This window comes from Micromonospora sp. NPDC018662 (assembly GCF_044391475.1).
Lineage (GTDB): Bacteria > Actinomycetota > Actinomycetes > Mycobacteriales > Micromonosporaceae > Micromonospora.
Window position 1 is genome coordinate 172,779 of record NZ_JBISAC010000006.1, and the last position, 57,671, is coordinate 230,449.

The 57,671-nt window shown below is 76.7% G+C and carries 3 protein-coding genes and 1 pseudogene (2 of these 4 cut by a window edge); all 4 read right to left on the reverse strand.

The features are described from left to right. Nucleotides 1–8,048: pseudogene (locus ACH495_RS19400) on the reverse strand (type I polyketide synthase) (its annotated part extends 3,217 nt beyond the left edge of the window); the annotation flags it as partial. A 79-nt stretch (nucleotides 8,049–8,127) separates the two neighbouring features. Further along, nucleotides 8,128–22,860 (reverse strand): type I polyketide synthase, encoded by a 14,733-nt coding sequence (locus ACH495_RS19405; protein WP_396859123.1) that lies wholly within the window; start codon nucleotides 22,858–22,860, stop codon nucleotides 8,128–8,130. A 38-nt stretch (nucleotides 22,861–22,898) separates the two neighbouring features. Continuing rightward, nucleotides 22,899–33,155, reverse strand: coding sequence for a type I polyketide synthase (locus tag ACH495_RS19410; RefSeq protein ID WP_396859124.1), 10,257 nt, complete (start codon nucleotides 33,153–33,155; stop codon nucleotides 22,899–22,901). Between the two features lie 298 nt (nucleotides 33,156–33,453). Further along, nucleotides 33,454–57,671: the 3' portion of a type I polyketide synthase gene (locus ACH495_RS19415; RefSeq protein ID WP_396859125.1), read on the reverse strand. It continues 5,365 nt past the right edge of the window; 24,218 of the gene's 29,583 nt are visible here — the last part of the coding sequence; its start codon lies beyond the right edge, outside the window; it ends in the stop codon at nucleotides 33,454–33,456.

A 57,671-nucleotide genomic window follows, 5' to 3' on the forward strand; every position in this document is an offset into this window, starting at 1 on the left:
AGGCCGAACCGGGACGCGTCGGCGGCCTGCGCCTCGGGCAGCGCCACCTCGGCGTACACCTCGTCGCCGTGCCGCCAGACGCGGTGCAGGCAGCGGAACGCGGGGCCGTAGGTGAGGCCGGCCTCGGCGGTGCGGGCGTACCAGGCGTCCAGGTCCGCGTCGACCTCGACGGCGCCGGCCGGCGGCCACTCCCCCGGCCCGGGTACGGGCTCCGGGAGCTGCGGCAGCAGCAGACCCTCGGCGTGCCGGGTCCAGTCGGCGTCGCCGTCGTCGGCGGGCCGGGAGTGCAGCGTGACGGCCCGTTCGCCGGCGTCGCCGGGCGCGCCGACGCGCACCTGCACCTGGACCGCGCCGGTGGCGGGCAGCACGAGCGGGCTGATCAGCGTGAGGTCACCAACCTGGCCGGCGTCGACCTCGTCGCCGGCCCGGATCACCATGTCGGCGAGCGCGGTGCCGGGGACGACCACGGTCCGGCCGACGACGTGGTCGGCGAGCCACGGGTGGGTACGCGTGGACAGCCGCCCGGTGAGCACCACGGTCCGGTCGTCGGCGACCGGCAGCGCGGCGCTGAGCAGCGGGTGCCCGGCGTCCTGGAGGCCGGCGGAGGCGACGTCGTGGGTGGGTCGGGCGGTGGTGGTGAGCCAGTACCGCTTCCGGTCGAACGCGTACGTGGGCAGGTCGACGGTGGTCGCGGGTGCGAGGACCGTGGTGAGGTCGACGGGCAGGCCGATGGTGTGGGCGACCGCGAGGCTGGTCAGCAGTCGGGTCGGGTCGTCGTCGCCCCGCCGCAGCGTCGACAGGGTGTGCCCGGTGGTGTCGGTGTCGTCGAGGATCGCGGTCACCGGCATGGTCAGCACCGGATGCGCCGAGACTTCCACGAACGTGGTGTGCCCGGCCGCGAGCGCGGTGCGTACCGCCTGCTCGAACCGCACCGGCTGCCGCAGGTTCGTGTACCAGTAACCGCCGTCCATGCTCTCCGGATCGGCCCAGTCCCCGGTCACGGTGGACACCATCCGGGTGTGACCCGCCTGCGGGGCCAGCCCGGCCAGGTCGGCCAGCATCCGCTCGCGGATCTGCTCCACGCCCGGGTTGTGCGAGGCGTAGTTGAACGGCACCGGCTTCGCCCGCACCCCCTCGCCCTTCCACCGACGGCGCAACTCCGCCAGGGTGTCCGGCGGCCCGGACACCACCACATGACCGGGCCCGTTGAGCACCGCCACCACCGTGCCCTCGACGCCCTCGATCCGCGCCTCCACCTCGTCGACCGGCAGATCCACCGCCAACATCCCGCCCGAACCGGCGAGGGTGGACAGGGCCCGGGCTCGCAGGATCACCGCCTTCGCCGCATCGTCGAGGGACAACACCCCGGCCACGCACGCGGCGGCCATCTCCCCCTGCGAATGCCCGATCACCAGCGACGGCTCGACCCCGGCAGCCCGCCACACCGCCGCCAGGGACACCCCCACCGCGAACAACACCGGCTGCAGGATCTCGACCTTGTCGAGCCAGGCGTCGTCGGCACCGGTCAGCACCGACACCAGGTCCACGTCCAGGAACGGGGCGAACGCCCGCTGACACTCCGCCAACCGCGCGTCGAACGGCGCACACCGGCCCACCAGACCGGATGCCATCCGCACCGACTGACCACCCTGACCCGGAAACACGAACACCGGACCCGGCCCGTGCTCGACGACCGAGCCCGACACCACGTTTCCCGCCGGGGTCCCCGACGCGAGCGCGTCCAGCGCCGCCAGCAGCTCGTCGCCGGTCGTGCCGACCACTGCGGCGCGGTGCGCGAACGTCGAGCGGGTGGTGGCCAGGGACCAGGCCACCGCCGCCGGGTCGACCTGCTCGCCGGCGCGCAGGTGGGCGGCGAGCCGGGCGGCCTGCGCGGCGACGCCGGCCCGGGTGCGGGCCGACACCGGCCACAGCCGGACGTCGGTGTCCACCAGGCCGGGCACGGCGGGCACCGGCCGCGCGTCGGGCTCGTCGGCCTGTTCGATGACGACGTGCGCGTTGGTGCCGGAGATCCCGAACGACGACACCGCCGCCCGACGCGGCCGGTCCACCGCCGGCCACGCCCGCGCCTCGGTCACCAGCTCCACCGCGCCGGCCGACCAGTCGATGTGCGGCGACGGCTCGTCCACGTGCAGGGTCGGCGGCACCACGCCGTGCCGCATGGCGAGGACCATCTTGATGATCCCGGCGACGCCGGCGGCGGCCTGGGTGTGGCCGAGGTTCGACTTGATGGAGCCGAGCAGCAACGGCTGTTCCCGCTCCTGCCCGTACGTGGCGAGCAGCGCCTGCGCCTCGATCGGGTCACCCAGCGTGGTGCCGGTGCCGTGCGCCTCCACCACGTCCACGTCCGACGTGGACAGCCCCGCGTCCGCCAACGCCGCCCGGATCACCCGCTGCTGCGACGGACCGTTCGGCGCGGTCAGGCCGTTGGACGCACCATCCTGGTTGATCGCGCTGCCGCGCACCACGGCGAGCACCGGGTGGCCGTGGCGGCGCGCCTCGGAGAGCCGTTCCAGCAGCAGCACGCCGACGCCCTCGCCCCAGCCGGTGCCGTCGGCGGCGGCGGCAAACGCCTTGACCCGGCCGTCGGCGGCCAGTCCGCGCTGGCGGGAGAACTCCACGAACAACCCGGGCGTCGCCATCACGGTCACGCCGCCGGTCAGCGCCAGGTCGCACTCGCCGCGCCGCAGCGCCTGCACGGCCAGGTGGAACGCGACGAGCGAGGAGGAGCAGCCGGTGTCCACGGACACGGCCGGTCCTTCCAGGCCCAGCGCGTACGACACCCGGCCGGACACCACGCTTGCCGCGTTGTCGGTGCCGCCGAAGCTCTCGTCCGGGGCGACCAGCAGCAACGCGCGGTAGTCCTGCCCGTTGGTGCCGGCGAACACGCCGGTCCGGGAGCCGCGCAGCGACTCCGGCACCACGCCGGCCCGTTCGATCGCCTCCCAGGAGGCCTCCAGCAGCAGCCGCTGCTGCGGGTCCATGGCGGCGGCCTCGCGGGGCGAGATGCCGAAGAACACCGGGTCGAAGTGGCCGGCGTCGTGCACGAACGCGCCCTGGTCGGTGTAGGTGGTGCCGGCCGACGCCGCATCCGGGTCGACGAGCGTGTCCGGGTCCCAGCCCCGGTCGGTGGGGAAGTCGCCGACCGTGTCCACGCCGTCGGCGACGATCCGCCACAGTGCCTCCGGGTCGCTGACGCCGCCGGGGAAGCGGCAGGCCATCGCCACCACGGCCACCGGCTCCTCACCGGGGGCGACGGTGGCGACCGTGGTCGCGGCGGGCGCCGGGTCGGCGCCGAGCAGCGTGGCCAGCAGCAGCCGGGCCAGCGCCACCGGCGTGGGGTGGTCGAAGACCAGCGTGGTGGGCAGCGGCTGGCCGGTGGCGGCGACCAGCCGGTTGCGCAGCTCCACCGCGGTCAGCGAGTCGAAGCCGAGGTCCCGGAACGCGGTGGTGGCCGGGATCGCGGCGGCGTCGGCGTGGCCGAGCACGTCGGCGGCGAGTTCCCGGACCAGGTCGGCGAGCGTCTCCTCGCGGCGGGCCGGGTCCAGGCCGGCGAGCCGGGCCCGCAGCGTCGCCGCCGGGCCGTCGTCGGCGTCGTCGGCCGGCACGCCGCCGTCGAGCGCGGCCTTCGCCTCCGGTACGCCCTCCAGCAGCGGCCGGCGCCGGGCGGAGGCGTACGCGGGGGCGAACCGGGACCAGTCCACGTCGGCGACGGTGAGCGTCACGTCGTCGTGGTCGAGGGCCTGCCGCAGCGCGCTCATCGCGACGTCCGCGTCCATCGGCGGCACGCCCCGGCGGCGCAGTGCCCGGTCGGAGTCGGCCACGTGCATGCCGCCCTCGCCCCAGGAACCCCAGGCGATGGCGGTGCCGGCCAGCCCGTCGGCACGTCGCCGCTGCGCCAGCGTGTCCAGGTAGGCGTTGCCGGCCGCGTACCCGGCCTGCCCGGCGCTGCCCCAGGTGGCGGCGATGGACGAGTAGACGACGAACGCGTCCAGGTCGTCGTCGGCGAGCAGCTCGTGCAGGTGGGCCGCGCCGGCCACCTTGCCGGCGGTCACCTCGGCCAGTTCGGCGGCGGTGACGTCGCCCAGCGGGGTGGTCTGCGGCAGGCCGGCGGTGTGCAGGACGGCGCGGATCGGCGGGCCGTCCGCGCGGAGCCGGTCGAGCAGCGCGGCGACGGCGGCCCGGTCGGCGAGGTCGCAGGCGGCGACCGTGACGCGGGCACCCCGGTCGCGCAGCTCGGCGGCCAGCTCGGTGGCCCCGGGCGCGTCCGGACCGCGCCGGCTGACCAGCGCCACGTGCTCGGCGCCGGCGTCGGCGAGCCAGCGGGCGGCGCGCGCGCCGAGCCCGCCGGTGCCGCCGGTGACCAGCACGGTTCCGGTGGGCGTGAAGCGACGTACCGGGGGGCGGTCGCCGATCGGCGCGCGGACCAGGCGGCGGCGCAGGACGCCGGGGCCGCGCACGGCGAGCTGGTCCTCGCCGGCCGGCGCGGCGAGCAGCGCGGCGAGCCGGCCGGCGGCGCGCGCGTCGGGCTCGGCGGGCAGGTCGACGAGGCCGCCCCAGCGGTGCGGGGCCTCCACGCCGACCACCCGGCCCAGGCCCCAGACCGCGCCCTGGGCCGGGTCGGTCCCCCGGTCGTACGCGGCGGCGGCGACCCCGTTGCGGGTCACCAGCCACAGCGGCGCGGCCACGCCGGCGTCGCCGAGCGCCTGGGTGAGCGCGAGCGTGGCGGCCAGGCCGGGCAGGAGCGGGTCCGCGTCGGTGCGGGGTGCCCAGGACAGCAGCGAGACCACCCCGGCGGCACCGGAAGCGGACGCGGCCCCGGCGTCGTCGGCGGGCGCGGGCCCGTCGGCGGCGTCGGCGAGCGCGGGCCGGTCGGCGGCGTCGGCGGGCGCGACGGCGTCGGTGAGGGCGGCGGCGAGCGCGGCCCGGTCGGCGTCGGGTGCCACGGCCAGCGGGCGCACGTCGGCGCCGGCGGCGGTGAGCGCGTCGCGGACGCCGGCCACCGCCGGGTCGTCGTCGAGGCCGGCGGGGACCGCCAGCAGCCAGGTGCCTTCGAGCCCGGCGGCGGCCGGCTCCGGGGCGGCCTGCCACTCGATCCGGTAGCGCCAGCCGTCGAGCTGGTCGTGCTGCTGCTGCCGGCGCCGCCACCCGGCGAGCACGGGCAGCAGCGTGCGCAGCGACTCGGCCGCCTCGGCGTCGTCGACGGCGAGGGTGTCGCGCAGGGCGTCCAGGTCGGCGCGGTCGACGGCGTCCCAGAAGCGGTGGTCGAGCAGGCCGGCGCCGGCGGTCGGGACGGCCGGCTCACCGGCGGGCACCCAGTGGTGCTGCCGCTGGAACGGGTAGGTGGGCAGGTCGACCAGGCGGCCCGGCCGGCCGGCGAACGCGGGCCGCCAGTCCACCGCCGTACCGGCGACGTGCAGCGCCGCGACGGACCGGTGGAACCGGTCCAGGCCGCCCTCGTCCCGGCGCAGGCTGCCGCTCACGGTGGCCGCGCCCGGGCCGGCGGCGGCCTCGGCGCTGTCCTGCACCGCCATGGTGAGCACCGGGTGCGCGCTGACCTCGACGAACGTGCGGTAGCCGGCGTCGACGAGGCGGCGGACCGCGTCGTCGAAGTGGACGGTCTGGCGCAGGTTGCGGTACCAGTAGTCGGCGTCGAGGCTCGCGGTGTCGAGCCAGTCGCCGGTCACGGTGGAGCGGAACCGGACCGTGCCGCTGCGGGGCGTCACGTCGGCGAGCCGGGCCAGGAGCTGCTCACGCAGCGGTTCCACGTGCGCGGAGTGGGAGGCGTAGTCCACCGGCACCCGGCGGACCCGGACGTCCCGGGCCTCGTAGTGGGCGACCAGCTCGTCCAGCGCGGCGACGTCGCCGGAGACGACCACCGCGGTCGGGCCGTTGACCGCCGCGAGGGAGATCCGCCCGGCCCAGCGGGTGATCGTCTCGGTCGCCTCGTCGGCGGTGGTCGCCACGGACACCATGCCGCCGTCGCCGGCCAGCTCCGCGATGACCCGGCTGCGCAGCGCCACCACGGCGGCGGCGTCCTCCAGGGTCAGGCCGCCGGCGACGTGGGCGGCGGCGATCTCGCCCTGCGAGTGGCCGACCACCGCAGACGGCTGCACGCCGTAGGACTGCCACAGCGCGGCGAGGGACACCCCGACCGCGAACAGCGCCGGCTGCACCACGTCCACCCGGTCCAGCGACGGCGCGTCCGGCGCGCCGCGCACCACGTCGAGCAGCGACCAGTCGACGTACGGGCGCAGCGCCTCGGCGCAGGCGGTCAGCTTCTCCGCGAACACCGGGGCGGTGTCGAGCAGCCCGGCGGCCATCCCGACCCACTGCGAGCCCTGGCCGGGGAAGACGAACGCGACCTCGCCGGGCTGCCCGGCGGCGCCGGTGACCAGCGGCGGGGCGGTACGGTCGTCGGCGAGCGCGTCCAGCGCGGCGGTCAGCTCGTCGCGGTCGGCGGCGAGCACCACGGCCCGGTGTTCCAGCGGCGACCGGGAGACCACCGACGTCCAGGCCACGTCGGCCGGCGCGAGGTCCGGGTCCGCGGCGAGGTGCCGGGACCAGCGCTCGGCCTGCTGGCGCAGCGCGGTACGGGTACGGCCGGCGACCAGCACCGGCCCGGTCCGGTCGGCCGGCGTGGCCGGGGCCGCCGCCTCCTCGGCGGGCTGTTCCAGGACGATGTGGGTGTTGGTGCCGCTCATGCCGAACGAGGAGACGGCGGCCCGGCGGGGCCGGTCCACGGCCGGCCACGGCGTCGGCTCGGTCACCAGGCGGACCGCACCGGCGGCCCAGTCGACGTGCGGGGTGGGCTCGTCGACGTGCAGCGTGGCCGGAACGGTCCCGTGCCGCATGGCGTAGATCATCTTGATGATCCCGGCGATGCCGGCGGCGGCCTGGGCGTGCCCGAGGTTCGACTTGACGGAGCCGAGCAGCAGCGGCCGGTCGGCGGGCCGGTCCTGCCCGTACGTGGCCAGCAGCGCCTGCGCCTCGATCGGGTCGCCCAGCGTGGTGCCGGTGCCGTGCGCCTCCACCACGTCGACCAGGTCGGGGGTGAGCTTCGCGCCGGCCAGCGCGGCCCGGATGACGCGCTGCTGGGACGGGCCGTTGGGGGCGGTGAGACCGTTCGACGCGCCGTCCTGGTTGACCGCCGAGCTGCGGATGACGGCCAGCACCGGGTGGCCGTTGCGGCGGGCGTCGCTGAGCCGTTCCAGCAGCAGCACGCCGACGCCCTCGGACCAGCCGGTGCCGTCGGCGGCGGCGGCGAACGACTTGCACCGGCCGTCGGCGGCCAGCCCGCGCTGCCGGGAGAACTCGACGAACGGGCCGGGCGTGGCCATCACGGTGGCGCCGCCGGCCACCGCCAGCCCGCACTCGCGTTCCCGCAGCGCCTGGGCGGCGAGGTGGACCGCGACCGACGAGGACGAGCAGGCGGTGTCCACGGTGATCGCCGGGCCCTCCAGCCCGAACGTGTAGGCGAGCCGGCCGGAGACCACGCTGGCGGCGGTGCCGGTGAGCACGTACCCCTCGGCGTTCGGCGCGCGGTGCAGCACCGCGGCGTAGTCCTGGCCGGACGTGCCGACGAAGACGCCGGTGCGGCTGCCGCGCAGCGACAGCGGCGCCAGGCCGGCGCGTTCGAACAGCTCCCAGGTGACCTCCAGCAGCAGCCGCTGCTGCGGGTCCATGGCGACCGCCTCGCGGGGCGAGACGCCGAACAGCGCGGCGTCGAACTGCCCGGCGTCGGCCAGGAACCCACCGGCCGCGGTGTACGAGGTGCCGGCGTTCTCCGGGTCGGGGTGGTGCAGCAGGTCGAGGTCCCAGCCCCGGTCGGCGGGGAAGTCGCCGATCGCGTCGCCGCCGTCCGCGACGAACCGCCACAGCTCCTCCGGCGAACTGATCCCGCCGGGGTAGCGGCAGCTCATCGCCACCACCGCCACCGGCTCGGACTCCTCGGCGGTGACCTCGCGCAGCCGCTGGCGGGTCTGGTGCAGCTCGGTGACGACCCGGGTCAGATACTCCCGGAGCCGCGCCTCGTCCCCCGCCGGTCCGGTGGTGCCCACTGCCGTGTCCGCCATGGTCGATTCCGCTCCCTGGTGTGCCACGCGTGCCTCAGGACAACCCGAGATCGCGGTCGAGAAGGTCGAAGAGCTCCTGGTTGCTGGCCGTCCGCAGCCGGTCGGCCACGTCGGCGCCCGGTTCCGCCGGCTCGTCCGCGCCGAGCCGTTCCAGCAGCCGGTGCAGCCGCATGGTGATCCGCACCCGGCCGAGGTCGTCGCGCTCCCGCAGGGTGAGCGCCTCCTCCAGCCGGTCCAGCTCCTCCACGGTGGGCAGTTCCCGCTCCGAGGACTCGTCGACGAGCTGGGCGCGCAGGTGCTCGGCGAGGGCCTGCGGGGTGGGGTAGTCGAACACCACCGAGCTGGCCGGGGCGAGGCCGGTGAGCCGGGCCAGCCGGCCGCGCAGCTCCACCGCGGTCAGCGAGTCGAACCCGAGGTCCCGGAACGGTCGGTCGGCCTCCAGCGCGTACGGGCTGTCGTGGCCGATCACCTCGGCGGCGGCGGTGCGGATCAGGTCGACCAGCAGCCGGTTCTGCTCGGCGACGGTCAGGTCGGCGAGGCGCTTGCGCAGTTCCGCGAGCGTCTCCGCGCCGTCGGCGTCGGCCGGGTCGGCCCCGGCGGGCGGGGCCGCCACCTCGGGCAGGTCACCGATCAGCGGGCGGGGTCGGGCGGCGGCGAAGACCGGGGCGAAGCGCGCCCAGTCCACGTCGGCCACGGTGAGCACGGTGCCGTCGCCGGAGATCGCGGCGCGCAGCGCGGCCATCGCCGGTTCCCGGTCGAGCAGCGTGACGCCGCGGCGGCTCATCGCGGCGGCGTGGTCGGCGTCGACCATGCCACCGCCGGCCCACGGTCCCCAGTTGACCGACACCACCCGCGCCCGGCCGGCGGGGCGGGACTGCGCCCAGGCGTCCAGGAACGCGTTGGCGGCGGCGTACGCGCCGTGGTCGCCGACGCCCCAGGCGGCGGCGATGGAGGAGAAGTAGACGACCAGCTCCAGCGCCTCCGGGTCGAGCAGCTCGTCGAGGTGGCGGGCGCCGGCGGTCTTGCCGGAGACCACGTCGGCCAGTTCGTCGGTGGTGACCGCGCGCAGCGGGTTGAGCCGGCCGACGCCGGCGGCGTGCACCACCGCCCGGACCGTCTCCCCGTCGGCGCGCAGCCGGTCGACGAGGTCGGCGACGGCGGCGCGGTCGGCCAGGTCGGCGGCGAGCACCCGGGCCTGCGCGCCGAGGTCGGCCAGCTCGGCCACCGTCTCGGCGACGCCGGGCGCGTCCGGGCCACGCCGGCTGACCAGGATCAGCGTGCGGGCGCCGTGCCGGGCGAGCCAGCCGGCGGCGTACCGGCCGATGGCGCCGGTGCCGCCGGTGATGAGCACGGTGTCCGGGCAGGTCCAGGTCGGGGCGTCCGGGCGGGCCGGTTGCGGCGCTCGGGCCAGCCGGCGCAGGTGGATCCCGGCCGGGCGGACCGCGAGCTGGTCCTCGCCGTCGGTGTTGGTCAGCGCCCGCAGCAGGTGGTCCCCGGTCGCGGCGTCGAGGTCGGCCGGCAGGTCGAGCAGGCCACCGGCGTGCGCCGGGTGTTCCAGCGCGGTGACCAGGCCGAGCCCCCAGGTGGTGGCCGCGTCCGGTCGGGTGAGCGGGTCGCCGGGGCCGGTGCTGACGGCCTGCCGGGTGAGCAGCCACAGCGGTCCGGTCGGTGCGACGTCGGTGACGGCCTGGACCAGCGCGAGGTTGCCGGTGAGGCCGGCCGGCACGCCCGGGTACGCCGGGTGCGGGCGCTCGTCCAGCGCCAGCAGCGAGACGATCCGACCGGGCCCGGCCGGCAGGTGCCCGGCCAGCTCGGCGCGGGTCACGGTGGCCGGGTCGACGGTGAGCGTGCGCACCGTCCCGCCGTGCGCGCCGATCAGCTCGGCGATCCGGTCCGCCGGGTCGACCGCGGCGTCGCCGGGCGTCACGAGCAGCCAGTCCCCGGTGGCCGGGCCGGCGGTGAGCTGCCGCCGGGGCCAGGTGATCCGGTAGCGCCAGCCGTCGGCGACCGCGTCGGCCCGTCGGCGCTGGTGCCAGTCGGCGAGCGTGGGCAACTGGTCGCGCAGCGGCCGGTCCGGGTCCACGCCGAACCGGGTCGCGAGGGCGTCGCCGTCGCCGGCGGTGACGACCTGCCAGAACGCGTCGTCGACCGGGTCGGTGGCGGCCGGGGCGGCGACGCCGACCAGTTCGCCGTCGGCGACCGGCCAGTAGCGCTGGTGGCGGAACGGGTAGGTGGGCAGCGCGACCGGGTCGGCGTCGGGCAGCAGCGCCGCCCAGTCCACCGGCGTGCCGTGACAGTGCAGCCGGGCCAGCGCGCCGAGCAGCGTGGCGACCTCGTCCCGGCCGGGGCGTTGCACGCCGGTGACCAGCGGCCCGCCGTCGGGCAGCAGGTCGGCGGCGAGCGCGGTGAGCACCGTGTCCGGGCCGACCTCCAGCAGCGTGCCGACGCCGAGGTCACGCAGGTGGGTGACGGTGTCGCCGAAGCGCACCGCCTCCCGCACGTGCCGGACCCAGTAGTCGGGGGTGCGGATCAGGTCGGCGTCGGCGACGCGACCGGTCAGGTTGGACACCAGCGGCACGACCGGCGCGGCGTAGTCCAGGCCGGCGGCGACGGTGGAGAACTCGGCCAGCATCGGCTCCATCAGCGGGCTGTGGAACGCGTGGCTGACGGTGAGCCGCTTGGTGCGTACGCCGAGGGTGGTGAAGTGGTCGGCGAGCGCGGACAGCGCGTCGTCGGCGCCGGCGACCACGACGGCGGCCGGCCCGTTCACGGCGGCGACGGCGGCCCGGTCGGCGTGCCCGGCGAGCGCGTCGGTCACCTCAGCCTCACCGGCGGCGACGGCGAGCATCCCGCCGCCGGCCGGCAGCGCCTGCATGAGCCGGCCGCGCTGGCCGACCAGCGTGCAGGCGTCCGGCAGGGTGAGCACGCCGGCGACGTGCGCGGCGGTGATCTCGCCGACGGAGTGCCCGGCGACCAGGTCGGGGCGGACGCCCCAGTCGGCGAGCTGCCGGTGCAGCGCGACCTCGACGGCGAACAGCCCGGCCTGGGTGAACACGGTCTGGTCGAGCAGCGCGGCCTCGGCGCTGCCGTCGGGTGCGAAGAGCACGCTCTTCAGCGGGCGGGGCAGGTACGCGTCGAGGTGCTGGCAGACCTCGTCGAGCGTCTCGGCGAACGCGGGTAGCGCCTGGTACAGCTCGCGGCCCATGCCGGCGTGCTGGGCGCCCTGACCGGAGAAGATCATCGCGAGGGTGCCGCCGGGCGCGGCGACGTCCCGCTGCACGGCGGGGTGGCTCTCCCCCGCCGCCAACGCGCGCAGCGCGGCCGACCGGGTGTCCGGGTCGGCGGCCAGCAGCACCGCGCGGTGCCGCAGGTGGGAGCGGGCGGTGGCGAGCGTCCGCGCCACCGCGGCGGCCTCGGTGTCCTCGGCGGTGGCGGCGAGACGGGCGGCCTGCGCGCGCAGGCTCTCGTCGTCGGCGGCGGAGAGCGGCCAGGGCAGCAGCGGCAGTGCCGGCCGGACCGTCGGGTCCGGCTCCGTCGGGGCGTCGTCGGCGGGCGGGGCCGCCTCCAGGACGACGTGGGCGTTGGTGCCGCTGACCCCGAACGCCGACACCGCCGCCCGGCGCGGCCGGTCCGTCTCCGGCCAGGGCCGGGCCTCGGTGAGCAGGGCCACGCCGCCGTCGGACCAGTCGACGTGCGGGGTGGGCTCGTCGACGTGCAGGGTGGGCGGGAGCTGGCCGTGCTGGAGCGCCAGCACCATCTTGATCACACCGGAGACGCCGGCCGCGGCCTGGGTGTGGCCGATGTTCGACTTGACGGAGCCGAGCAGCAGTGGGCGGTCGGCGGGGCGGTCCTGCCCGTACGTGGCGAGCAGCGCCTGCGCCTCGATCGGGTCGCCGAGGCGGGTGCCGGTGCCGTGCCCGTCGACCGCGTCCACGTCGGCCGGGGTGAGCCCGGCGTTCGCGAGGGCCTGCCGGATGACCCGCTGCTGGGCGGGGCCGTTGGGGGCGGTCAGGCCGTTGCTCGCGCCGTCCTGGTTGACCGCGCTGCCGCGCACCACGGCCAGCACCCGGCGGCCGTCGCGGCGGGCGTCGGAGAGTCGTTGCAGCAGCACCAGGCCGGCGCCCTCGCCCCAGCCGGTGCCGTCGGCCGAGCCGGCGAACGACTTGCACCGGCCGTCGGCGGCCAGGCCACGCTGCCGGGCGAACTCCAGGAACGGCCCGGGGGTGGCCATCACGGTGACGCCGCCGGCCATCGCGAGGTCGCACTCGCCGGCCCGCAGCGCCTGCACCGCGAGGTGCAGCGCGACCAGCGACGACGAGCAGGCGGTGTCCACGGTGACGGCGGGGCCCTGCAACCCGAACGTGTAGGACAGCCGGCCGGAGACCACGGCGGCGGCGTTGCCGGTGGCCTGGTAGCCCTCGGTGTCGGCGCGGGCGGCCATCAGCAGCGTGGCGTAGTCCTGCCCGTTGGTGCCGACGAACACGCCGGTGCTGCTCTCCCGCATGTCGGCCGGGGCCAGCCCGGCGCGTTCGAACAGCTCCCACCCGGTCTCCAGCAGCAGCCGCTGCTGCGGGTCCATCACCAGCGCCTCACGCGGTGAGATGCCGAACAGGCCGGCGTCGAAGCCGCCGACGTCGGTGACGAAGCCGCCCTCCCGGGCGTACGAGGTGCCGGGCGTGTCCGGGTCGGGATCGTAGATGGCGTCGAGGTCCCAGCCCCGGTCGGCGGGGAACGGGCCGATCGCGTCGCGGCCCTCGGCGACCAGCCGCCAGAACTCCTCCGGGCTGTCCACGCCGCCCGGGTAGCGGCAGCTCATCGCCACCACGGCGATCGGTTCGTCCAGTGCGGCGACGGCCCGGGTGGGCGTCGGCGCCGCCTCGGTGACGCCGAGGATCCGGTCGGCGAGCCAGCCGGCGAGCAGCGCCGGGGTGGGCCGGTCGAAGACCAGCGTCGCGGGCAGCCGCAGCCCGACCGCCTCGGCGATCCGGTTGCGCATCTCCACCGCGCTGAGCGAGTCGAAGCCGATGTCGCGGAACGGCCGGTCCGCGCCGACCGCCTCGGCGGAGGCGTGCCCGAGCACCGCGGCGGCGTTGCTCCGCACCAGTTCGAGCAGGGCGCGGCGGCGGTCCGGCTCGGCCAGCCCGGCGAGCCGGCCGCGCAGCGGGGACGCCTCGGCCGGCTCGTCGTCGGCGCGGGTGGCGGCGAGCAGGCGGGCCACCTCGGGCAGGTCCTCGATGAGCGGGCGCGGGCGGGCCAGCGCGTACGTCTGGTGGAACCGGTCCCAGGCGATGTCCGCGACGGCGAGCGTGACCTCGTCGGTGGCGAGCGCCCGGGCGAGCACGGCGACGGCCAGGTCGGGGCGCATCGGCCGGACGCCGGAGCGGAACATCTGGTCGGCGGCGCCCTCGGTGTCCATCATGCCGCCGCCGTCCCAGGCGCCCCAGGCCACGGCCGTGGCGGGCCGGCCGCGTCGGCGGCGGTCCTCGGCGAGCGCGTCGAGGAACGCGTTGCCGGCGGCGTAGCCGCCCTGGAGGCCGCCGCCCCAGACGCCCGCGCCGGAGGAGAAGAGCACGAACGCGGCGACGTCGTCGCCGAACGTCCGGTCGAGGTTGACCGCGCCGGCCACCTTGGCGTGCAGGCCGTCGGCGAGCGCGGCCAGGTCGGTGCCGTCGAGCGGGCCGGCGTGCGCGACGCCGGCGGCGTGGAAGACCGCGTCGATCCGGACGTCCTGCCCGGCGAGCCGCTCGACCAGGCCGCGCAGCGAGTCGGGGTCGGCGACGTCGCAGGCGGCCACCGTGACGCGGGCGCCGAGCACGGTCAGCTCCGCCTCCAGTTCGGCCGCGCCGGGTGTGGCGGGACCCTGCCGGCCGGTGAGCACGAGGTGGTCCGCGCCGTCGGTGGCCAGCCAGCGGGCCACGTGGGCGCCGAGCGAGCCGAGTCCGCCGGTGACCAGGACCGTGCCGGCGGGCCGCCAGCCGGTGGCGTCGGGCGGGGTGTCGCCGCCGGCGCGGGCGAGCCGCCGGCCGAACAGCCCGGAGGGGCGGACCGCGAGCTGGTCCTCGTGTCCCACGCCGGCCAGCACGACCGCGAGCCGGCCCCGGGCACGCCGGTCCAGCACGGCCGGCAGGTCGACCAGGCCGCCCCAGCGGTCCGGGTGTTCCAGCGCGGCGACCCGGCCGAGGCCCCAGACCAGGGCCTGCCCGGGGTGGTCGAGCGGGTCGGCCCGGCCGGTGGTGACGGCGCCCCGGGTGGCGCACCACAGCGGCGCGGCGCAGCCGGCGTCGCCGAGCGCCTGGACGAGCGCGAGCGTGCTGGCGAGCCCGGCGGGCACGACCGGGCGGTCCGGGTGGCCGGTCTCGTCCAGCGCGAGCAGGGAGAGCACGCCGGTGAGCGCGTCGGTGTCCAGGCCGGCGAGCTGACCGGCGAGGGTCGCCCGGTCCGGCTCGTCGACGGTGACCGGTACGACGCCGGCACCGGCCTCGCCGAGGGCGGCGACGACCTGACCGACCAGCGGGTCACCGGCGTACGCGGCGGGGGCGACGAGCAGCCAGGTGCCGGTCAGCCGGGCGGCGGTCGCGGCGGTGAGCGGCGTCCAGCGCACCCGGTACCGCCAGGCGTCCACGGTGGACTCGTCGCGGCGGCGTTGCCGCCATCCGGTGAGCAGTGGCAGGGCCTCGCCCAGTGCCCGGGCGTCGCTGCCGTCGACGTCGAGGGTGGCGGCGAGCGCGTCGGCGTCGGCGCGCTCGACGGCGTCCCAGAACTGCCGGTCGGCCTGGTCCTCGACGGCCGCGACGGGGCCGGTGCGGACCGGCGACTCGGGCCAGTAGCGCTGCCGGTGGAACGCGTACGTGGGCAGCGGCACGGGCGCGGCGGCGCTGACGCCGCAGACCGCGGCCCAGTCCACGGCGACGCCGCGGGTGTGCAGTTCGGCGAGCGCGGTGAGGACGCGCGGCCAGCCGCCGGCGTCGCGGCGCAGCGTGTTCACCACGGCGGCGTCGTGCTCGGCGTCGTCGATGGTCTCCTGCATGCCGAAGCTGAGCACCGGGTGCGGGCCGACCTCCAGGAACACCTGGTGGCCGTCGGCGAGGAGGGTCCGCACGGCCTGTTCGAAGTTCACCGTCTGGCGCAGGTTGCGATACCAGTAGTCGGCGTCGAGCGTGGTGGTGTCGGTGGGCCGGCCGGTGAGCGCGGAGTAGAACGGCACCTCGGCGGGGCGGGCGGTGATCCCGGCCAGGCTGGCCAGGAGCCGGTCGGCGACCGGCTCGACGTGCGGCGAGTGGGAGGCGTAGTCGACGTCGAGCGGGCGGACCCGCACGTCGTCGGCGGCGCAGGCGGCGACCAGTTCGGCGAGCGCGTCGGGGTCGCCGGCGACCACCACCGAGCCGGGTCCGTTGACCACCGCCAGGCAGAGCCGGCCGGGCCAGCGGTCGAGCATCCGTTCGACCCGTTCGGCGGGCAGGCCGACGGAGGCCATGCCGCCCCGGCCGGCGATGTCGGCGAGCACCTGGCTGCGCAGCGCGACGATCCGGGCGGCGTCCTCGAGGGAGAGCGCGCCGGCGACGCAGGCGGCGGCGATCTCGCCCTGGGAGTGCCCGACCACGGCCCCGGGCCGGACGCCGAGGGAGCGCCAGAGCCGGGCCAGGGAGACCATGACGGCCCAGAGCGCGGGCTGGACGACGCCGGAGGCGACCAGCGGCGGCGCGCCGTCGGCGCCGCGCAGCACGTCGGTCAGCGACCAGTCGACCCAGGGCGCGAGGACGGCTTCGCACTCGGCGATGGACGCGGCGAAGACGGGCGAGGTGTCCAGCAGGTCGACGGCCATGCCGGGCCAGTGGCCGCCGTGGCCGGAGAAGACGAAGACGGGCGCCGGGTTGCGCAGCGCGGTGCCGGTGACCACGGTGGGCACGGTCTCGCCGTCGGCCAGCGCGGTGAGGCCGCGGGTCAGGTCGTCGGCGTCCCGGCCGAGCACGACGGCGCGGTGCGGGAAGGACGCCCGGCTGCTGGTCAGCGCGTGGGCCACCTCGGCGGGTGCGAACTCGGGGTACGCGGCGAGGTGGGCGCGCAGCCGGACCGCCTGCTCGGGCAGCGCGGCCCGGTCGGCGGCGGAGAGCGCGAGCGGGATCACGCCGGCGTCGACGGCGGCGCCGGGCCGGAACTCGGCCGGGGCGGCCGGCGCGGGGGCGTGTTCCAGGATGACGTGGGCGTTGGTGCCGGAGATGCCGAACGACGACACCGCCGCGCGGCGGGGCCGGTCCCGGTCGGGCCAGGGCGTCGGGGCGGTCGCGAGGGTGATCGCGCCGGCGGTCCAGTCGACGTGTGGGGACGGTTCGTCCACGTGCAGCGTCGGGGGGACGATGCCGTGCCGCATGGCGAGGACCATCTTGATGATCCCGGCGACGCCGGCGGCGGCCTGGGTGTGGCCGATGTTCGACTTGACCGAGCCGAGCAGCAGCGGCGTCTCGCGGTCCTGCCCGTACGTGGCGAGCAACGCCTGCGCCTCGATCGGGTCGCCGAGCGTGGTGCCGGTGCCGTGCGCCTCGACCGCGTCCACGTCGGCGGTGCTCAGCCGCGCGTTGGCGAGGGCCTGCCGGATGACGCGCTGCTGCGACGGGCCGTTCGGCGCGGTGAGGCCGTTGGAGGCGCCGTCCTGGTTGACCGCGCTGCCGCGCACCACGGCCAGGATGCGGCGGCCCTCGCGTTGCGCGTCGGCGAGTCGCTGCACCAGCAGCACGCCGGTGCCCTCGCCCCAGCCGGTGCCGTCGGCGGACGCGGCGAACGACTTGCAGCGGCCGTCCGGGGACAGGCCCCGCTGCCGGGAGAACTCGATGAACGTGCCCGGCGTCGCCATCACCGTCACCCCACCGGCCAGCGCCAGGTCGCATTCCCCGGACCGCAGCGCCTGCACCGCCAGGTGCAGCGCCACCAGCGACGACGAGCAGGCGGTGTCGACGGTGACGGCGGGGCCTTCCAGCCCGAACGAGTACGCGACGCGGCCGGACAGCACGCTGGCGGAGGTGCCGGTGCCGATGTAGCCCTCGACCTCGGCGGGCATCTCCATCAGGCGGGACGCGTAGTCGTGGTACATGACGCCGGCGAACACGCCGGTCCGGGAGCCGCGCAGCGTGGCCGGGTCGAGGCCGGCGGATTCGAACGCCTCCCACGACGTCTCCAGCAGCAGCCGCTGCTGCGGGTCCATGGCGAGCGCCTCGCGCGGTGAGATGCCGAAGAAACCGCTGTCGAACTCGGGGGCGCCGTAGAGGAAGCCGCCGTGCCGGGTGTAGGAGGTGCCGCTGCGGTCCGGGTCCGGGTCGAACAGCGACTCCAGGTCCCAGCCCCGGTCGGCGGGGAACTCGGAGATGCCGTCCCCACCGGCGGCCAGCAGCTCCCAGAGCTGCTCCGGGTTCTCCACCCCGCCGGGATAGCGGCACGCCATGCCGACGATCGCCACCGGCTCGTCCAGGCCGGTCGTGGTGACCGCCTCCGGGGCGCCGATGGTGTCGGTGCGGGCGCCGGCCAGTTCGGCGTACACCTGGCCGGCGAGGATCTGCGGCGTCGGGTAGTCGAAGACCAGCGTGGACGGCAGCCGCAGGCCGGTGGCGGCGTTGACCCGGTTGCGCAGGTCCACCGCGGTCAGCGAGTCGAAGCCCAGCTCGCGGAACGCCCGGTCGGCCGGCACCGCGTCCGCGCCGCCGTGCCCGAGCACCTGCGCGACCAGGCCACGCACCAGCGCGTCGATCTGGTCGCGGGCCTCCTGCGGGTCGAGGCCGGCGAGGCGGTCGGCCCAGTTGCCCCGGCCGGCCTGGCGGCGGGTGGTGACCGGGCCGAGCAGCGCCCGCAGCAGGGACGGCACCCGGCCGCCGACGATCTGGGCCCGCATCGCGGGTACGTCGATGACGGCCGGCACGAGCGTGGCCCGCCCGGCGGTCAGCGCGGTGTCGAACAGTTCCAGGCCGAGGGCGGGGCTCATGGCGCCGAGGCCGGCGCGGGTGGAGCGGGCCCGGTCGACGTCGGACTGGGACGCGGCCATGCCCTCGGTGTCCCACATGCCCCAGGCCAGGCTGACCGCCGGCAGGCCGTCCTGCCGCCGGTACGCGGCCAGCGCGTCGAGCACGCCGTTCGCGGCGGCGTACGCGGCCTGGCCGGGCGAGCCGAGCACACCCGCCACGGACGAGAAGAGCACGAACAGGTCCAGGTCGAGATCACGGGTGGCCTCGTGCAACCACCACCCGGCGGTCACCTTCGGCGCGAGCACGTTCGCCAACCGCTCCGGGCTGATCGACGACACCACACCGTCGTCCAGCACCCCGGCCGTATGCACGACGCCCGCCAACCGGCCGGGCACGCCGGCGACCAGCCCGGCGACCTGATCACGATCGGTCACGTCACACGCCACCACCGACACCGACGCGCCCCGGGCGGACAACCGGTCGACGAGCGCGTCCGCGCCCGGCGCGGCCGGCCCCTGCCGCGACACCAACACCAGCGAGCGCACCCCGTGCCCGGTGACCAGATGCTCGGCCACCAGCGCACCGAGCGAGCCGGTGCCGCCGGTGACCAGCACCGTGCCGGCACCGACACCGTCCCGCGCCGCCGCGTCACCGCCGGTGCCGGCGCTGCCGTCGGTCGCCGGCACGAGTGCGGCGCGGACCAGGCGCGGCGTCAACACGACGTCGCCGCGCACCGCCACCTGCCCACCCGTCACCGGCAGGTCGCCGAGCACCCCGGCCAGCACCGACATCACACCGGCGTCCACGTCCCGATCCAGATCGGCCAGCACGATCCGCTCCGGATGCTCCGACTGCGCCGACCGCAGCAGACCCCAGACAGCCGCACCCGCCAGATCGGTGACCCGATCCCCATCCGACGCCGCCACCGCACCCCGCGTCACCACCACCAACCGCGACTCGGCGAGCGACTCCGCCGCCAACCACGCCTGCACCACCGCCAACACATCCGACGCCACCACCCGCACCGCGTCGGGCACGTCCGCGTCGAACGACCCGACCACCGGCAACACCAGCGTGCGCGGCACGCCCTCCCCCGCGTCGACCACCGCCGGCACATCCGGATACGACGGCAGCCCGTCGACGGACGCGCCCAGCACCGCCCAGCCGGCGAGGTCGTCCCCGGCCGGCACCGGCTCCGGCTGCCAGGACACCTCGAACAGGGACCGGGCCGCCGCACCCGGCGCGGTCAGGCCCGTCATCTCGCGCAGCACCAGGGAGTCCACCGACACGACCGGCGCGCCGGCGTCGTCGGCGGCGACCAGCCGCACCGCGCCGCCGTCACGGGACAGCCGGACCCGCAGCGCGGTCGCGCCGACGGCGTGCACCTGCACGCCCTCGAACGCGAACGGCACGCGGGGGCCCCCGCCGTCGGCGGCGAGCAGCAGGCCGATCGGGTGCAGCGCGGCGTCCAGCAACGCCGGGTGCACCGCGAAGCCGGTGCCGGTGACCTCCTCGGGGAGCGCGACCTCGGCGTACACCTCGCCGTCGCCGGCCCAGGCCCGACGCAGGCCCCGGAACGCCGGCCCGTACGCCAGGCCGTGCTCGGCCAGCGTGTCGTACCAGCCGTCCAGGTCGACCTCGGTGGCGGTGGTCGGCGGCCAGGCCGGCAGGCCGGGCTCGTCGGCGACGGCCGGTTCGAGCACGCCCTCGGCGTGCCGCACCCAGCCGGCCTCCGGGTCGTCCTCGGCCTGGGCGTGCACGGTCACCGCGCGGGCGCCCGCCTCGTCGGCCGGGCCGACCCGCACCTGCACCCGGACGCCACCGGCGGCGGGCAGCACCAGCGGCGCGGCGATGGCCAGCTCGCGCAGCCGGGACACGCCGACCTCGTCGCCGGCCCGGACCACCAGCTCGACCAGCGCGGCGCCGGGCAGCACCACCACGTCGCCGACCGTGTGGTCGGCCAGCCAGCCGTGGGTGCCGGTGGACAGCCGGCCGGTGAGCAGCACCATGTCCTCGCCGGCCACCGAGACGGCGGCGCCGAGCAGCGGGTGCCCGGCCGCGCCGAGGCCGGCGCCGGAGACGTCGGCGAGCCGGCCGACCGGCTCCAGCCAGTACCGTTCGTGCTGGAAGGCGTACGTGGGCAGGTCGACCGGGCGGGCGCCGGCGTCGGCGAGCAGGGCGTCCCAGTCGACGGTCAGGCCGGTGGTGTGCAGCCGGGCCAGCGCCTCCAGCACGGCGCGGGGTTCGGGGCGGTCCTTGCGTACCAGCGGCACCAGCACGGCCGCCGGGTCGGCGAGGGCGCCCTCGGCCATGGCGGTGAGCACGCCGCTGGGCCCGAGTTCGACGTACGTGCCGACGCCGGCCTCGGCGAGCCGGTCCACCGCGTCGGCGAAGCGCACCGCCTCGCGGACGTGCCGCACCCAGTAGTCGGCGGTGGTGATCTCGTCGGGCTCGGCGATCCGGCCGGTCAGGTTCGACACGATCGGCACGGTGGGCGGGGCGTAGTCGAGGCCGGCGGCGACCGCGGCGAACTCGGCGAGCATCGGTTCCATCAGCGCGCTGTGGAACGCGTGGCTGACCCGCAGCCGGTGGGTGGGCGTACCCCGGTCGGTCCAGTGCGCGGCGAGCGCGTCGATCGCCTCGGCCTCGCCGGAGACCACCACGGCGGCGGGCCCGTTGACGGCGGCGATGCCGGCCTGCCCGGCGACGTCGGCCAGCGACGCGGTCACGTCCGCCTCGCCGGCGGCCACGGCGAGCATGGCGCCGCCGGTGGGCAGCGCCTGCATGAGCCGGCCCCGCGCGGCGACCAGCCGCGCGGCGTGTGCCAGCGACAGCACGCCGGCGACGTGCGCGGCGGCCAGTTCGCCGATGGAGTGGCCGACGAGGTAGTCCGGGGTCAGCCCGAACGAGCGGGCCAGGCGGTGCAGCGCCACCTCGACGGCGAACAGGCCGGCCTGGGTGAACTGGGTCTGGTCCAGCAGGTCGCCGGCGCCGAACAGCACCGGCTTCAGCGGCTGCGGCAGCAGCGGGTCCAGGTGCGCGCAGACCTCGTCCAACGCGGCGGCGAAGACGGGGAACGCGTCGTACAGGTCGCGGCCCATGCCGGCGCGTTGCGCGCCCTGCCCGGAGAAGAGGAACGCCACCCGGCCGCGCGGCCCGACGGCGCCGGTGACCACGGTCGGGGTGGGTTCGCCGTCGGCGAGCCCGCGCAGCCCGGCGAGCAGCTCGTCGCGGTCGGCGGCGAGCACCACGGCCCGCGCGTCCAGGCCGGCGCGGCGCCGTGAGGCGGCGGCCCAGTCGACCGGCCGGGCGTCGGCGGTCACGTGGTCGGCCCAGCGACGGGCCTGCGTGGCGAGCGCCTCGGGGTCGCGGGCGGAGAGCAGCACCGGCGCCAGCGGCGGCGGCGTGCCGGGCGTGGGCCCGGTCTCCTCGACCGCCGGTGGTTGCTCGACGATGACGTGGGCGTTGGTGCCGGAGATGCCGAACGACGACACCGCCGCCCGCCGCGGCCGGTCCGACTCCGGCCAGGGCCGCGCCTCGGTCAGCAGCTCCACCGCGCCGACCGACCAGTCGATGTGCGGGGACGGTTCGTCCACGTGCAGCGTGCGGGGCAGCACGCCGTGCCGCATCGCCTGGACCATCTTGATGATGCCGGCGGCGCCGGCCGCCGCCTGGGTGTGGCCCAGGTTCGACTTCACCGAGCCGAGCCACAGCGGGTCCCGGCCGTCGCGGTCCTGCCCGTAGGTGGCGAGCAGCGCCTGCGCCTCGATCGGGTCACCCAGCGTGGTGCCGGTGCCGTGCGCCTCGACCACGTCCACGTCGGCCGGCGACAGCCGCGCGTTCGCGAGGGCCTGCCGGATGACCCGTTCCTGGCTGGGGCCGTTGGGGGTGGTCAGGCCGCTGCTGGCGCCGTCCTGGTTGACCGCGCTGCCCCGGATGACGCCGTGGATGCGCCGGCCGTCGCGTTGCGCGTCGGAGAGGCGTTGCAGCAGCAGCATGCCGACGCCCTCGGCCCAGCCGGTGCCGTCGGCGGACGCGGCGAACGACTTGCACCGCCCGTCGGCGGCCAGGCCGCGCTGGCGGGAGAACTCGGCGAAGACGCCGGGCGTGGAGAGCACGGTGACGCCACCGGCGAGCGCCAGGTCGCAGTCGCGTTGGCGCAGCGCCTGCACGGCGAGGTGCACGGCGACCAGCGACGAGGAGCAGGCGGTGTCGATGGTGACGGCGGGGCCTTCCAGCCCGAACGTGTACGCGACCCGCCCGGAGACCACGCTGCCGGAGTTGCCGGTGCCGAGGTAGCCCTCCACGCCCTCCGGCAGGTCCAGCACCCGGGAGGCGTAGTCGTGGTACATCACCCCGGCGAACACACCGGTCCGGCTGCCGCGCAGCCGGTGCGCGTCCAGCCCGGCGGACTCGAACGCCTCCCAGGTGCTCTCCAGCAGCAGCCGCTGCTGCGGGTCCATGGCGAGCGCCTCGCGCGGCGAGATGCCGAAGAAGGCCGGGTCGAACGCGGTGGCCTCGTAGAGGAAGCCGCCCTTGTCGGTGTAGGACGTGCCCGGGTTGTCCGGGTCGACGGAGAAGAGCCGCTCCAGGTCCCAGCCCCGGTCGGTCGGGAAGTCCCCCACCCCGTCGCGGCCGTCGGCGACGAGCTGCCACAGCTCGTCCGGGCCGTGCACGCCGCCCGGGTAGCGGCAGGCCATGCCCACGATGGCCATCGGCTCGCGGTCCTTGGCCTCCACCTCGCGTACGCGCCGCCGCGCCTCGCGCAGGTCGGTGGTGGCGCGGCGGAGGTAGTCGAGGAACTCTGCCTCAGTGGGCATCGGGGCGCTCCGTATCGGGATCAGAGGTCCGGGGCATCTCAGGCGGTTCCGAGTTCGTCGTCGAGGAGGTGGAACAGTTCCTCGGCGCTGGCGGAGCTGAGGTTGCCGTCGCCCGCACCGGGGTCGTCGGCGCCGCCGTCGGCGTACGTCCAGAGCGAGAGCAGTTCGCGCAGCCGGACGGCGACGGCGGCGCGGTCGGTGTCGTCGTCGGCGATGGCGCGCATCGCGGTCTCCAGCTTGTTCAGCTCGCCGAGCACGGACAGCGCGGAGGTGCTCCGCTCGGCGAGCAGCGCGCCGCGCAGGTGCGTGACCATCGCGGCGGTGGTGGGCCGGTCGTAGATCAGCGTCGACGGCAGGCGCAGCCCGGTGGCGGCGCTGAGCCGGTTGCGGAACTCCACCGCGGTCAGCGAGTCGAAGCCCAGCTCGACGAAGCCCTTCTCCTCGTCCACGTCGCGGATCGAGGCGTAGCCGAGCACCGCCGCCGCGTGCGTGCGGACCAGGTCGGAGAGCACCCGGTCGCGGTCCGCCTCGGCGGTGGCGGCGAGCGTGTCGCGCAGCGCCGCCGCCGTGTCGCCGGTCGGGTTCGCGGCCGGACCGGCGGTGGTGCGCACCAGGCCGTGCAGCAGCCGGGGCAGCGCCGGGCCGAGCCGGCCGAGCACCGCGTGGTCCAGGCTGACCGGCGCGATCGCCGGCTCGTCGTGGCGCAGTCCCTCGCTGAACAGCGCCATGCCCTCGTCCGGGCCGAGCGGCCGGAAGCCGGCCCGGCTCATCCGTTGCTCGTCGACGTGGCCCTGCGGGCCGCCGGGCTCGGCCGGGTTGGCCCACGGTCCCCACGCCATGGACGTGACGGTGAGGCCGCGCGCCCGGCGGTGGTGGGCGAGCCCGTCGAGGAACGCGTTCGCGGCGGCGTGGTTGGCCTGGCCGGGCCCGCCGAACAGGCCGGCGGAGGAGGAGAACAGCACGAACGCGGCGAGGTCCAGCTTCTCGGTCAGCTCGTGCAGGTGCCAGGCGGCGTCCACCTTGGGCGTGAGGACGGTGTCGAACCGGGCCGGCGTGAGCGCGGGCAGCACGCCGTCGTCGAGGACGCCGGCGGCGTGCACCACGCCGACCAGCGGCCGGTCGGCGGGGATCTCGTCGAGCAGCACGGCGAGCGCGTCCCGGTCGCTGACGTCGGCGGCGACGACCTGCGCGGCGGCGCCGAGCGCGGTCAGCTCGGCGACCAGGTCGGCCGCGCCGGGCGCGTCCGGGCCGCTGCGGCTGACCAGCAGCAGGCGCGGCACGCCGTGCCGGGTGACCAGGTGCCGCGCGACGAGGCGGCCGAGCGCGCCGGTCGCGCCGGTGACCAGCACGGTGCCGGCGGACAGCTCCGGCTCGGGCCGCTCCGGCGGCGGGCCCAGACGGACCAGCCGGGGTACCCGGATCTGGCCGGCGCGCAGCGCAAGCTGCGGTTCGCCGGTGCCGAGCGCGGCCGGCAGCGCCACCGAGGAGCGGGGGTCGTCGTCGAGGTCGAGCAGCACGAACCGGCCCGGGTTCTCGGACTGGGCGGAACGGATCAGCCCCCACGCCGCGGCGGCCGGCAGGTCGGCCGGCCGGTCGCCGGGTTCGGCGCGGACCGCGCCCCGGGTGACCACGACCAGCGGCGTCCCGGCGAGCGGTTCACGGGTGAGCCAGTCCTGCGCCAGCGCCAACGTCTCGTGGGTGAGCAGGTGCGCGGCGCGGGCCGGGTCGGGTTCGTCGGCGCGCTGCCCGACGACGGTGGCGATCACCGCGTCGGGCCGGGCCGCGCCGCCGGTCACGGCCGTCACCAGGTCGTCCAGGTCCCGGTACGCCTCGACGCCGGGCCACTCGTCGGCGTCGCCGAGCACGGCGAGGCGGGACGGGCGGCTGCCGCCCGGCTCGGGGCTGATCCAGTCGAGTCGGTGCAGCGAGCGGGCGGCGGCCCGGCGGGCGGTGTCGAGCTGGTCGGCGCTGATCGGCCGCAGCACGAGCGCGTCGAGCGAGGCGACCGGCATCCCACCGGTGTCGGTGACGGTGGCGGCGACCGCGCCCTCGGTGGGGGTGAGCCGGACCCGCAGTTCCCGGGCCCGGGTGGGTTGGATCGCGAGCCCGGTCCAGGAGAACGGCAGGCCCGGTCCGGCGGCCGAGGGCGCGCCCGTCGCGGCTGCACCGCTCGCGGATCCGACCGGGTCCGGTCCGGCGGTGGCGGTCGGGGCCGTGGTGGCGCGGTGGAGCGCGTCGGCGCCGATGGCGTGCAGCGCGGCGTCGAGCAGTGCCGGGTGCAGCGTGAACGGGTCGGCGGGCGCGTCGGTGTCGAGCGACACCTCGGCGAGGAGGTCGTCGCCGCTGCGCCAGGCGGCCCGCAGCGCCTGGAACGTCGGGCCGTAGCCGTAGCCCTGCGCGGTGAGGTGCGGGTAGAGCGCGTCCAGGGGGATCGGCTCGGCGTCGGCGGGCGGCCAGGCGCCGCCGGTGGCCACGGTGACCGGGCGGGTGGGGGCGAGCAGGCCGGTGGCGTGCCGCTGCCAGGTGCGGCCGGTGCCCGGCGTGTCGCCGCCGTCGTCGAGGTGGGAGTGGATGGTGACCGGCCGGCAGCCGTCGTCGTCGACGGCGCCGACGCGGACCCGCAGGTCGACGCCGCCGGTGGGCGGGACGACGAGTGGCGCTTCCAGGACCAGTTCGGTGACGTGGGCGGTGTCGACGGCGCGTCCGCTCCAGGACGCCAGCTCCACCAGGGCGGTGCCGGGGAGCAGGACGGTGCCGAGCACGGCGTGGTCGGCCAGCCAGGGGTGGGTGGCCAGGGTGAGCCGGCCGGTGAACAGCAGGCCCTCGTCGCCGGGCAGGTCGGCCACGGCGTGCAGCAGGGGGTGGTCGACGGCGTCGAGACCGGCGGCGGGCAGTCCGGCCGGACCGGAGCCGCCGCGCGCCAGCCAGTACCGGTCCCGCGCGAACGGGTAGGTGGGCAGGTCGATCGTCTCGGTCGGGGTGAGCACGGTGTTCAGGTCGACGGGCAGGCCGATGGTGTGGGCGGTCGCGAGGCTGGTCAGCAGCCGGGTCGGGTCGTCGTCGCCGCGTCGCAGGGTGGACAGCGTGTGCCCCGCCGTGTCGGTGTCGTCGAGGATCGCGGTCACCGGCATGGTCAGCACCGGATGCGCCGACACCTCCACGAACGTGGTGTGCCCGGCCGCGAGCGCGGTGCGTACCGCCTGCTCGAACCGCACCGGCTGCCGCAGGTTCGTGTACCAGTAATCCCCGTCCATGCTCTCGGGGTCGGCCCAGTCCCCGGTCACCGTCGACACCATCCGGGTGTGACCCGCCTGCGGGGCCAGCCCGGCCAGGTCGGCCAGCATCCGGTCGCGGATCTGCTCCACGCCCGGGTTGTGGGAGGCGTAGTTGAACGGCACCGGCTTCGCCCGCACCCCCTCGCCCTGCCACCGCTCCCGCAAGTCGGCGAGCGTCTCGGGAGGACCGGACACCACCACATGACCCGGACCGTTGAGCACCGCCACCACCGTGCCGGCGATCCCCTCGATCCGCGCCTCCACCTCGTCGACCGGCAGATCCACCGCCAACATCCCGCCCGAACCCGCGAGGGTGGACAACGCCCGGGCCCGCAGGATCACCGCCTTCGCCGCGTCCTCCAACGAGAGCACCCCGGCCACACACGCGGCGGCCATCTCCCCCTGCGAATGCCCGATCACCAGCGACGGCTCCACCCCGGCAGCCCGCCACACCGCCGCCAAACACACCCCCACCGCGAACAACACCGGCTGCAGGATCTCGACCTTGTCGAGCCAGGCGTCGTCGGCACCGGTCAACACCGACACCAGGTCCACGTCCAGGAACGGGGCGAACGCCCGCTGACACTCCGCCAGCCGCGCGTCGAACGGCGCACACCGGCCCACCAGACCGGCCGCCATCCGCACCGACTGACCACCCTGACCCGGAAACACGAACACCGGACCCGGCCCGTGCTCGACGCTCATACCGGTCACGACATTCGCCGCCGGCACCCCGGACGCCAACGCGTCCAGGCCGGCCAGCAGGTCGTCGCGGTCGGCGCCGACGATCGCGGCGCGCTGGTCGAGCGTGGCGCGGGTAGTGGCGAGCGACCAGGCCACGGCGGCGGGCTCGTGCTGCGGGTGCTCCCGGACGTGCCGGGCGAGCCGTTCCGCCTGGCTGGTCAGCGCCGCGGTCGAGCGGGCGGAGAGCGGCCAGAGCACCACGTCGGTCCGGACCAACGCGGGCGCGTCGGGCTGCTCGGTGACCACCTGCGTGTCGGCCTGCTCGATGACCACGTGGGCGTTGGTGCCGGAGATCCCGAACGACGACACCGCCGCCCGACGCGGCCGGTCCACCACCGGCCACGCCCGCGCCTCGGTCACCAGCTCGACCGCGCCGGCCGACCAGTCGATGTGCGGCGACGGCTCGTCCACGTGCAGCGTGGCCGGCACGGTCGCGTGGCGCATCGCGAGGATCATCTTGATCACGCCGGCCACACCGGCGGCGGCCTGCGCGTGGCCCATGTTCGACTTGATCGACCCGAGCAGCAGCGGCGTCTCGCGGTCCTGCCCGTACGTGGCGAGCAACGCCTGCGCCTCGATCGGGTCACCCAACGTGGTGCCGGTGCCGTGCGCCTCCACCACGTCCACGTCCGACGTGGACAGCCCCGCGTCCGCCAACGCCGCCCGGATCACCCGCTGCTGCGACGGACCGTTCGGCGCGGTCAGGCCGTTCGACGCGCCGTCGGAGTTGACGGCCGAACCGCGGACCAGCGCGAGCACCCGGTGGCCGTGCCGGCGGGCGTCGGAGAGCCGTTCCACCAGCAACATGCCGACGCCCTCGGACCAGCCGGTGCCGTCGGCGGCGGCGGCGAACGACTTGCACCGGCCGTCGGCGGCCAGCCCGCCCTGGCGGGAGAACTCGGCGAACGTGTCCGGGGTGGCCATCACCGCGACCCCGCCGGCCAGTGCCAGGTCGCACTCCCCCCGGCGCAGCGACTCCCCGGCCAGGTGCAGCGCGACAAGCGACGACGAGCAGGCGGTGTCCACGGTGACGGCCGGCCCTTCGAGGCCGAGCGTGTACGCGACCCGTCCGGAGATGACGCTGTGCGCCCCGCCGGTCATCAGGTAGCCCTCGGTGCCCTCCGGCACCTCGGTCAGCCCGGTGCCGTAGCCGGAGGTGGACGCGCCGACGAACACCCCGGTACGGCTGCCGGCCAGGCCGGTCGGGTCCACGCCGGCCCGTTCCAGCACCTCCCAGGCGGCCTCCAGGGTGAGCCGCTGCTGCGGGTCCATGGCGAGCGCCTCGCGGGGCGAGATGCCGAAGAAGGCCGGGTCGAAGCCGGTCGCCTCGGGCAGGAACCCGCCGGCCGGCGTGTAGCCGCTGTCGGGCGCCGGCACGGCCCAGCCCCGGTCGGTGGGGAAGCTGCCGATCGCGTCGACGCCGTCGGCCACGAGGCGCCACAGCTCCTGCGGGCCGTCCACGCCGCCCGGGTAGCGGCAGGCCATGCCGACGACCGCGATCGGCTCGTCCGCGCCGGCGGTGACGGTCGGTACGGCCGGCGCGGCGTCGTCCGCGCCGAACGCGGTGACCCGCAGGTGCCGGGCCAGCTCGGCCGGGGTGGGGTGGTCGAAGACCAGCGTGGACGGCAGCCGCAGGCCGGTGGCCTCGTTCAGCCGGGTCCGCAGGTCCACCGCGGTCAGCGAGTCGAAGCCGAGATCCTTGAACGGCCGACCGCGCAGGTCGTCGGCGGTGGCGTGGCCGAGGACCCGGGCGGTCTGCTCGTCGACCAGCCGCAGCAGCTCCCGTTCCTGCTCGGCCTCGGGCCGGCCGGCCAGGTGACGCAGCGCCTCGGTGACGCCGGCCGGTGCGGCGGCGTCCTGCGCCGCCTCGGCCTCGGCCAGCGCGCGGACCTGCGGCAGTTCGGACAGCAGCGGGCTGGGCCGGGTGAGCGTGAACGCCGGGTGGAACCGGCTCCAGTCGACGTCGGCGACGGTGACGCCGGCGGTGGGCCGGTCCAGCGCCCGGTCCAGCGCGACCAGGGCCCGCGCCGGGTCGATGGTGGGCAGACCCATCCGGTGCAGCTGCTCGGTGGCGGCGTTCTTGGCGGCCATGCCGTCGGCGCCGCCCCACGCGGTCCAGGCCACGGCGGTGGCGGTGAGCCCCCGGTCGCGGCGGTGCACGGCGAGCGCGTCGAGCAGCGAGTTGCCCGCGCCGTACGCGCACTGCCCGGCGCTGCCCCAGGTGCCGGAGACGGAGGAGAAGAGCAGGAACGCGGTGAGCGGACGGTCGGCGAGGCACTCGTCGAGGTGCAGCGCGCCGAGCACCTTGCCGGCGACGACGTGCGCGAACTCGTCGAGCGTGGTGGCGGTCAGCGGGGTGAGCTGGTCGGTGCCGGCGGCGTGCACCACCGCGGTCAGGTCCGGCAGCGAGTCGAGTAGCGCGGCGACCGCCGTACGGTCGGTCATGTCGCAGGCGGCGGCGGTGACCCGCCCGTCGGTGCCGTGCTCGGCGAGCAGCGGGGCCAGGCCGGGCGTGTCGGCGCCGCGCCGGCCGGCCAGGACGACCCGCCGGGCCCCCCGGTCCAGCAGCCAGCGGGTGACGTGTCCACCGAGCGCGCCGGTGCCGCCGGTGACCAGGACGGTGGCGTCGGCCCACCGGTCGCCGGCCGGCCGCTCCGGCGCGGGGGCGGGGACGAGCCGTCGGCCCCAGACGCCGCCGGCGCGGACCGCGACCTGGTCCTCGTCGCTGCCGCCGGCGAGCACCGCGGCGAGGCGGCGGCGGACGGCGTCGTCGGGCACGGCCGGCAGGTCGATCAGGCCACCCCACCGGTGCGGCTGCTCCACGGCGGCGGCCCGGCCGAGGCCCCAGACCAGGTTCTGCACCGGGTCGGTGAGCCGGTCGGCCGGCCCGGCCTTGACCGCGCCGCTGGTCAAGCACCAGACGGGGGCGGTGAGGTCGAGGTCGGTCAGCGCCTGGAGCAGCACCAGCGTGGTGGCGGCGGCGAGGCTGACGCCGGGGTGCTCGGGCAGCAGCCGGTCCTGCCCGGCGACCAGGTGCAGCACGCCGGCCACCGGCGCGTCACCGATCGCGGCGCGCAGCCGGCCGGCGAGCGCGGCGCGGTCCAGGTCGTCGGCGCCGAGGCGTAGCACTGTCGCGTCGTCGACGAGCGCGGGCAGGTCGTCGGCCCAGCCGGGAGGGGCGTCCGTGGGCAGCAGCACCAGCCAGCGGCCCGCCGGCCGGTTCCCCTCGGCGACCGCTACCGGTTGCCACCGCACCTGGTACGACCAGCCGTCCACCACGGACCGGTCGTGCCGGCCGCGACGCCAGGCGGAGAGCACGGGCAGCGCGGGCCGCAGCGCCTCCACCGGGTCACCGCCGGCGGCGGCGCCGAGCTGGTCGCGTAGCGCGTCGACGTCGGCGCGTTCCACGGCGGCCCAGAACTCCGCGTCCGCGCCGCTTTCCCCGGTGGCGGGCGCGGCGGCCGGCGGCTCGGGCCAGAACCGCTGGCGGTGGAACGCGTACCCGGGCAGCCGGACCCGGTCCGGGTGGGTGCCGGCGAACAGCTCCCGCCAGCCGACCGGGACGCCGGCGACGTGCAGCTCGGCGAGCGCGGTGAGCAGCGCCTCCGGTTCCGGCCGGTCCCGTCGCTGCAGCGCCACGGCGGTGGCGTCCGGGCCGGTCAGCTCCCGGGTCAGGGCGGTCAGCACACCGCTGGGCCCGACCTCGAGGAACGTGCCGGCGCCGAGTACGCGCAGCCGGGTCACGCCGTCGGCGAAGCGGACCGTCTCCCGGACGTGCCGCACCCAGTACGCCGGGGTGCGGATCTCGTCCGGGTCGACCGGCTCGCCGGTCAGGTTGGACACGATCGGCAGCGTCGGGGCGTGCCGCTCCAGCCGTTCGACCACTGCGGCGAACGCGGCGAGCATCGGCTCCATCAGCGGGCTGTGGAACGCGTGGCTGACGGTGAGGCGCTTGGTGCGTACTCCCTGGGTGGCGGCGCGGCGCTCGACCTCGGTGATCGCGTCGGCGGCGCCGGAGACCACGACGGCGGCCGGCCCGTTGACGGCGGCGACGCCGATCGGGCCGTCGACGCCGGCGAGGAGCGCCTCGACGTCGGCGGGCGCGGCGGCGACGGAGAGCATCGCGCCGCCGGCGGGCAACTCCTGCATGAGCCGCCCGCGCGCGGCGACCAGCGTGGCGGCGTCGGCGAGGCTGAACACGCCGGCCACGTGCGCGGCGACCACCTCGCCGATGGAGTGTCCGGCCAGCAGGTCCGGCCGCACGCCCCACGAGTCCAGCAGCCGGCACAGGGCCACCTCGACGGCGAACAGCGCGGCCTGGGTGTACTCGGTCCGGTCGAGCAGCGCGGCGTCGGCGGTGCCGGGTTCGGCGGCGAGGATCGGCCCCAGCGGGCGGGGCAGGTGCCTGTCGAGTTCGCGGCAGACCTCGGCGAGCGCGTCCGCGTACGCGGGGAACGCGGCGGCCAGTTCCCGGCCCATTCCGGCCCGCTGCGCGCCCTGCCCGCTGAACAGGAACGCGAGCTGCCCGCCGCGCGGGCCGGCGCCGGTGACCAGGCCGGACGCGGTGTCGCCGGCGGCGAGGGCACGCAGCCCGTCGGCCAGCGCGTCGCGGTCCGGCGCGAGGACGACGGCCCGGTGGTCGAGCGCGCCCCGGGTGGTGGCCGACGACCAGCCGATGTCGGTGACGGGGGCGTCGTCGGTGGCCAGCCAGTCGGCCCAGCGGGCGCCCTGGGCGGCCAGCCCGGCGGCGTCGCGCGCGGAGAGCAGCACCGGCACCAGGCCGGCGGCCACCACCGGCGCGGGACCGGTCACCGACGCGGCGTCCGTGGAGGTGGCGGCGGCGGGCTCGGCGTCCGGGGTCGCCGCGGCGGCGGTGGCCGGCTCCGACGGCGGCGGGGCCTCCTCGACGATCACGTGGGCGTTGGTGCCGCTCATCCCGAACGAGGACACACCGGCCCGGCGGGGCTGCTCCCCCGGCGGCCAGGGCAGCGGCTCGCTCAGCAGCGACACCGCGCCGGCGGACCAGTCGACGTGCGGGGTGGGCGCGTCCACGTGCAGCGTGGCCGGCAGCCGGTCGTGGCGCAGCGCCATGACCATCTTGATCACACCGGCGACGCCGGCGGCGGCCTGGGTGTGGCCGATGTTCGACTTCACCGACCCGAGCCGCAGCGGGCGGTCGGCCGGCCGGCCCTGCCCGTACGTGGCGAGCAGCGCGGTGGCCTCGATCGGGTCACCGAGGTTGGTGCCGGTGCCGTGCGCCTCCACGGCGTCGACCTGCTCCGGGGCGAGCCGGGCGCTGGCCAGCGCCTGGAGCACCACCCGTTGCTGGGAGGGGCCGTTGGGGGCGGTGAGCCCGTTGGACGCGCCGTCCTGGTTGACCGCGCTGCCCCGGATCACCGCGAGCACCGGGTGACCGTTGCGGCGGGCGTCGGAGAGCCGTTCCAGCAGCAGCACGCCGACGCCCTCACCCCAGGCGGTGCCGTCGGCGGCGGCGGCGAACGCCTTGACCCGCCCGTCGGCGGCCAGCCCGCGCTGGCGGCTGAACCCGACGAACGCGGCCGGGGTGGACATGACGGTGGCGCCGCCGGCGAGCGCGAGCGTGCACTCCCCCTGCCGCAGCGCCTGGCCGGCGAGGTGCATCGCGACAAGCGACGACGAGCAGGCGGTGTCGACGGAGACGGCCGGTCCCTCGATGCCCAGCACGTACGAGATGCGGCCGGAGACGACGCTGGCGGCGGTGCCGGTGAGCACGTACCCCTCGACGCCGGGCGGTGGGGTCTGGAGCAGGGCGGCGTAGTCCTGACCGGTGGTGCTGGCGAACACGCCGACCTGGTGGCCGCGCAGCGTCGCCGGGTCGATGCCGGCGTGCTCGAACGCCTCCCACGACGTCTCCAGCAGCAGCCGCTGCTGCGGGTCCATGCCGAGCGCCTCGCGGGGCGAGATGCCGAAGAAGCCGGCGTCGAACTCGGTGGCCGAGTCGAGGAAGCCGCCCTCACCGACGTAGGAGGTGCCGGGGTGGTCGGGGTCCGGGTGGATGAGCCGTTCCAGGTCCCAGCCACGGTCGGTGGGGAACGCCGAGACCGCGTCGGTGCCGCTGTCGACCAGCCGCCACAGGTCCTCCGGGGAGCGCACCCCGCCGGGGAACCGGCAGCCGATGCCGACGACGGCGATGGGCTCGCGGTGCGCGGCCTCCAGCTCGCCGAGCTTCCGCCGGGTCTGGTGCAGGTCGGCGGTCATCCATTTCAGATATTCCCGGAGGGTGTCCTCAGTCGCCATCAGCGCCACCTTTTCGGGCCGGAACAACAGGCGACCCAATACCGTTCGGCCGATCACGAATTGCGTTGACCGGCGCCCACCAGGTCTCACTTACGGTGAGGAAGGTAATTGCCTGGCCAGACGCGTCACAACCCCTAGGACGCCCCTAGGGTCGCCCCTAGCTGGGAGGCCGCCGCGAGGCGCGCAGGCTGGGCCGGTACGACGCCACCGGCGGCCCGGCCGGACCGGTCGCGGTGGCGTCCGCAATGCCCCCGCGACCGGTGGTGCCGCAGCGCCCCACAATGGCGCGCGAATTCGTTCAGAATTCGCCGCCCGGACCGCCCAGCTCGCGGTGGATGAAATCGAACAGTTCGGCATCGCTGGCCGCGTCGAGCGTGTCGGTCACCGGCGCCTCCGGCGGCCCGGAACGCTCGTCGCCCCAACGGGCGATGAACGCCTGCATCTGCACCAGCAGCTTCTGCCGGGTGAGCGGGTCCGGCGTGCCGGCGGCGAAGAGATCGTCCACCTTCTCCAGTTCGGTGAGCAGCCCGGTGGTGGCGGCGGCGCCGTCGGGTGCCAGCAGCGTCCGCAGGTGCCGGGCGAGCGCCAGCGGGGTCGGGTAGTCGAAGACCACACTGCCCGGCAGCGTGGTGCCGGTTGCGGCGCGGAGCCGGTTGCGCAGCTCGACAGCGGTCATCGAGTCGAAGCCGACCTCGCGGAACGCCCGCCCGGGGCCGAGGTCGGCGGTGTCCGGGTGACCGAGCACCGCCGCGGCCTGGCCGGCGACGAGGTCGACCAGGATCGCGTCCCGCTCCGCGTCGCCGAGCGGGCGGAGCCGGTCCCGCAGCGCCGCCGCGGTCGCGTCGTCCGCGGGTTGTTCGGCGTGCAGGCCGCGCAGCGCCTCGGCGGCCTCGGGCAGGTCGGCGAAGAGCGGCCGGTCCCGGACCGCGGCGACGGCCGGCACGAACCGGTCCCACCGGACGTCGGCGACGACGAGCCGGTCGCCGTCGACGACCGCCTGGCGGAGCGCGGCGACGGCCAGCTCCGGGTCCATGCCGGGCAGGCCACTGCGGCCCAGGTGTGCCAGGTCGGTGTCGGTGAGGCCGTCGGCCCAGGGGCCGAACGCCACCGAGGTCACCGGCAGGCCGGCGCGCTGCCAGCCGTCGGCGAGGACGTGCAGCAGCGCGTCGCCGGCCGCCTGCCCGCCGCGGCCGCCGGAGCCCCACACGCCGGAGGTGGACGAGCAGACCACCAGCGCGCCGAGCACCCGCTGCTCCACCTCGTCGGCGTACCGGGGCAGGTCGCCGACGGTGGCGACCAGGTCGGCGGCGAGGTCGGCCAGGGTCAGGTCGGCCAGCGGCACGGTGGCGGTGTCGGCCGGCACGTGCACCAGCCCGGTCACCGGCCGCCCGTCGGCGGCGATCTGCGCCATCCGGTCGGCCAGCTTGCCGCCGGCCGCCTCGTCCAGCGGCACCACCGACGCACCGGCCCGGTCGAGCCAGGCGGTGGTGTGCCGAGCGACCGGTCCGGCACCCCCGGTGAGCAGGACGCTGCCCTGCGGCGTCCAGCCGCCGCCCGTACCCCCGGTCGGGCCGGTGGCCCGGACCAGCCGGCGGACGAGCGGGCCGGACGCGCGCACCGCGACCTGGTCCTCCCCCTCCCGGTTGGTCAGCGCGGCGAGCAGCCCGGCGGCGGTCTCGACGGTCACCGTGCCGGGCAGGTCGACGAGGCCGCCGACGTGCCGGGGGTGTTCCAGCGCGGCGGCCAGGCCGAGGCCCCAGCTGGTGGCCTGCCAGGGCCGGGCGGCGGGTTCGTCGTCGGTGGCGGCGGCGCCGGCGGTGGCGAGCCACAGCGGTGCGCCGCCGTCGCGGGCGACGTGCGCCTGGAGCAGCAGCAGGTTGGCCGCGAGTCCGGCCGGCAGGGCGTCCTGCTCGGGGTGCGGCGCCTCGTCGAGCGCGAGCAGCGACAGCAGCGCGGTCGGCCGGTGGTCGGCCTCGGCCCGGGCGAGGGCGTCGGCGAGGCCGTCCCGGTCCGCGGTGGCCGGGTCCACGGTGAGCAGCCGTACGTCGGCGCCGCCGGCCCGCAGCGCGTCGGCGACCGTGTCGGCGGTCTCGCGTGGCGGCGCGACCAGCAGCCAGCGGCCCGGCTCGCCGCCGGTCAGCGGGCGCCGGTGCCAGGTGACCCGGTAACGCCACCCGGCCAGCACGCCGTCCTGGCGGCGCCGGCGTCGCCACGCGTCGAGCTGTGGCAGCAGGTCGCGCAGCGGCTGTCCGGTGTCGATGCCGAGCCGGTCGAGGTCGCCGTCGCCGACCGCCCGCCAGAACTCGCCGTCGTCCGCCGCCGCGCCGCCGACCGGGGTGGTCAGCGTGGGCCAGAAGCGCTGGGGCTGGAACGCGTAGGTGGGCAGCTCGGGCAGGTCCCGCGCGGCGGGGCAGGGGCCGGCCAGCGGCGCCAGCACCGCCGGCCAGTGCGGGTCACGGCCGGCCGCGTAGCCGGCGGCGACCGCGGTGAGCAGGCTGGTGACCTCCGGTACGCCGGCGCGCAGCGCGGCCACCGCGGTGGTGTCGTCGGGCAGCAGGTCGGCGTTCATCGGGGTCAGCACCGCGGCGGGTCCCAGTTCCAGGAACGTGTCCACGCCGGTGTCCCGCAGGGCGGCGATCCCGTCGGCGTACCGGACCGCCTCGCGCACGTGCCGCACCCAGTAGTCGGGCGTCCGCAGGTCGTCGCCCGACGCGAGCGCGCCGGTCACGTTGGACACCACCGGCAGCAGCGGCGGGTGGAACGTCAACCCGTCGAGCACGGCCCGGAACTCGGCGAGCATCGGTTCCATCAGCGGACTGTGGAACGCGTGCGACACGGTCAGCCGGCGGGTACGGACCCCGCGCTCGCGCCAGGCGCGCTCGACCTCGTCCAGCGCGTCGACCGGCCCGGACACCACCACCGACGACGGGCCGTTCACGGCGGCGACGCCCAGCTCCGGGTGACCGGCGATCGACGCCGCCACGTCGGCCTCGGCGGCGGCCACCGCCAGCATCCCGCCACCCGCCGGCAACGCCTGCATCAGCCGGCCGCGCGCGGCGACCAGCGTGCACGCGTCGGCCAGCGACAGCACACCGGCCACGTGGGCGGCGGCGATCTCGCCGATCGAGTGGCCGCCCACCACGTCGGGCACCACGCCGAACGACTCGACCAGGCGGAACAGCGCCACCTCGACCGCGAACAGACCGGCCTGCGTGAACTGCGTCTGGTCCAGCAGGTCCCCGGCACCGAACAGCACCGGCTTCAAGGGCTCCGGCAGCAGCGGGTCCAGGTGCGTGCAGACCTCGTCCAACGCGGACGCGAACACACCGAACACGTCGGACAGCTCCCGGCCCGTGCCGGCGCGCTGCGCGCCCTGCCCGGAGAAGAGGATCGCGGTGCGGCCGGACCGCGCGGGCGCGGCCGGGACGAGCGCCGGGTGGGTGTCGCCGGCAGCCAGCGCAGCCAGTGCGGCCAGCCGGGTCGCCGGGTCGGCGGCGACCACCACGGCCCGGTGGGCCAGGTGCGCCCGGCCCTCCACCAGCGCCCAGGCGACCGCGCCGGGGTCGACAGCGGCCAGCGGGTCGGTCGGGTCGGCGAGCCGCCGGGCCAGGCGGTCGGCCTGGTCCCGCAGGCCGGCGCTGGTCGCGGCGCTGACCGACCACGGCAGCGCCACGTCCACCCGCCCCGGCCAGGTGTCGCCGATGGCGGGGCGGCCGTCGGCGGCACCAGTGGTCGGCGCCTCCTCCAGGATGACGTGGGCGTTGGTGCCGCTGATGCCGAACGACGAGACGCCGGCCCGGCGCGGCGAGACGCCGGCCGTCCACGGGCGGGCCTCGGTGAGCAGCGCCAGCGGGCCGGACGCCCAGTCCACGTGCGGCGTGGGCGCGTCGACGTGCAGCGTGGCCGGGAGCGTCGCGTGGCGCAGCGCCAGCACCATCTTGATCAGGCTGGCCGCGCCGGCGGCGGCCTGGGTGTGGCCCAGGTTCGACTTGACCGACCCGAGCCAGAGCGGCCGGTCGGCGGGCCGGTCCGGCCCGTACGCGGCGGCGAGCGCCTGCGCCTCGATCGGGTCGCCGAGCGTGGTGCCGGTGCCGTGCGCCTCGATCGCGTCGATGTCGGCCGGGGTCAGGCCGGCGTTGGCCAGGGCGGCCCGGATGACGCGCTGCTGGGCGGGCCCGTTCGGGGCGGTCAGCCCGTTGGACGCGCCGTCCTGGTTGACCGCGCTGCCGCGTACCACGGCGAGGATGCGCCGGCCGTCGCGTTCCGCGTCGGAGAGGCGTTGCAGCAGCAGCACGCCGACGCCCTCGCCCCAGCCGGTGCCGTCCGCGGCGGCGGCGAACGCCTTGACCCGGCCGTCCTCGGCGAGCCCACGCTGCCGGGAGAACTCCAGGAACGCGCCCGGCGTGGACATCACTGTCACGCCGCCCGCGAGGGCCAGGTCGCACTCGCCGGAGCGCAGCGCCTGTGCGGCCAGGTGCAGCGCCACCAGCGACGACGAGCAGGCGGTGTCGACGGTGACGGCGGGCCCGTGCAGGCCGAACGCGTACGCCAGCCGGCCGGAGACGACTGATGCGCCGTTGCCGGTGGCCTGGTAGCCCTCCACCTCGGACCGGGCGCCCAGCAGCAACGTGGCGTAGTCCTGCCCGTTGGTGCCCATGAACACGCCGGTGGCGGTGCCGCGTACCCGGTGTGGGTCCATGCCGGCGTGCTCGAACGCCTCCCAGGTGGTGTGCAGCAGCAGCCGCTGCTGCGGGTCCATGGCGAGCGCCTCGCGCGGGTTGATGCCGAAGAACGCGGCGTCGAAACCGGCCACGTCGGCCAGGAAGCCGCCGCTGCGGGTGTAGCTGGTGCCGACCCGTTCCGGGTCGCTGTCGAACAGTCCGTCGAGGTCCCAGCCCCGGTCCGTGGGCATCGGCGTGACCGCGTCCCCGCCGTCGGCGAGCAGCCGCCACAGCTCCTGCGGGGAGGACACCCCGCCGGGGAAACGGCAGGCCATCGACACGATGGCGATGGGTTCGTCAGCGGCCGGCCGGGCCGTCCGGACGACCTCGGCGGGAGCGTCCGCGCCGGCCACCATCTCGGTACGCAGGAAGCGCGCCAGCTCGGCCGCCGACGGGTGGTCGAAGACCACTGTCGAGGGCAGCGTGGCGCCGGTCGCCCGACCCAGCCGGTCCCGCAGTTGTACGGCGGCCAGCGAGTCGAAGCCGAGTTCGCGGAACGCCCGGCCGGCGGGCACCTGGTCGGTGGAGGCGTGCCCGAGCACCGCCGCGGCCTCGGCGCGTACCAGGTCGAGCAGGAGCGTCTCCTGCCCGGCGGCCGGCAGCGCGGCCAGCCGGGCGCGGAGGCCGCCGCCGGCTCCGGTTTCCGGCTGCGCCGCTTCGACGGCGACGGCCGGGGCGACCCGGTCGAACAGGTGGCTGGGCCGCGCCGCGGTGTACGCGGCGACGAACCGGGACCAGTCCACGCCGGCGATCACCGGGGCCGGCTCGGGGGCGTTGACCCAGCGGCCCAGGGCGGCGACGGCGGCGGCGGGCGGCAGCGGGTCGAGGCCGCGTCGACGCAGCCCGTCCGCCGTCTCCCCGGCGGCCATGCCGTCGGCCGCCCACGGCCCGTAGGCGAGTGCGGTGGCGGGCAGGCCGGCGGCGCGGCGGGCCGCGACGAGCGCGTCGAGCACTGCGTTGCCGGCGGCGTAGCCGGCCTGCCCGCCACCGCCCCACACGCCGGCCACGGAGGAGAACACCACGAACGCGTCCAGGTCGCGGTCCCGGCAGGCGGCGTCCAGGTGGAGCGCGCCGAGCACCTTGCCGGACAGGGTGCCGGCCAGGTCGGTGGTGGTCAGGTCCGTCGCGGCGGTGGGGTCGCCGGCGACGCCGGCGGTGTGCACGACGGCGGTCAGTGTCGGCAGGTCGTCCACCAGGTCGGTGACGGCGACCGGGTCGCTGACGTCGCAGGCGACCACCCGTACCGCGCCGAGCGTGGCGGCCAGGTCGGCGGCACCCGGGGCGTCCGGGCCGCGCCGGGAGGCCAGCACCACCTCGTCGGCGCCGTTGGCCAGCAGCCACCGGGCGACGTGCCGGCCGAGCGCGCCGGTGCCGCCGGTGACCAGCACGGTGCCGCGCGGCTGCCAGCCGCCGCCGGCGGGCGGCGCCGCCGGGAGGAGGCGCCGGGCGAGGATTCCGGTGCGGCGTACGGCCACCTGGTCGTGGCCGCCGTCGGCGAGCACCGCGACGAGCGCGGCGCGGGTGGTGCGGTCGGCGCGGCCGGGCAGGTCGATGAGGCCACCCCACCGGTCGGGGCGTTCCAGCGCCACGACCCGGCCGAGGCCCCAGGCGGCTGCGGCGCGCACGTCGCCGCCCCGGTCGCCGGAGGTCACGGGCAGCGCGGCGCGGCTGAGCGCCCACACCCGGCCGGGCAGGCCGGTGTCGGTGAGCGCCTGGACGAGCGTGAGCAGCGCGGCCGTGCCGGCCGGAACGGCCGGCACGTCGGCGAGCGGCCGGTCCTGGCGGGGCAGCACGCAGAGCACACCGGCCCAGCCCTGGTCGCCGAGGCGCCGCAGCCGCTCCGCCAGTTCCTGCCGGTCGACGTCGGCCGGGACGGTGAGCGTGTCCACCGCGCCCCCGGCCGCGGCGAGTGTCTTCGCGACGCCGGCGTCCGCGCCGCCGCCGACGGTGGCGACCAGCCACCGGCCGGTCAGCCCGGACGCGGGGGCGGGACGCACCGGCTCCCACCCGATCCGGTACGCCGAGCCGGCGCCCGGGGTCTGCGCCCGACGCCAGTCGGCCAGCACCGGCAGCGCGGCGCTGAGCGCCTCGGCGGCGGTGTCGTCGCCGAGGTGCGCGGCGAGCGCGGCCGGGTCGCCGCGCTCCACGGCGGCCCAGAACTCGGCGTCCGGTCCATCGGTCCGGACGGGCGTGTCGGGCCAGAACCGTTGCCGCTGGAACGCGTACGTGGGCAGGTCGACGCGGGTCGCGCCGGTGCCGGCGAACCAGGGCGCCCAGTCGACGGGCACGCCGTGCACGTGCAGGTCGGCCAGCGCGGCGAGCAGCGCGCCGGTCTCGTCCCGGTCGCGGCGCTGGGCGGCGACGGCGAGCACGGCCGGGTCGGGGATCAGTGCGGTGAGCACGCTCTGCGGGCCGATCTCCAGGAACGTGTCCACCCCGGCGGCGCGCAGCGCGGCCACGCCGTCGGCGAACCGGACCGCCTCCCGCACGTGCCGCACCCAGTAGTCGGGCGTCCGCAGGTCGTCGCCCGCCGCCAGCGCGCCGGTCACGTTGGACACCACCGGCAGCAGCGGCGCGGCGAACGTCAGCCCCGCCAGCACTGAGCTGAACTCGGCCAGCATGGGTGCCATCAGCGGGCTGTGGAACGCGTGGCTCACGGTCAGCCGCCGGGTGCGTACGCCGCGCTCCCGCCAGGCGTGTTCCAGTTCGGTGAGCGCGTCGAGGTGCCCGGAGACGACGACCGCCTCCGGGCCGTTGACCGCCGCGATCCCGACGTCCGCGCGGTCCGCGACCGACGCGGCCACCTCGGACTCCGGCGCGGCGACCGCCAGCATCCCGCCGCCGGCCGGCAGCGCCTGCATCAACCGGCCGCGCGCGGCGACCAGCGTGCACGCGTCCGGCAGGGTGAGTACGCCCGCGACATGGGCGGCGACGATCTCCCCGATCGAGTGGCCGCCCACGACGTCGGGGGTGAGCCCGAACGACTCGACGAGGCGGAACAGGGCCACCTCGACCGCGAACAGCCCGGCCTGCGTGAACATGGTCTGGTCCAGCAGGTCGCCGTCGCCGAACAGCACCGGCTTCAACGGCTGCGGCAGCAGCGGGTCCAGGTGCGCGCAGACCTCGTCCAAGGCGGCGGCGAACACCGGGAACGCCTCGGACAGCTCCCGGCCCATGCCGGCGCGCTGCGCGCCCTGCCCGGAGAACAGCACCGCGATCCGGTCCCGCTGTTCGCGGCCGCCGGTCACCACCGTGCCGGTCGGTTCGCCGGCCGCCAGCGCCCGTAGCCCGGCGAGCAGACCGTCGCGGTCGGCGGCGGTCACCACGGCCCGCTGCTCCAACGTCGCCCGGGTGACGGTCGACGACCAGGCCACGTCTGCCGGGCGGACCGTCTCGTCGGTGGCGAGCCAGCGCGCCCAGCGGTCGGCCTGCGCGGCGAGCGCCGCGTCGGTACGCGCCGACAGCAGCACCGGCACCGGCCGGCTCGGCTTCCCGTCGCCGGGGGCCACCGGCACCGGCTCGGCGGTGGTGGCCGTCGGTTGTTCGAGGATGACGTGGGCGTTGGTGCCGGAGATACCGAACGACGACACCGCCGCCCGACGCGGCCGATCCACCACCGGCCACGGCGTCGCAGCCGTCGCCAGCGTCACCGCCCCCGCCGACCAGTCGATGTGCGGCGACGGTTCGTCCACGTGCAAGGTCGGGGGGACGAGGCCGTGCCGCATGGCGAGGACCATCTTGATGATCCCGGCGACGCCGGCGGCGGCCTGGGTGTGCCCGATGTTCGACTTCACGGAGCCGAGCAGCAGCGGAGTCTCCCGGTCCTGCCCGTACGTGGCCAGCAGCGCCTGCGCCTCGATCGGGTCACCCAGCGTGGTGCCCGTGCCGTGCGCCTCCACCGCGTCCACGTCGGCGGTCGTCAGCCGCGCATTGGCCAGGGCCTGCCGGATGACGCGCTGCTGCGACGGACCGTTGGGGGCGGTCAACCCGTTCGACGCGCCGTCCTGGTTCACCGCCGTGCCCCGCACCACCGCGAGAATCCGCCGGCCCTCGCGTCGGGCGTCGGCGAGTCGCTGCACCAGCAGCACACCCGAACCCTCACCCCAGCCGGTGCCGTCGGCGGACGCGGCGAACGACTTGCAGCGGCCGTCCGGGGACAGGCCCCGCTGCCGGGAGAACTCGATGAACGTCCCAGGCGTCGCCATCACGGTCACCCCACCGGCCAGCGCCAAGTCGCATTCCCCGGACCGCAGCGCCTGCACCGCCAGGTGCAACGCCACCAGCGACGACGAGCAGGCCGTGTCCACGGTCACCGCCGGGCCCTCCAGCCCGAACGAGTACGCGACCCGGCCGGACAGCACGCTGCCCGACGTGCCGACGCCCACGTACCCCTCCACCTCGGACGGCAACTCCACCAGCCGCGTGGCGTAGTCGTGGTACATCACGCCGGCGAACACGCCGGTACGCGAGCCGCGCAGCACGGCCGGGTCCACCCCGGCCGACTCGAACGCCTCCCACGACGTCTCCAGCAGCAGCCGCTGCTGCGGGTCCATGGCGAGGGCCTCACGCGGTGAGATGCCGAAGAAGCCGCTGTCGAAGTCGGCGGCGTCGTAGAGGAAGCCGCCCTGCGTCGCGTACGACGTGCCGCTGCGGTCCGGGTCCGGGTCGAACAGCGACCCGAGGTCCCAGCCCCGGTCGGCCGGGAACTCGGAGATGCCGTCCCCACCGGCGGCCAACAGCTCCCAGAGCTGCTCCGGGTTCTCCACCCCGCCTGGATAGCGGCACGCCATGCCCACGATCGCCACCGGCTCGTCGAGACCGGTCGTGACGGCGGCCGGTGCGGCGGCCGGTTCCGGCCGGCTCCCGGCCAGTTCGGACCACACCTGTCCGGCGAGCGCGGCCGGCGTCGGGTAGTCGAACACCAGCGTGGACGGCAGCCGCAGCCCGGTGGCGGCGTTGACCCGGTTGCGCAGGTCCACCGCGGTCAGCGAGTCGAAGCCGAGTTCCTGGAACGCCCGGTCGGCGGGCACCGCGCCGGCCCCGGCGTGGCCGAGCACCTGCGCGACCAGGCCACGGACCAGCAGGTCGACCTCGGCGCGGGCCTCGTCGTCGGTGAGTCGGGCGAGCCGGCCGGCCCAGCCACCGGCCCCGGCGAGACGCCGGCCGGTGGGACGGCCGACGAGCGTCGACAGCATCGGGGGTACGGGTGCCCCGGCGGTCGCCGCGCGCAGCGCCGGCAGGTCGATCACGGTGGGCACGAGTTGTGCCCGACCGGTGGCGAGCGCGGCGTCGAACAGCTCCAGACCGGTCGCCACGCTCATCGGCGTCAACCCGGCCCGCGCCGACCGCTGCCGTTCCCCCTCCGACAACGACGCCGCCATCCCGGCGGTGTCCCACATCCCCCACGCCAGGCTGATCCCGGGCAGTCCGTCCTGCCGACGTCGCGCCGCCAGCGCGTCCAGGAACGCGTTCCCCGCCGCGTACGCCGCCTGCCCCGGTGAGCCGAGCACCCCGGCGACGGACGAGAACAACACGAACAGATCCAGCTCACGGTCACGGGTCGCCTCGTGCAACCACCACGCCGCCGTCGCCTTCGGCGCCAACACGTTCGCCAACCGCTCCGCACTGATCGACGACACCACACCGTCATCCAGCACCCCGGCCGTGTGCACCACCCCGGCCAACCGACCCTCGACGCCCGCCACCAACCGGCACACCTGATCCCGATCGGTCACGTCACACGCCGCCACCGACACCGACGCGCCCAACCCGGTCAACCGCTCGACGAGCGCGTCCGCGCCCGGCGCGGCCGGCCCCTGCCGCGACACCAGCACCAGCGACCGCACCCCGTGCCCGGTGACGAGGCGCTCCGCCACCAGGGCGCCCAACGCCCCGGTACCACCGGTCACCAGCACCGTGCCGGCACCGATCTCGCGCCCGACGTGTTCCGGCACCGACGCTTCGTCGGTGGCGGCTCGGCCGCCGGCCGCCGGCGCTGATCCGGCGCCGGTGGTGGCGGGCGCGGCGCGGACCAGGCGCGGCGTCAACACCGCGTCGCCGCGTACCGCCACCTGCCCGCCCGTTGCCGGCAGGTCGCCGAGCACACCGGCCAGCACCGACAGCACCCCGCCGTCGACGTCCCGATCCAGATCGGCCAACACGATCCGCTCCGGATGCTCCGACTGCGCCGACCGCAACAATCCCCACACCGCCGCGCCCGCCAGATCGGTCACCCGATCCCCACCCGCCGCCACCACCGCGCCACGGGTCGTCACCACCAACCGCGACTCGGCGAGCGACTCCGCCGCCAACCACGCCTGCACCACCGCCAACACGTCCGTCACCACCGCGCGGACCGCCTGCGGCGTGTCCGGCCCGGACGGCGCGGCCACCGGGAGCACCAGGACGTCGGGCGCATCCGGCCCGGCGACGGTTGACACGTCCGGGTACGACGGCAGCCCGTCGACGGTCGCGCCCAGCACCGCCCAGCCGGTCGCCTGACCGGTGGGCGTCTCCGCAGACTGCCAGCGCACCTCGTACAGGGACCGGGTCGCGGCGCCGGACGTGGGCAGGCCGGTCATCTCGCGCAGGACCAGGGAGTCCACCGACACGACAGGTGCGCCGCTCTCGTCGCCGGCGACCAGCCGGACCGCGTCTCCGGTGCGGGACAGTCTGACCCGCAGCGCGGTGGCGCCGGTGGCATGCACCTGCACGCCTTCGAACGCGAACGGCACCCGGGGGCCGCCGGTCCGGTCGTCCGGCAGCAGCCCGATCGGGTGCAGCGCGGCGTCCAGCAGCGCCGGGTGGAGCCCGAACCGGGCCGCGTCGGCGGCCATCTCGTCCGGCAGGGCGATCTCGGCGTACGCCTCGCCGTCGCCGGTCCAGGCCCGGCGCAGCCCTTGGAACGTCGGCCCGTACGCCAGGCCGTGTGCGGCGAGCGTGTCGTACCAGCCGGTCAGGTCGACAGCGGTCGCGCCGGCCGGCGGCCACGCCCCGATGACGGGTTCCTCGGACGCGGGCGGTTCGAGGATGCCGTCGGCGTGCCGGGTCCAGCCCGCCTCGGGGTCGTCGTCGGGACGGGAGTGGACGGTGACGGCACGCCGGGTTCCGGCGCCGTCGACGCGTACCTGGATGCGCACGCTGCCGGCGTCCGGCAGGACCAGCGGCGTGGCGACGGTGAGTTCGCGGAGCCGGGGCACGCCCGCCTCGTCGCCGGCGCGGACGGCGAGTTCGACGAGCGCCGCGCCGGGCAGCAGCGTGGTCCCGGCCACCGCGTGGTCGGCCAGCCAGGGGTGGGTGGCGAGGGAGAGCTGGCCGGTGAGGACCACCTCGCCGTCGCCGGCCAGGTCGACGGTGGCGCCGAGCAGCGGGTGCGCGGCGTCGCTCAGCCCGGCCCCGGACACGTCGCCCCGGCGACGGCCGGTCGCCGGCCAGTAGCGCCGGTGCTGGAACGCGTACGTGGGCAGGTCGACGCGGGTCGCGCCGGTGCCGGCGAACCAGGGCGCCCAGTCGATGCTGACGCCGTGCACGTGCAGCTCGGCCAGCCCGGCCAGCAGCGCGCCCGTCTCGTCCCGGTCACGGCGCTGCACACCGGCGGCGACCACGGTCTCGTCGTCCGGCAGGATCTCCGCCACCAGCGCGGTCAGCACGCTCTGCGGGCCGATCTCCAGGAACGTGTCCACCCCGGCCGCGCGCAGCGCGGCCACGCCGTCGGCGAACCGGACCGCCTCCCGGACGTGCCGCACCCAGTAGTCCGGGGTACGCAGGTCGTCGTGCTCGGCGAGCGCGCCGGTCACGTTCGACACGATCGGCAGCAGCGGCGCGGCGAACGTCAGCCGGTCGAGAACCGTGCGGAACTCGGCCAGCATCGGCGCCATCAGCGGACTGTGGAACGCGTGCGACACCGTCAGCCGACGCGTCCGCACCCCGCGCTCCCGCCACCCGCGCTCGACCTCGTCCAGCGCGTCCAGGTCACCGGAGACGACAGTCGACGACGGGCCGTTGACGGCCGCGACGCCCAGGGTCGGGTGACCGGCGACCGACGCGGCCACGTCGGCCTCGGCGGCGGCCACCGCCAGCATCCCGCCACCCGCCGGCAGCGCCTGCATGAGCCGGCCGCGTGCCGCGACCAGCGCACACGCGTCCGGCAGCGACAGCACACCCGCCACGTACGCGGCAGTGATCTCCCCGATCGAGTGCCCACCGACGTAGTCCGGCGTCACGCCGAACGACTCGACCAGGCGGAACAGGGCCGCCTCGACCGCGAACAGGCCGGCCTGCGTGAACTGCGTCTGGTCCAGCAGGTCGCCGTCGCCGAAGAGCACCGGCTTCAACGGCTCCGGCAGCAGCGGATCGAGCTGCGCGCACACCTCGTCCAACGCGGCGGCGAACACCGGGAACGCCTCGGACAGCTCCCGGCCCATGCCGGCGCGCTGCGCACCCTGCCCGGAGAACAGCACCGCGACCCGGTCCCGCTGCCCTTGGCCGCCGGTCACCACCGCGCCGGACGGCTCACCGGCCGCCAGCGCCCGCAGCCCGGCCAGCAGGTCGTCCCGGTCGGCGCCGGCGAGCACGGCGCGTCGTTCCAGCGGGGTACGGGTGGTGGCGGAGGACCATCCGACGTCGGCCGGGCGGAGCGTCTCGTCGGCGGCCAACCAGGCCGCCCAGCGGTCGGCCTGCGCGGCGAGCGCCGCGTCGGTACGCGCCGACAGCAGCACCGGCACCGGCCCGCCGGTCGACTCCCCGACGCTTGCCGGCTCGATGACGTCCGTGGGCTGTTCCAGGATGACGTGGGCGTTGGTGCCGGAGATACCGAACGACGACACCGCCGCCCGACGCGGCCGATCCACCACCGGCCACGGCGTCGCAGCCGTCGCCAGCGTCACCGCCCCCGCCGACCAGTCGATGTGCGGCGACGGTTCGTCCACGTGCAAGGTCGGGGGGACGAGGCCGTGCCGCATGGCGAGGACCATCTTGATGATCCCGGCGACGCCGGCGGCGGCCTGGGTGTGCCCGATGTTCGACTTCACGGAGCCGAGCAGCAGCGGAGTCTCCCGGTCCTGCCCGTACGTGGCCAGCAGCGCCTGTGCCTCGATCGGGTCACCCAGCGTGGTGCCCGTGCCGTGCGCCTCCACCGCGTCCACGTCGGCGGTCGTCAGCCGCGCATTGGCCAGGGCCTGCCGGATGACGCGCTGCTGCGACGGACCGTTGGGGGCGGTCAACCCGTTCGACGCGCCGTCCTGGTTCACCGCCGTGCCCCGCACCACCGCGAGAATCCGCCGGCCCTCGCGTCGGGCGTCGGAGAGTCGTTGCACCAGCAGCACACCGACGCCCTCGGACCAGCCGGTGCCGTCGGCGGACGCGGCGAACGACCGGCAGCGGCCGTCCGGCGACAGGCCCCGCTGCCGGGAGAACTCGATGAACGTGCCGGGGGTCGCCATCACGGTCACGCCACCGGCGAGCGCCAGGTCGCACTCGCCGGAGCGCAGCGCCTGTCCGGCCAGGTGCAGCGCGACGAGCGAGGACGAGCAGGCGGTGTCGACCGTGACGGCGGGCCCCTCCAGCCCGAAGGTGTACGCGACCCGGCCGGACAGCACGCTGCCGGAGTTGCCGGTGCCGACGTAGCCCTCGGCGTCCGGCGGCAGGTCGGCCAGCCGGGAGGCGTAGTCGTGGTACATGACGCCGGCGAACACGCCGGTACGCGAGCCGCGCAACGCCGCCGGGTCCACGCCTGCGGATTCGAAGCTCTCCCAGGACGCCTCCAGCAGCAGCCGCTGCTGCGGGTCCATGGCGACCGCCTCGCGGGGCGAGATGCCGAAGAAGTCCGGGTCGAAGTCGGCGGCGCCGGCGAGGAAGCCGCCGTGCCGGGCGTACGAGGTGCCGGCGTGGTCGGGATCCGGGTCGTAGAGCGTGTCGAGGTCCCAGCCCCGGTCGGCGGGGAACTCGACGATGCCGTCCCGGCCCGCGGTGAGGAGCTGCCAGAGCTGCTCCGGGTTGTCGACGCCGCCGGGATAGCGGCAGGCCATGCCGACGATGGCGATCGGCTCGTCGGTGTCGACCGTCAGCACCGCCGCGCGGCGGGCGCTGATCCGGCCGGAGACCTGCTCGTAGAGGTGCTCGGCGAGCGCCGCCGGGCTGGGGTGGTCGAAGACCAGCGTGGACGGCAGCCGCAACCCGCTGGCCGCGTTGACCCGGTTGCGCAGGTCCACCGCCGTCAACGAGTCGAAGCCGAGTTCCCGGAACGCCCGGTCGGCCGGCACCGCGCCGGCCCCGGCGTGGCCGAGCACCTGCGCCACCAGGCCCCGCACCAGCAGGTCCAGCTCGGCGCGGGCGTCCTGCGGGTCGAGGCCGGCGAGCCGGTCGGCCCAGTCGCCGCCCGCGCCGGCCTGCCGTCGGCCGGCGGTCGGGCCGACCAGGGTACGCAGCACCGCCGGCACCGGCCCGGTGCCGAGCGCGGACCGCAGCGCCGGCACGTCGACGACGGCCGGCACGAGCACCGGACGGCCCTCGGCGAGCGCGGCGTCGAACAGGTCCAGACCGGTCGCCACGCTCATCGGCGTCAACCCGGCCCGCGCCGACCGCTGCCGCTCCCCCGCCGACAACGACGCCGCCATCCCGGCGGTGTCCCACATCCCCCACGCCAGACTGACCGCCGGCAGACCCTCGTGCCGCCGACTCGCCGCCAGCGCGTCCAGGAACGCGTTCCCCGCCGCGTACGCCGCCTGACCCGGCGACCCGAGCACCCCGGCAACCGACGAGAACAACACGAACAGGTCCAGCTCACGGTCACGGGTCGCCTCGTGCAACCACCACGCCGCCGTGGCCTTCGGTGCCAACACCGCTGCCAGCCGCTCCGGGCTGATCGACGACACCACACCGTCATCCAGCACCCCGGCCGTGTGCACCACCCCGGCCAGCCGACCCTCGACGCCCGCCACCAACCGGACCACCTGATCCCGATCGGTCACGTCACACGCCACCACCGACACCGACGCACCCAAGCCAGCCAACCGCTCCACCAACGCGTCCGCGCCCGGCGCGGCCGGCCCTTGCCGCGACACCAACACCAGCGACCGCACCCCGTGCCCGGTGACGAGGCGCTCCGCCACCAGGGCACCCAACGCCCCGGTGCCACCGGTCACCAGCACCGTGCCGTCCCGTACCACCCGCTCGGCATCGTCCGACGCCGGCTCGGCCGGGGCCGGAACGCCGGGTGTCGAGGCGGCGCGCACCAGGCGGGGCACGAACACCTTGCCGTCGCGTACCGCGAGTTGACCGCCGGTCGGGTCGGTGACCGCGTGCGCGAGTACGGCGAGCGTCCGGTCGTCCGGCTCCGCGTCGAGATCGGCCAGCACGATCCGGCCGGGATGTTCCGACTGCGCCGACCGCAGCAGGCCCCACACCGCGGCGCCGGCCAGGTCGGTCACCGGGTCGCCGTCGCCGATGGAGACGGCGCCCCGGGTGAGGACGACCAGCGGGGTGCCGGCGAGCGCGTCGGCGGCCAGCCAGGACCGCACGGTGCCGAGCACCTCGGTGGTGACCACGCGCACCGCGTCCGGGGTGGGCAGGTCGGCGGCGGGCACCGGCAGGAGCAGGGCCGACGGCAGCGGGTCCGCCTCGACCAGCGCCGCCACGCTCGGGTACGCCGGCAGCCCGGCCGGCGCCGGCACGCCCGGCCGGCTCACCGGCTCGTCCCCGGGCACCGCGCCGGAACCGGCGAGCACGGCCCAACCGGACGGCGCGTCGGCCGGCGTGACGTCCTCGGGCTGCCAGTGGAGGGCGTACAGGGACCGGGCCGCGACGCCCGGCACGACCGCGCCGGTCAGCTCCCGCAGCGCCAGCGTGTCGACGGAGACCACCGGCGCGCCGGAGGTGTCCACGGCGACCAGGCGGGCGGTCGAGCCGGTGCGGGTGAGCCGCACCCGCAGGACGCGGGCCCCGGCGGCGTGCACCTGGAGGCCCTCGACGGTGAACGGCACGCGCGGGCCGTCGCCGGCGAGCAGCAGCCCGACCGGGTGCAGCGCGGCGTCCAGCAGCGCCGGGTGGACGCCGAACCGGGACGCCTCGCCGGCTGCGTCGTCGGGGAGCGCGACCTCGGCGTACGCCTCGTCGTCGCCGGTCCAGAGCCGGCGCAGGCCCCGGAACACCGGCCCGTAGGCGAGGCCGTGCTCGGCCAGCGCCGGGTACCAGCCGGCCAGGTCCACCTCGGTGAGCCCGACGGGCGGCCAGGTGTCGAGCGTCGGTTCGTCGGTGGCGGCGGGTTCCAGTACACCGTCGGCGTGCGCGGTCCACTCCGGGTCGCCGTCGGGCTGGGAGTGGATGGCCACCGGCCGGCCGCCGGTGCCGTCCGGGGCGCCGACGCGTACCTGGACCCGCACGCCGCCGGTCGCGGGCAGCACCAGCGGCGCGGTGAGCGTGAGGTCGCGTACCCGGGGGGTGCCGGCCTCGTCGCCGGCCCGGACGGCCAGTTCGGTGAGCGCGGTGCCGGGCACCAGGACGGCGCCGGCCACCACGTGGTCGGCGAGCCACGGGTGGGTGGTCGGCGACAGCCGGCCGGTGAGCACCACCATGTCCGCGCCGGCCACGGTGACGGCGGCGCCGAGCAGCGGGTGGGCGGCGTCGCCGAGCCCGGCGCCGCTGACGTCGCCGCCACGCGGGCGGCCGGTGGGCAGCCAGTAGCGCTGGTGCCGGAACGCGTAGGTGGGCAGGTCGACACGGGTCGCGCCGGTGCCGGCGAACCACTCCGGGAAGGAGACCGGTACGCCGTGCACGTGCAGGTCGGCCAGCGCGGCCAGCAGGGCGGCGGTCTCGTCGCGGTCGCGGCGTTGAACGGCGACCGCGAGCGCGTCGGGCAGGATGTCGCCGGTCAGCGCCGTGAGCACGCTCTGCGGGCCGATCTCCAGGAACGTGTCGGCGCCGGCGTCCCGCAGCACGGTGATCCCGTCGGCGTAGCGGACCGCCTCGCGGACGTGTCGCACCCAGTAGTCGGCGCGGGTCAGGTCGGCCGGGTCGGCGAGCGCGCCGGTCAGGTTGGACACCACCGGCAGCAGCGGCGCGGAGAAGCTCAACCGGTCGAGCACGGCCCGGAACTCGGCGAGCATCGGTTCCATCAGCGGACTGTGGAACGCGTGCGACACGGTCAGCCGGCGGGTACGGACCCCGCGCTCGCGCCAGGCGCGCTCGACCTCGTCCAGCGCGTCGACCGGCCCGGACACCACCACCGACGACGGCCCGTTGACCGCCGCGACGCCGAGGTCCGGGTGTGCGGTGATGGACGCCGCCACGTCGGCCTCGGCGGCGGCCACCGCCAGCATCCCGCCACCGGCCGGCAACGCCTGCATCAACCGGCCGCGCGCGGCGACCAGCGTGCACGCGTCCGGCAGCGACAACACACCCGCCACGTACGCGGCGGTCACCTCACCGATCGAGTGCCCACCGACCAGGTCGGGCGTCACGCCGAACGACTCCACGAGGCGGAACAGCGCCACCTCGACCGCGAACAGGCCGGCCTGCGTGAACTGGGTCTGGTCCAGCAGGTCGCCGTCGCCGAACAGCACCGGCTTCAACGGCTCCGGCAGCAGCGGATCGAGCTGCCCGCACACCTCGTCCAACGCGGACGCGAACACACCGAACGCGTCGTACAGGTCGCGGCCCATGCCGGCGCGCTGCGCGCCCTGCCCGGAGAAGAGGATCGCGAGCCGGCCCCGGGTGGTCGCCGTACCGGTGTGCACGGTGCCGGCCGGCGTGCCGGCGGCGAGCGCGTGCAGCCCGGCGAACAGGTCGTCGCGGTCGGTGGCGACGACGACGGCGCGGTGGTCCAGGACGGCCCGGCCGGTCACCGACGACCAGCCGACGTCGACCGGTCGGGCGTCGGTGTCGGCGGCCAGCCGGCGGGCCCAGCGGTCGGCCTGCGCGGCGAGCGCCTCCGGGTCGCGGGCGGAGAGCAGCACCGGCGCGGGTCGGCTCGGCGGCTCGGCGGCGACGGGGGCCGGCTCGGCGGGCGGCGCCTCGATGATGACGTGCGCGTTGGTGCCGCTCACGCCGAACGAGGAGACCGCGGCGCGGCGGGGCCGGTGCGACCGCGGCCAGGGCCGGGCCTCGGTGAGCAGGGAGACGTTGCCGGCGGACCAGTCGATGTGCGGGGACGGTTCGTCCACGTGCAGCGTGCGGGGCAGCACGCCGTGCCGCATCGCCAGGATCATCTTGATGATGCCGGCGGCGCCGGCCGCCGCCTGGGTGTGACCCAGGTTCGACTTCACCGAACCCAGCCACAGCGGCTCGCCGGCCCGGTCCTGCCCGTACGTGGCGAGCAGCGCCTGCGCCTCGATCGGGTCGCCGAGCGTGGTGCCGGTGCCGTGCGCCTCGACCGCGTCCACGTCGGCGGTGGTGAGCCGCGCGTTGGCGAGGGCCTGCCGGATGACGCGCTGCTGCGACGGGCCGTTCGGCGCGGTGAGGCCGTTGGACGCGCCGTCCTGGTTGACGGCGGTGCCGGCCACCACGGCGAGGATGCGGCGGCCGTCGCGGCGGGCGTCGGCCAGGCGCTGCACCAGCAGCACGCCGACGCCCTCGGACCAGCCGGTGCCGTCGGCCGACGCGGCGAACGACTTGCAGCGGCCGTCGGCGGCGAGACCACGCTGGCGGGAGAACTCGATGAACGTGCCCGGGTTGGCCATCACGGTCACGCCGCCGGCCAGGGCCAGGTCGCACTCCCCGGACCGCAGCGCCTGCACGGCCAGGTGCAGCGCGACCAGCGACGACGAGCAGGCGGTGTCCACGGTGACGGCCGGGCCCTCCAGCCCGAACGTGTACGCGACCCGCCCGGACACCACGCTGCCGGAGTTGCCGGTGCCGAGGTAGCCCTCCACGCCCTCCGGCAGCTCCCCCACCCCGGCGGCGTAGTCGTGGTACATCAGGCCGGCGAACACGCCGGTGCGGGAGCCGCGCAGCCGGGCCGGGTCCACACCGGCGGACTCGAACGTCTCCCAGGACGCCTCCAGCAGCAGCCGCTGCTGCGGGTCCATGGCGAGCGCCTCCCGCGGGCTGATGCCGAAGAAGCCCGGGTCGAAGTCGGCGGCGCCGGCGAGGAAGCCGCCCTCCCGGGCGTACGAGGTGCCCGGGTGGTCGGGGTCGCTGTGGAACAGCGTGTCCAGGTCCCAGCCCCGGTCGGCGGGGAACGCGCCGATGCCGTCGCCGTCGGCGGCCAGCAGCTCCCACAGCGCCTCGGGGCTGTCGATGCCGCCCGGATAACGGCAGGCCATGCCGACGATCGCGATCGGCTCGTCCACGCCGGTGACCGCCGCCGCGGCGGTACGGGTCGCGGCGGTGGCGCCGGTGAGCTGCTCGTGCACGTGCGCGGCGAGCGCGGCCGGGGTCGGGTAGTCGAAGACCAGCGTGGACGCCAGCCGCAGCCCGGTGGCCGCGTTGACCCGGTTGCGCAGGTCCACCGCGGTCAGCGAGTCGAAGCCGAGTTCCTGGAACGCCCGGTCGGCCGGCACCGCGTCCGCGCCACCGTGGCCGAGCACCTGCGCGACCAGGCCCCGGACCAGCAGGTCGACCTCGGCGCGGGCCTCGTCGTCGGGCATCGCCACGAGCCGGCCGGCCCAGCCGTCGGCCGCCGCGCCGGCCTGCCGCCGGGCGGGCACGCCGGCGAGGGCACGCAACATCGGGGGTACGCCGGCGGCGGCGCGCAGCGCCGGCAGGTCGAGCACGGCCGGCACGAGCGCGGCGGTGTCGGTGGCGACGGCGGCGTCGAAGAGCGCGACGCCGACCGCTGCGGTGATCACGCCGAGGCCGGCGCGGGCCACCCGGGAGCGGTCCGCGCCGTCGAGGCCGGCGGCCATCCCGTCGGTGTCCCACATGCCCCAGGCCAGCGCGTGCGCCGGCCGGCCCTGGGCGCGGCGGTGGACCGCGAGCGCGTCCAGGTAGGCGTTCGCGGCGGCGTACGCGCCCTGGCCGGGGGAACCGAGCACGCCGGCGATCGACGAGTAGGTGACGAACAGGTCGAGGTCGAGGCCGGCGGTGGCCTCGTGCAGGTGCCAGGCGGCGTCCACCTTGGGCGCGAGCACCCGGGCCAGCCGGTCGGCGTCGGTGCCGGTGATCACGGCGTCGTCGAGCACGCCGGCGGTGTGCACGATCCCGGCGAGCCGGCCGGCGCCGGTGAGGTCGGCGATCAGGTGGTCGACCGCGTCGCGGTCGGTGACGTCGCAGGCCAGCACGCGGACGTGGGCGCCGAGCGCGGTCAGCTCGTCGACCAGGTCGGCCGCGCCGTCGGCGTCCGGGCCGCGCCGGCTGACCAGGGCCAGCGAGTCCACGCCCCGGTCGGTGACGAGGTGCCGGGCGAGCAGCGCGCCGAGCGCGCCGGTGCCGCCGGTGACCAGGACGGTGCCGTCGTAGGTGGCCGGGGTGGTCGCGGGCGGGACGTCGGCGCGTACCAGTCGGGGGGTGTGGATGGTGTCGCCGCGGACCGCGAGCTGCGTCGCGGCCGGGTCGCCGGCGGCGGCCGCGAGCAGCGCCAGCACGTCGGCGTCGAGGTCGCGGTCCAGGTCGGCCAGGACGATCCGGCCGGGGTGCTCGGACTGGGCGGAGCGGACCAGGCCCCAGACGGCGGCGCCGGCCAGGTCGGTGGCCCTGTCGTCCGGCGTGGCCGGCATCGCGTCCCGGGTGACCACGACGAGCCGCGCGTCGGCGGTCGCGTCGGCGGTCAGCCAGGCGTGCAGCGTGGCGAGCACGCCGGTGGTGGCGGCCCGGACCGCGTCCGGCGTCGGCCCGGCCGGCGGCACCGGCAGCACCACCAGCGGAGGTACGCCGCCGGCGGCGACCAACGCGGCCACGTCCGGGTGGGCGGCGGTGTCGGACAGGGCGGGCAGCGGCGTGCCGAGCACCGCCGAGGCGGGCGGCGTGGCCGGGGTGAGCGGTTCGGCCGGCCAGGCGACCCGGAACAGCGACCGGGCGGCGCGGGTGGCGGCCGGCGGCGTGACGCCGGTCAGCTCGCGCAGCACCAGCGCGTCGACGGTGACGACGGGCTGGTCGGTGTGGTCGACGGCGAGCAGCCGCACCGCCGTGCCGGCCCGGGTGAGCCGGACCCGCAGCGTGTCCGCGCCGACGGCGTGCACCTGGACGCCGGTGAACGCGAACGGCGCCTTCGGGCCGGTGGTGCCGTCGCCGGGCAGCAGCGCGGTGGGGTGCAGCGCGGCGTCGAGCAGCGCGGGGTGCACCCCGAACCCGCCGGCCGGGTCGGTGCCGGCGGACGGCAGTGTCACCTCGGCGTAGACGGTGTCGTCGCCGGTCGTCCAGGCCCGCCGCAGGCCCTGGAACGCCGGCCCGTACGTCATGCCGTGGCCGGCGAGCGCGTCGTACCAGCCGGTGAGGTCGGTCTCGACCGCGTGCGGCGGGGGCCACGCGCCGAGGCCGGCCCCGTCTGTGGGGGCGGCGGCGGTGAGCAGGCCCTCGGCGTGGCGGATCCAGTCGCCGTCGGGGTCGTCGTCGGGCTGGGAGTGCACCGCGACGGTACGCCAGCCGGCGTGGTCGCGCGGGCCGACCCGGACCTGCACGCGTACCCCGCCCCGGGCGGGGAGCACCAGCGGCGCGGCGACGGTCAGCTCGCGGACCCGGCAGGGGCCGAACTCCTCACCGGCGCGCAGCACGAGTTCGACGAGCGCGGTGCCGGGGACGAGGACCGCGCCGGCGACCTCGTGGTCGGCCAGCCACGGCTGGGTCGACAGGGACAGCCGGCCGGTGAGCACGGCGGCGTCCTCGCCGGCCAGCCGGACGGCGGCGGTGAGCAGCGGGTGGCCGGCGGCGCCGAGGCCGGCGCCGGTGACGTCGGCGGCGGGTCCGGCCGGGCGCAGCCAGTACCGGTCGCCGCCGAACGCGTAGGTGGGCAGGTCGGCCGCGCGGGCCGGGGCGTCCGCGAACAGCGGGGTCCAGTCGACGTGCGCGCCGCCGGCGAAGAGTTCCGCCAGCGCGGTGAGCAGCGCGCGGGGCTCGGCGCGGTCCGCGCGCTGGGTGGCGACGGCCAGCGCGTCGTCGGCGGTGTCGCGGATCAGCGCGGTGAGCACGCTGCGCGGGCCGATCTCCAGGAACGTGTCGACGCCGGCGGCGCGCAACGCGGCCACGCCGTCGGCGAACCGCACCGCCTCGCGCACGTGCCGCACCCAGTAGTCGGGCGTACGCAGGTCCTCGCCCTCGGCGAGCGCGCCGGTCACGTTGGACACCACCGGCAGCAGCGGCGGGTGGAACGTCAGGCCGTCGAGGACGGCCCGGAAGTCGGCGAGCATCGGCGCCATCAGCGGGCTGTGGAACGCGTGGGACACGGTGAGCCGGCGGGTGCGCACGCCACTGTCGTCCCAGTGGTGGGCGATCTCGTCGAGCGCGTCGACCGGCCCGGAGACCACCACGGACCGCGGCCCGTTGACCGCCGCGACGCCGACCTCGGGGTGCCCCGCGATCGACGCGGCCACGTCGGCCTCCGGCGCCCCGACCGCCAGCATCCCGCCACCGGCCGGCAACGCCTGCATCAGCCGGCCCCGCGCCGCGACCAGCGCGCACGCGTCCGCCAGGGACAGCACGCCGGCCAGGTGCGCGGCGGTGACCTCACCGATCGAGTGGCCACCTACGAAGTCCGGCGTCACCCCGAACGACTCGACCAGGCGGAACAGCGCCACCTCGACCGCGAACAGACCCGCCTGCGTGAACTGCGTCTGGTCCAGCAGGTCGCCGGCGCCGAACAGCACCGGCTTCAGCGGCTGCGGCAGCAACGGACCGAACTGCGCGCACACCTCGTCCAACGCGGACGCGAACACCGGGAACGCGTCGGCCAGCTCCCGGCCCATGCCGGCGCGCTGCGCGCCCTGCCCGGAGAACAGCACCGCGACCGGCCCCCGGTCGGCGGCGCGGCCGGTGACCAGGTTGTCGGCCGCCCCGCCGGCGGCGAGCGCGCGCAGCCCGGCGACCAGCTCGTCGTGGTCGGCGGCGAGCAGCACCGCCCGGTGCTCCAACGCGGTCCGCGCGGTCAGCGACGTCCGGCCGGCGTCGAGCAGGTCGGGCCGGTCCGGCGCGGCGAACGCGTCGGCCCAGCGGGTCGCCTGCCGGGCCAGCCCGCCGTCGCCGCGCGCCGACACCAGCACCGGCACCAGCGGCGGCGGCGGCGCGGGACGCTCGGTCACCTCGGGCTCGGCGGCCGGCGGTTGCTCGATGATGATGTGGGCGTTGGTGCCGCTGACACCGAACGAGGAGACCGCCGCCCGGCGGGGCCGGTCCACCGCCGGCCACGGCCGGGCCTCGGTGAGCAGCTCCACCGCGCCGGCCGACCAGTCGACGTGCGGGGTCGGCGCGTCGACGTGCAGCGTGCGGGGCAGGACGCCGTGGCGCAGCGCCTGCACCATCTTGATCACGCCGGCGACGCCGGCGGCGGCCTGGCTGTGCCCGATGTTCGACTTGATCGAACCCAGCCACAGCGGCTCGCCGGCCCGCTCCTGCCCGTACGTGGCCAGCAGCGCCTGCGCCTCGATCGGGTCGCCGAGCGTGGTGGCGGTGCCGTGCGCCTCCACGGCGTCCACGTCGCCGGTGGTCAGCCCGGCGGCGGTGAGCGCGGCCCGGATGACGCGCTGCTGGGACGGGCCGTTCGGCGCGGTGAGGCCGTTCGACGCGCCGTCCTGGTTGACCGCCGAGCCGCGGACCACGGCGAGCACGCGGTGGCCGTTGCGGCGGGCGTCGGAGAGCCGCTCCACCACCAGCACGCCGACGCCCTCGGACCAGCCGGTGCCGTCGGCGGACGCGGCGAACGACCGGCAGCGGC

Coding starts and splice junctions, on each gene's coding strand:
- ACH495_RS19405 (WP_396859123.1), bottom strand. CDS start 22,860: ATGCCCACTGAGGCAGAGTTCCTCGACTACCTCCGCCGCGCCACCACC.
- ACH495_RS19410 (WP_396859124.1), bottom strand. CDS start 33,155: ATGGCGACTGAGGACACCCTCCGGGAATATCTGAAATGGATGACCGCC.